This is a genomic window from Cetobacterium somerae ATCC BAA-474, from assembly GCF_000479045.1.
Taxonomy (GTDB): domain Bacteria; phylum Fusobacteriota; class Fusobacteriia; order Fusobacteriales; family Fusobacteriaceae; genus Cetobacterium_A; species Cetobacterium_A somerae.
Window position 1 is genome coordinate 7,822 of the sequence record NZ_KI518173.1, and the last position, 57,671, is coordinate 65,492.

At 27.6% G+C, this 57,671-nt stretch carries 60 protein-coding genes and 2 riboswitches (1 of these 62 running past the window's edge); of the genes, 38 read left to right on the forward strand and 22 right to left on the reverse strand.

The features are described from left to right. Nucleotides 1–210 precede the first annotated feature (210 nt). Entirely contained in the window at nt 211–432 is a 222-nt protein-coding gene (locus HMPREF0202_RS08625) for a hypothetical protein (RefSeq protein ID WP_023052430.1), read from the forward strand. 56 nt (nt 433–488) lie between these two features. On the opposite strand, the gene HMPREF0202_RS08630 is transcribed toward HMPREF0202_RS08625, so the two are convergent. Then, nucleotides 489–689 (reverse strand): cold-shock protein, encoded by a 201-nt coding sequence (locus HMPREF0202_RS08630; RefSeq protein WP_023052431.1) that lies wholly within the window; start codon nt 687–689, stop codon nt 489–491. A gap of 256 nt (nt 690–945) precedes the next feature. Then, nucleotides 946–1,950 (reverse strand): adenosine deaminase, encoded by a 1,005-nt coding sequence (add, locus tag HMPREF0202_RS08635; protein WP_023052432.1) that lies wholly within the window; start codon nt 1,948–1,950, stop codon nt 946–948. A 67-nt stretch (nt 1,951–2,017) separates the two neighbouring features. Further along, a riboswitch (purine riboswitch) is annotated at nt 2,018–2,117 on the reverse strand. 174 nt (nt 2,118–2,291) lie between these two features. Between add and HMPREF0202_RS08640 the strand changes: the two genes are divergently transcribed. Continuing rightward, nucleotides 2,292–2,771: a TehB-like domain-containing protein gene (locus HMPREF0202_RS08640; RefSeq protein ID WP_023052433.1), complete on the forward strand. Its 480-nt coding sequence runs from the start codon at nt 2,292–2,294 to the stop codon at nt 2,769–2,771. 139 nt (nt 2,772–2,910) lie between these two features. Here HMPREF0202_RS08640 and HMPREF0202_RS08645 read toward each other — a convergent pair whose 3' ends face one another. Together HMPREF0202_RS08645 and treR are read right to left on the reverse strand one after the other, a co-directional pair. Further along, the gene (locus HMPREF0202_RS08645; RefSeq protein ID WP_023052434.1) at nt 2,911–3,297 is read right to left on the reverse strand and encodes an arsenate reductase/protein-tyrosine-phosphatase family protein; all 387 of its coding nucleotides are present in this window, start codon (nt 3,295–3,297) and stop codon (nt 2,911–2,913) included. Nucleotides 3,298–3,389: 92 nt separating this feature from the next. Beyond that, nucleotides 3,390–4,100 (reverse strand): trehalose operon repressor, encoded by a 711-nt coding sequence (gene treR, locus HMPREF0202_RS08650; RefSeq protein ID WP_023052435.1) that lies wholly within the window; start codon nt 4,098–4,100, stop codon nt 3,390–3,392. A 172-nt stretch (nt 4,101–4,272) separates the two neighbouring features. Between treR and treP the strand changes: the two genes are divergently transcribed. Both treP and treC read left to right on the forward strand, forming a co-directional pair. Next, entirely contained in the window at nt 4,273–5,691 is a 1,419-nt protein-coding gene (treP, locus tag HMPREF0202_RS08655) for a PTS system trehalose-specific EIIBC component (protein ID WP_023052436.1), read from the forward strand. 32 nt (nt 5,692–5,723) lie between these two features. Further along, the gene (gene treC, locus HMPREF0202_RS08660; RefSeq protein WP_023052437.1) at nt 5,724–7,394 is read left to right on the forward strand and encodes an alpha,alpha-phosphotrehalase; all 1,671 of its coding nucleotides are present in this window, start codon (nt 5,724–5,726) and stop codon (nt 7,392–7,394) included. A gap of 29 nt (nt 7,395–7,423) precedes the next feature. On the opposite strand, the gene HMPREF0202_RS08665 is transcribed toward treC, so the two are convergent. Beyond that, complete coding sequence (locus tag HMPREF0202_RS08665; RefSeq protein ID WP_023052438.1) at nt 7,424–8,353, reverse strand: 2-dehydropantoate 2-reductase; 930 nt, start codon at nt 8,351–8,353, stop codon at nt 7,424–7,426. A gap of 199 nt (nt 8,354–8,552) precedes the next feature. Here HMPREF0202_RS08665 and HMPREF0202_RS08670 point away from each other — a divergent pair, with 199 nt between their 5' ends. Further along, nucleotides 8,553–9,251 (forward strand): Crp/Fnr family transcriptional regulator, encoded by a 699-nt coding sequence (locus HMPREF0202_RS08670; RefSeq protein ID WP_023052439.1) that lies wholly within the window; start codon nt 8,553–8,555, stop codon nt 9,249–9,251. A gap of 61 nt (nt 9,252–9,312) precedes the next feature. Here HMPREF0202_RS08670 and HMPREF0202_RS14770 read toward each other — a convergent pair whose 3' ends face one another. From HMPREF0202_RS14770 to HMPREF0202_RS08690, 4 genes are all read right to left on the reverse strand, one after another. After that, on the reverse strand, nt 9,313–10,227 hold the full coding sequence (locus tag HMPREF0202_RS14770; protein WP_023052440.1) for a DUF5996 family protein: 915 nt from the start codon (nt 10,225–10,227) through the stop codon (nt 9,313–9,315). Nucleotides 10,228–10,682: 455 nt separating this feature from the next. Next, nucleotides 10,683–11,084 carry a gamma-glutamylcyclotransferase family protein gene (locus tag HMPREF0202_RS08680; RefSeq protein ID WP_023052441.1) on the reverse strand — a complete coding sequence of 134 codons (402 nt, stop codon included), beginning with the start codon at nt 11,082–11,084 and terminating at the stop codon, nt 10,683–10,685. A 99-nt stretch (nt 11,085–11,183) separates the two neighbouring features. Next, nucleotides 11,184–11,354 carry a 4Fe-4S binding protein gene (locus HMPREF0202_RS08685; RefSeq protein WP_023052442.1) on the reverse strand — a complete coding sequence of 57 codons (171 nt, stop codon included), beginning with the start codon at nt 11,352–11,354 and terminating at the stop codon, nt 11,184–11,186. 18 nt (nt 11,355–11,372) lie between these two features. Continuing rightward, the gene (locus tag HMPREF0202_RS08690; RefSeq protein ID WP_040407012.1) at nt 11,373–11,744 is read right to left on the reverse strand and encodes a pyridoxamine 5'-phosphate oxidase family protein; all 372 of its coding nucleotides are present in this window, start codon (nt 11,742–11,744) and stop codon (nt 11,373–11,375) included. A gap of 154 nt (nt 11,745–11,898) precedes the next feature. Between HMPREF0202_RS08690 and HMPREF0202_RS08695 the strand changes: the two genes are divergently transcribed. The 3 genes from HMPREF0202_RS08695 (at nt 11,899) to catA (ending at nt 13,591) form a co-directional block, all read left to right on the forward strand. Further along, on the forward strand, nt 11,899–12,414 hold the full coding sequence (locus HMPREF0202_RS08695; protein ID WP_023052444.1) for an RrF2 family transcriptional regulator: 516 nt from the start codon (nt 11,899–11,901) through the stop codon (nt 12,412–12,414). A gap of 230 nt (nt 12,415–12,644) precedes the next feature. Then, nucleotides 12,645–12,854 carry a hypothetical protein gene (locus HMPREF0202_RS08700; RefSeq protein WP_023052445.1) on the forward strand — a complete coding sequence of 70 codons (210 nt, stop codon included), beginning with the start codon at nt 12,645–12,647 and terminating at the stop codon, nt 12,852–12,854. A gap of 95 nt (nt 12,855–12,949) precedes the next feature. Next, complete coding sequence (gene catA / locus HMPREF0202_RS08705) at nt 12,950–13,591, forward strand: type A chloramphenicol O-acetyltransferase (protein WP_023052446.1); 642 nt, start codon at nt 12,950–12,952, stop codon at nt 13,589–13,591. 56 nt (nt 13,592–13,647) lie between these two features. Here the strand turns inward: catA and HMPREF0202_RS08710 are convergent, their stop codons facing one another. The 6 genes from HMPREF0202_RS08710 to HMPREF0202_RS08735 form a co-directional block, all read right to left on the reverse strand. After that, nucleotides 13,648–15,396 (reverse strand): NADH-dependent [FeFe] hydrogenase, group A6, encoded by a 1,749-nt coding sequence (locus tag HMPREF0202_RS08710; RefSeq protein ID WP_023052447.1) that lies wholly within the window; start codon nt 15,394–15,396, stop codon nt 13,648–13,650. Beyond that, entirely contained in the window at nt 15,393–16,988 is a 1,596-nt protein-coding gene (locus HMPREF0202_RS08715; RefSeq protein WP_023052448.1) for a (2Fe-2S) ferredoxin domain-containing protein, read from the reverse strand. The genes HMPREF0202_RS08710 and HMPREF0202_RS08715 overlap by 4 nt, the downstream gene beginning before the upstream one ends. Continuing rightward, complete coding sequence (locus tag HMPREF0202_RS08720) at nt 16,985–17,473, reverse strand: NADH-quinone oxidoreductase subunit NuoE family protein (protein ID WP_023052449.1); 489 nt, start codon at nt 17,471–17,473, stop codon at nt 16,985–16,987. The genes HMPREF0202_RS08715 and HMPREF0202_RS08720 overlap by 4 nt, the downstream gene beginning before the upstream one ends. Before the next feature lie 110 nt (nt 17,474–17,583). Beyond that, nucleotides 17,584–17,988, reverse strand: coding sequence for a hypothetical protein (locus tag HMPREF0202_RS08725; RefSeq protein WP_023052450.1), 405 nt, complete (start codon nt 17,986–17,988; stop codon nt 17,584–17,586). A gap of 99 nt (nt 17,989–18,087) precedes the next feature. Beyond that, nucleotides 18,088–19,371, reverse strand: coding sequence for an esterase-like activity of phytase family protein (locus HMPREF0202_RS08730; RefSeq protein WP_023052451.1), 1,284 nt, complete (start codon nt 19,369–19,371; stop codon nt 18,088–18,090). A 95-nt stretch (nt 19,372–19,466) separates the two neighbouring features. Beyond that, the gene (locus tag HMPREF0202_RS08735; RefSeq protein WP_040407040.1) at nt 19,467–20,795 is read right to left on the reverse strand and encodes an MATE family efflux transporter; all 1,329 of its coding nucleotides are present in this window, start codon (nt 20,793–20,795) and stop codon (nt 19,467–19,469) included. Between the two features lie 74 nt (nt 20,796–20,869). On the opposite strand from HMPREF0202_RS08735, the gene HMPREF0202_RS14775 reads away from it, so the two are divergent. From HMPREF0202_RS14775 to HMPREF0202_RS08810, 15 genes are all read left to right on the forward strand, one after another. Continuing rightward, nucleotides 20,870–21,649 (forward strand): MerR family transcriptional regulator, encoded by a 780-nt coding sequence (locus HMPREF0202_RS14775; RefSeq protein WP_023052452.1) that lies wholly within the window; start codon nt 20,870–20,872, stop codon nt 21,647–21,649. 262 nt (nt 21,650–21,911) lie between these two features. After that, nucleotides 21,912–22,940 carry a C4-dicarboxylate TRAP transporter substrate-binding protein gene (locus HMPREF0202_RS08745; RefSeq protein WP_040407016.1) on the forward strand — a complete coding sequence of 343 codons (1,029 nt, stop codon included), beginning with the start codon at nt 21,912–21,914 and terminating at the stop codon, nt 22,938–22,940. 23 nt (nt 22,941–22,963) lie between these two features. After that, nucleotides 22,964–23,503 carry a TRAP transporter small permease gene (locus HMPREF0202_RS08750; RefSeq protein ID WP_023052455.1) on the forward strand — a complete coding sequence of 180 codons (540 nt, stop codon included), beginning with the start codon at nt 22,964–22,966 and terminating at the stop codon, nt 23,501–23,503. Further along, the gene (locus HMPREF0202_RS08755) at nt 23,503–24,789 is read left to right on the forward strand and encodes a TRAP transporter large permease (protein ID WP_023052456.1); all 1,287 of its coding nucleotides are present in this window, start codon (nt 23,503–23,505) and stop codon (nt 24,787–24,789) included. Before HMPREF0202_RS08750 ends, HMPREF0202_RS08755 begins: the two co-directional genes overlap by 1 nt. 14 nt (nt 24,790–24,803) lie before the next feature. Then, the gene (gene glpQ / locus HMPREF0202_RS08760) at nt 24,804–25,871 is read left to right on the forward strand and encodes a glycerophosphodiester phosphodiesterase (RefSeq protein ID WP_023052457.1); all 1,068 of its coding nucleotides are present in this window, start codon (nt 24,804–24,806) and stop codon (nt 25,869–25,871) included. A gap of 20 nt (nt 25,872–25,891) precedes the next feature. Next, entirely contained in the window at nt 25,892–26,410 is a 519-nt protein-coding gene (locus HMPREF0202_RS08765) for an MgtC/SapB family protein (protein WP_023052458.1), read from the forward strand. After that, a complete protein-coding gene (locus HMPREF0202_RS08770) occupies nt 26,407–27,183 on the forward strand; it encodes an HAD-IIA family hydrolase (RefSeq protein ID WP_023052459.1) in 777 nt (258 codons plus the stop codon). Before HMPREF0202_RS08765 ends, HMPREF0202_RS08770 begins: the two co-directional genes overlap by 4 nt. Before the next feature lie 34 nt (nt 27,184–27,217). After that, nucleotides 27,218–28,801 (forward strand): AbgT family transporter, encoded by a 1,584-nt coding sequence (locus HMPREF0202_RS08775; RefSeq protein WP_023052460.1) that lies wholly within the window; start codon nt 27,218–27,220, stop codon nt 28,799–28,801. 22 nt (nt 28,802–28,823) lie between these two features. Continuing rightward, entirely contained in the window at nt 28,824–29,954 is a 1,131-nt protein-coding gene (locus HMPREF0202_RS08780; RefSeq protein ID WP_023052461.1) for an amidohydrolase family protein, read from the forward strand. 50 nt (nt 29,955–30,004) lie between these two features. Beyond that, nucleotides 30,005–30,176: riboswitch (cobalamin riboswitch) on the forward strand. A 94-nt stretch (nt 30,177–30,270) separates the two neighbouring features. Continuing rightward, complete coding sequence (locus HMPREF0202_RS08785) at nt 30,271–30,675, forward strand: hypothetical protein (protein ID WP_023052462.1); 405 nt, start codon at nt 30,271–30,273, stop codon at nt 30,673–30,675. Between the two features lie 123 nt (nt 30,676–30,798). Then, entirely contained in the window at nt 30,799–31,419 is a 621-nt protein-coding gene (locus HMPREF0202_RS15630) for a sugar O-acetyltransferase (RefSeq protein ID WP_040407018.1), read from the forward strand. A gap of 143 nt (nt 31,420–31,562) precedes the next feature. Then, nucleotides 31,563–32,582: a LacI family DNA-binding transcriptional regulator gene (locus tag HMPREF0202_RS08795; protein ID WP_023052464.1), complete on the forward strand. Its 1,020-nt coding sequence runs from the start codon at nt 31,563–31,565 to the stop codon at nt 32,580–32,582. Between the two features lie 36 nt (nt 32,583–32,618). Continuing rightward, the gene (locus tag HMPREF0202_RS08800) at nt 32,619–34,322 is read left to right on the forward strand and encodes a solute:sodium symporter family transporter (RefSeq protein WP_023052465.1); all 1,704 of its coding nucleotides are present in this window, start codon (nt 32,619–32,621) and stop codon (nt 34,320–34,322) included. Nucleotides 34,323–34,337: 15 nt separating this feature from the next. After that, nucleotides 34,338–36,608 (forward strand): alpha-galactosidase, encoded by a 2,271-nt coding sequence (locus HMPREF0202_RS08805; RefSeq protein WP_023052466.1) that lies wholly within the window; start codon nt 34,338–34,340, stop codon nt 36,606–36,608. A 4-nt stretch (nt 36,609–36,612) separates the two neighbouring features. Then, nucleotides 36,613–36,870: a SemiSWEET transporter gene (locus tag HMPREF0202_RS08810; protein ID WP_023052467.1), complete on the forward strand. Its 258-nt coding sequence runs from the start codon at nt 36,613–36,615 to the stop codon at nt 36,868–36,870. Nucleotides 36,871–36,921: 51 nt separating this feature from the next. Here HMPREF0202_RS08810 and HMPREF0202_RS08815 read toward each other — a convergent pair whose 3' ends face one another. Further along, nucleotides 36,922–37,509, reverse strand: coding sequence for a nitroreductase family protein (locus tag HMPREF0202_RS08815; RefSeq protein WP_040407020.1), 588 nt, complete (start codon nt 37,507–37,509; stop codon nt 36,922–36,924). 173 nt (nt 37,510–37,682) lie between these two features. On the opposite strand from HMPREF0202_RS08815, the gene HMPREF0202_RS08820 reads away from it, so the two are divergent. From HMPREF0202_RS08820 to HMPREF0202_RS08845, 6 genes are all read left to right on the forward strand, one after another. After that, on the forward strand, nt 37,683–39,254 hold the full coding sequence (locus HMPREF0202_RS08820; RefSeq protein ID WP_023052469.1) for a sensor histidine kinase: 1,572 nt from the start codon (nt 37,683–37,685) through the stop codon (nt 39,252–39,254). Further along, nucleotides 39,247–39,912 carry a response regulator gene (locus tag HMPREF0202_RS08825; protein ID WP_023052470.1) on the forward strand — a complete coding sequence of 222 codons (666 nt, stop codon included), beginning with the start codon at nt 39,247–39,249 and terminating at the stop codon, nt 39,910–39,912. Before HMPREF0202_RS08820 ends, HMPREF0202_RS08825 begins: the two co-directional genes overlap by 8 nt. A 184-nt stretch (nt 39,913–40,096) precedes the next feature. Then, a complete protein-coding gene (locus tag HMPREF0202_RS08830; RefSeq protein WP_023052471.1) occupies nt 40,097–40,894 on the forward strand; it encodes a class I SAM-dependent methyltransferase in 798 nt (265 codons plus the stop codon). A 62-nt stretch (nt 40,895–40,956) separates the two neighbouring features. Next, nucleotides 40,957–41,427, forward strand: coding sequence for a GNAT family N-acetyltransferase (locus HMPREF0202_RS08835; RefSeq protein WP_023052472.1), 471 nt, complete (start codon nt 40,957–40,959; stop codon nt 41,425–41,427). An 18-nt stretch (nt 41,428–41,445) separates the two neighbouring features. Beyond that, a complete protein-coding gene (locus tag HMPREF0202_RS08840; protein WP_023052473.1) occupies nt 41,446–42,423 on the forward strand; it encodes a S66 family peptidase in 978 nt (325 codons plus the stop codon). Nucleotides 42,424–42,461: 38 nt separating this feature from the next. Beyond that, on the forward strand, nt 42,462–43,214 hold the full coding sequence (locus HMPREF0202_RS08845) for a Fic family protein (protein WP_023052474.1): 753 nt from the start codon (nt 42,462–42,464) through the stop codon (nt 43,212–43,214). Between the two features lie 40 nt (nt 43,215–43,254). Here HMPREF0202_RS08845 and HMPREF0202_RS15415 read toward each other — a convergent pair whose 3' ends face one another. Beyond that, on the reverse strand, nt 43,255–43,452 hold the full coding sequence (locus HMPREF0202_RS15415) for a hypothetical protein (protein WP_211231171.1): 198 nt from the start codon (nt 43,450–43,452) through the stop codon (nt 43,255–43,257). Continuing rightward, a complete protein-coding gene (locus HMPREF0202_RS08855; RefSeq protein ID WP_040407022.1) occupies nt 43,445–43,780 on the reverse strand; it encodes a winged helix-turn-helix transcriptional regulator in 336 nt (111 codons plus the stop codon). Before HMPREF0202_RS08855 ends, HMPREF0202_RS15415 begins: the two co-directional genes overlap by 8 nt. Before the next feature lie 233 nt (nt 43,781–44,013). On the opposite strand from HMPREF0202_RS08855, the gene HMPREF0202_RS08860 reads away from it, so the two are divergent. Both HMPREF0202_RS08860 and HMPREF0202_RS08865 read left to right on the forward strand, forming a co-directional pair. Beyond that, nucleotides 44,014–45,123: an NADH:flavin oxidoreductase gene (locus tag HMPREF0202_RS08860; RefSeq protein ID WP_023052476.1), complete on the forward strand. Its 1,110-nt coding sequence runs from the start codon at nt 44,014–44,016 to the stop codon at nt 45,121–45,123. Between the two features lie 18 nt (nt 45,124–45,141). Continuing rightward, the gene (locus HMPREF0202_RS08865) at nt 45,142–45,660 is read left to right on the forward strand and encodes a nitroreductase family protein (RefSeq protein ID WP_040407024.1); all 519 of its coding nucleotides are present in this window, start codon (nt 45,142–45,144) and stop codon (nt 45,658–45,660) included. 31 nt (nt 45,661–45,691) lie between these two features. Here the strand turns inward: HMPREF0202_RS08865 and HMPREF0202_RS08870 are convergent, their stop codons facing one another. Beyond that, on the reverse strand, nt 45,692–46,393 hold the full coding sequence (locus HMPREF0202_RS08870) for a GntR family transcriptional regulator (protein WP_023052478.1): 702 nt from the start codon (nt 46,391–46,393) through the stop codon (nt 45,692–45,694). A gap of 153 nt (nt 46,394–46,546) precedes the next feature. Between HMPREF0202_RS08870 and HMPREF0202_RS08875 the strand changes: the two genes are divergently transcribed. The 4 genes from HMPREF0202_RS08875 (at nt 46,547) to HMPREF0202_RS08890 (ending at nt 51,965) form a co-directional block, all read left to right on the forward strand. Beyond that, the gene (locus HMPREF0202_RS08875; protein ID WP_023052479.1) at nt 46,547–48,142 is read left to right on the forward strand and encodes a PTS transporter subunit EIIC; all 1,596 of its coding nucleotides are present in this window, start codon (nt 46,547–46,549) and stop codon (nt 48,140–48,142) included. 18 nt (nt 48,143–48,160) lie between these two features. Continuing rightward, on the forward strand, nt 48,161–49,492 hold the full coding sequence (locus tag HMPREF0202_RS08880) for a family 4 glycosyl hydrolase (protein ID WP_023052480.1): 1,332 nt from the start codon (nt 48,161–48,163) through the stop codon (nt 49,490–49,492). A 10-nt stretch (nt 49,493–49,502) separates the two neighbouring features. Beyond that, nucleotides 49,503–50,486: an aldo/keto reductase gene (locus HMPREF0202_RS08885; RefSeq protein ID WP_023052481.1), complete on the forward strand. Its 984-nt coding sequence runs from the start codon at nt 49,503–49,505 to the stop codon at nt 50,484–50,486. Between the two features lie 810 nt (nt 50,487–51,296). Then, the gene (locus HMPREF0202_RS08890) at nt 51,297–51,965 is read left to right on the forward strand and encodes a GNAT family N-acetyltransferase (RefSeq protein ID WP_023052482.1); all 669 of its coding nucleotides are present in this window, start codon (nt 51,297–51,299) and stop codon (nt 51,963–51,965) included. Between the two features lie 136 nt (nt 51,966–52,101). On the opposite strand, the gene pdxR is transcribed toward HMPREF0202_RS08890, so the two are convergent. Next, nucleotides 52,102–53,496, reverse strand: a complete 1,395-nt coding sequence (pdxR, locus tag HMPREF0202_RS08895) for a MocR-like pyridoxine biosynthesis transcription factor PdxR (RefSeq protein WP_023052483.1) — start codon at nt 53,494–53,496, stop codon at nt 52,102–52,104. Nucleotides 53,497–53,652: 156 nt separating this feature from the next. On the opposite strand from pdxR, the gene HMPREF0202_RS08900 reads away from it, so the two are divergent. Further along, entirely contained in the window at nt 53,653–54,426 is a 774-nt protein-coding gene (locus HMPREF0202_RS08900; RefSeq protein WP_023052484.1) for an alanyl-tRNA editing protein, read from the forward strand. Nucleotides 54,427–54,554: 128 nt separating this feature from the next. On the opposite strand, the gene HMPREF0202_RS08905 is transcribed toward HMPREF0202_RS08900, so the two are convergent. Together HMPREF0202_RS08905 and murI are read right to left on the reverse strand one after the other, a co-directional pair. Next, nucleotides 54,555–56,030, reverse strand: a complete 1,476-nt coding sequence (locus HMPREF0202_RS08905) for a YfcC family protein (protein ID WP_023052485.1) — start codon at nt 56,028–56,030, stop codon at nt 54,555–54,557. 15 nt (nt 56,031–56,045) lie between these two features. Beyond that, the gene (murI, locus tag HMPREF0202_RS08910; RefSeq protein ID WP_023052486.1) at nt 56,046–56,822 is read right to left on the reverse strand and encodes a glutamate racemase; all 777 of its coding nucleotides are present in this window, start codon (nt 56,820–56,822) and stop codon (nt 56,046–56,048) included. 279 nt (nt 56,823–57,101) lie between these two features. On the opposite strand from murI, the gene HMPREF0202_RS08915 reads away from it, so the two are divergent. Both HMPREF0202_RS08915 and lysA read left to right on the forward strand, forming a co-directional pair. After that, nucleotides 57,102–57,407, forward strand: a complete 306-nt coding sequence (locus HMPREF0202_RS08915; RefSeq protein WP_023052487.1) for a DUF3870 domain-containing protein — start codon at nt 57,102–57,104, stop codon at nt 57,405–57,407. A gap of 108 nt (nt 57,408–57,515) precedes the next feature. Then, nucleotides 57,516–57,671: the 5' end (the start) of a diaminopimelate decarboxylase gene (gene lysA / locus HMPREF0202_RS08920; protein ID WP_023052488.1), read on the forward strand. 1,155 nt of this gene lie beyond the right edge of the window; the window shows 156 of its 1,311 coding nt (coding positions 1–156); it begins with the start codon at nt 57,516–57,518; its stop codon lies off the right edge, out of view.

A 57,671-nucleotide genomic window follows, 5' to 3' on the forward strand; every position in this document is an offset into this window, starting at 1 on the left:
CCCAAAGGCATCATATTCATCATTGTAGTTTTCATTGTTATTTTAAACATAGTAACCACTCCTATAAAATATTTTTGTATACTTTATCATAAAAAAAAATGTTTTCAAGTTTTTTATTAAAAAAATTAGAAAAAATATTTTGTAGTGACATACTTATGTAACAAATTTATATTATTATAAACTATATAATTTAAATAAGGATGTGATTTTATGTTTTTAGTTTTAATAGTTTTACTTATATTTTTAATTGTTGATAGAAGAGAGTGTTGTGGAAGAAGTGATGACAATAAAAGAGGTAAATCTTATAATTTAATTTCAAAATTAACTGTTATTGCATTAATTGTTTGTATAGTCTATTTTTTAATAGGGAGATTTTTTTACTCGAATCTATTTATGATGAGGGGATTGAATAGTTTTTTAATTGGATGTTAGGTGAGAAAAAAAAAAAATCCCTTATAGAAATTTCTATAAGGGATTGTAAAATTCAATTACTTTGCAGAAACAATGTTCTCAGCTTGTAATCCTCTGTCACCTTTAACAACATCGAATTCTACTTCTTCGTTTTCTTTTAAAGACTTGAATCCGTCTTTTTTGATTTGAGAGAAGTGTGCGAATACATCTTTCCCGTCCTCACCAGTGATAAATCCAAATCCTTTTTCTTCGTTAAACCATTTTACTGTACCTTTCATTTAAGTACCTCCGTTATTTTTAATTGTTAGTAACTATTTACCCAATCAATATTATTATAAAGAAGTACTCGTTAAAATAGTTCCTTAAAAATCTTTATCTACTTGTGTTATTTCCTTACTACAAAATTAGTATAACATATAATTTTCAAAAAGTAAACATTTTATTTTAAAATATTTTATTATGTTTATTTTCTTTATGTTTTTAACTAGTTATATTTTAAAAATGAACAGAGGTTTAATAGGTTAATACCCTTGATTAATCTAACTCTTTTAGTAAATTTTTTAATTTTTCTTTAGTTTGACAATCTGTGAAAGCCGCATCAACACTATTAAAATAAATATTTTTATAGGTATCTAAATCAATTTCAAAATTTTCTTTTATAACATGACACTCATTAGTTAAAGTTGTATTAGACACAGTTCTATTATCTGTATTTATTGTCACTTTGATACCATCTCTATGAAAATCTAAAATAGGATGAGCATCAAAAGAGTTCACAGCTTTAGTTTGAACGTTGCTAGTTGGACACATCTCTAGAAAAATATTTTTTTCTTTTACTAGTTCATAAGCTTCTTTACAATTTTTAATATGAATTCCATGCCCAATTCTTTCTGCTCCAAGAGTTTGAATTGCATCAAAAACATTTTTACCTATTCCCGTTTCTCCAGCATGAATTGTAACTCTGTATCCATAATTTTTTCCTAATAAAAACGGTTTAATGAATTTTTCACAAAATCCTTTTTCTTCACTAGCACACAAATCTATTGCAACAACTCCTTGTCCTAAGTATTTTTTTCCAATTTCAATAACTTCGTAAATTGTTTCTGCTGGCATATGTCTTAGAAAAGATAGGATTAAATTCCCTTTTATATCATAATTTTTTTCGCCTTCTTTTATTCCTTCTAAAACACTTTGAATAATATCTTCAGAAGTTAATCCTTTATTTGTATGTAGTAGTGGAGCAAATCTAATTTCAATATATTTTATATTTTCTTTTGCTGAATCCTCCATTAACTCATATGCAACTCTTTTTAAACTTTCCTTTGATTGCATAATAGCTACAGGAACTTGGAATCTTTCTAAATATTCATTTAAAGATGTACATTCCATAGGAGCAATTAAAATATTTTTTATTTTTTCAATGTTGGAAGTGGGTAGGTCAACACCTTCTATTTTTGCTAACTCAATTATTGTTTCAGGTCTTACACTTCCATCTAAGTGACAGTGTAACTCTATTTTAGGTAATTTTTCAAAGTTCATATATCCTCCTCTAAAATTTAAATTTTATAAATAAAAAAATCCCACTTACAAAGAAAATATGACACAATATGTGACGTATTTTCTTCGTAAGCAGGAATTAAGGTTCCACGGTAGATACCCCTATACCAAATTAATAGGGTTATACGAAGGGCTTTTATATAATTTATTCCGTATATTATATAATATAAATCATTTATATGTCAATAAAAAAATATCTAAACTGTTCAAAAAAATTTAGAATGAAATATTTTATTATAACATATTACAAGGAAAAAATATTTTTTTCTTGTACATTTAGTTGTCTTAAAATTTTAGTTTTTTAATTAAAAGGATGTGATTTTATGAAATGTAACTGTGAAAAAGAAAAAATAGATTTAAAAAGATTAAATCCAGATATTGAAGGGGATGCTAGTGAAGTTATTGAAGAGGAGATACAAGAAATAATTGAGGATGGGAAGTTGGCAGATATAAAACTTTATGATAATTTAATTTTTCCAGAGGGATTGGAAAAAGTTGGAGAAACACCGTGGATGAATGAACAAAATGTTTTCCCAGATATCTTGAAAAAACATATGGCTCCAAAGGATAAGCTAGGTTATCTTATTGTAAAAAAAGGTGAGCTTGAGTTTGTATGGGAAGATGAAAAAGGAAAAGTTTATACAGTAGATGCAAAACATCCTCTTATTATTTATCCAGAAAGATACCATCACGTTATTTTAAAAGGGCCAGTTGAACTTAAAATAAAATTTTATAAATTTGATGTAGATAGAGTTAAAGATATGAGTGCTCTTAGACCAGGAGAGGAATTTATAAAAAAATAAAAAATAAAAGAGACAGCTTTAATTTTAAATTAAAGTTGTCTCTTTCTATATAAAATTTAATAATCCCCACACATAATCTACCATATTTATATATAACTTTACAATTATTAAATAAAATTTTTATATTTAAATAAAAAAATTACTTAGTAATTGATTTTATAAATTCTTTAACTTTTTTTTCAAGAAGATTTACTATGAGTTCTTTTTCTTCAAAAGTGTTAGCTGGGTATTTATCCATATCGAAATCAATTGTTTCTTTAGCAGGAACAAATGGACATTCTACAGCACATCCCATTTTTACTAAGTAATCTATATTTTGTGGAAGCTCGTCTAAAGAGTGTGGTTTATAGTTAGACATAGAAAGACTTTTTGCTTTCATAATTTTTGCACCGTCATCATTTACTTTTTCTGCAGGATTTGTTCCAGCACTAACAATTATAAAATCATTTGTTAGTTCTTTTGCAAATCTTTCACAGATTATACTTTTAAAAGAGTTACCTCTACACACAAAAGCTATTGTTTTCATTGAATATTATCCTCCAAATTTTATAATAATTTGGTATATGTTACCATGAATTAAATTCTTTGTAAATTAGTATATTAGAAAATTCTAATTTATCATCTTTTAGCATAACTACTAAAAACAAATTTATCACTTCTATGGTGAGACTCAGTATATTCAAAAAGAGTTCCATTATCTAAGTAAGCAAAGTTTTTAACAATAGCTACAAGATTATTTCCTCTTAAATCTAAATATTTTTTATCCTCTTCATTAGGAGGTTCAACAGAGATTATTTTTTGAGCTCCATTTATTTTAATCCCTTTTTTATTTTCTAAAAATTCATATATAGAATCCATAGCAATTGAAGCAGTTAATCCTTCAACAATCTCTTTTAAGAAATAGTTATCATCTAAAATAACTTTTTCGTCACTAATTTCTCGTATTCTAATAATATGATAAATAGTTTCACCAATGGGAAAATGAGTTTTTTTATTTAGTTCCTCATTAACAATTAGAGTTTCAAAAATTGGAATGGATGTTTTATACTTTAAACTATTTTTTAAAGAAGCTTCTTTAAAGCTCTCAGTTCCACCTAATAAAAAATTAACAGGAATTTTTTTCATAACAAAAACTCCCTTCCCATGAACTGAACTCAAAAGTCCATCACTTGCCAAAAGATCGATAGCTTTTCGAACTGTATTTCTACTAACTGAAAAAATATCCTTCAATTGATTTTCAGATGGAATTTTTTCTTCTGGTAGATAAGTTCCATTATTTATATTTTCCTTAATAAAGTTGTAGATTTCTAAATATCTGCTTTTAGCCATTTTGTCTCCTAAATATATATTAACTAATTTTGTTAAATATATTATATCAGAAAAAAATAATTATACAAAGACACAAACTTGTTTAAACAAGTTGTTGACAAAATAACAAAAAATTTATATGATATGTTCAATAAGAGATTAAAAAGTTTTTTAAAAACATTGGAGGGTAAAAATGGGTAAATATGAAAAGGAAGCTAAAGAGATATTAGATTTAATCGGTGGAAAAAATAATCTAATTAGTGCAACTCACTGTGTGACTAGACTTAGGTTAGTTTTAAAAGATGAAAGTTTAGTAAAAAAAGTAGAGCTTGAAAATAATTCTTTGGTAAAGGGGTGTTTTTCAACCTCAGGACAATTTCAAATAATAATTGGAAATCAAGTTAAAGATTTATATAAAGATTTTGTGATAGCTGCAGGAATTTCAGAGGCAACTAAAGAGGAAACAAAAGTTGCTGCTAATGAAAAAATGGGAAGATTACAAAAAATTGTTGGTGGATTTGCAGAAATATTTACGCCACTTCTTCCAGTTATTATTGCAGGTGGATTGATATTAGGGTTCAGAAATATAATTGGAGATTTAGCAATATTCGGAGATGGAAGCCAAACTTTAACAAGTTTAAATCCTAAATTAGCAGAACTTCATAGTTTTTTATGGATTTTAGGTGAAGCTATATTCCACTTTTTACCAGTAGGAGTAACATGGTCTACAGTAAAAAAATATGGAGGAACAGAGATTTTGGGAATTGTTTTAGGAATAACATTAGTTTCTCCACAACTTATGAATGCTTATGGGTATGCCACAGCTCAAGCTACAGGAACAATACCTTTCTGGGATTTTGGATTTATAACTATTGAAAAAGTTGGGTACCAAGCTCAAGTTATTCCAGCTATGTTAGCGGGAGTCTTTATGGCAAAAATGGAACTTTTCTTAAGAAAGTATCTTTCTGAAATTTTAAAAATGATACTACTGCCATTTCTAGTTTTGTTTACAACTGTTGTTGTTTCATATTTGGTTATTGGCCCAGTGTCTCGTGAGCTAGGAAATTATATTGCAGCAATATTTAATATTTTATTAACTGGTCCTTTTAGAGTGTTTGGTTCAATACTTTTTGGAATGCTTTACGCTCCATTAGTTATAACAGGAGTTCATCATACATTCTTGGCTGTAGATTTACAGTTAATTGCTCAAGGTGGAACAATGATTTGGCCAATGATAGCTTTAAGTAATATAGCTCAAGGATCAGCAGCTGTGACAATTATGTTTTTAAATAGAAAGGATGAAAAATTAAAATCTTTATCTTTATCATCAGCAATATCAGCATGGTTAGGAGTTACTGAGCCAGCTATGTTTGGGGTAAACTTAAGATTTATGTATCCTTTTTATGGAGCATTAATTGGTTCTGCACTTGCAGCTATTTATTCAACTTTAACAGGAGTTTTAGCAAACTCAATAGGAATAGGTGGACTTCCAGCATTTTTAGCTATTCAGCCTAAATTTTGGATAAACTATATTATAGCCATGTCAATAGCTTTTGTTATACCAATTATAGCTACTTATTTATTGAGTAAAGGAAGATTTGCAAAAAAATAAAATTATAAATTTAAAATAAAGTGAGGAAAATTATGTTAGAAAAAGATTGGTGGAAAAGTGCTACAGTTTATCAGATATATCCGAAAAGTTTTTGTGATAGTAATGGGGATGGAATAGGAGATATTAGAGGAATTATAAGTAAACTAGATTATTTAAAAAATTTAGGCGTGGATGTAGTTTGGACAACTCCTATGTATGTCTCACCAATGATGGATAACGGATATGACATAGCTGATTACTATAATATTGATCCAATATTTGGAACTATGGAAGATTTTCATCTATTATTAGATGAGATGCATAAAAAAGGAATGAAGTTAATAATGGATATGGTTATTAATCATACTTCTACAGAGCACTTTTGGTTTAAAGAAGCTTTAAAAGGGCCTGGAAATAAATATCATAATTATTATATTTGGAAAGAAGGAACAGCTGATAAAGCTCCTAATAACTGGGCTTCAAAATTTGGTGGAAATGCTTGGAAATATGTGGAATCATTAGGAAAATATTATTTACATTTATTTGATGTTACTCAAGCTGATCTTAATTGGGAGAACCCAGAGTTAAGAGAGGATATTTATAAAATGATAAACTTTTGGCTAGAAAAAGGTGTGGATGGATTTAGATTAGATGTGATAAATTTAATTTCAAAAAATCAAAATTTTCCAGATGATAACTATGAGACTGCTACATCAGATGGAAGAAAATTTTATACAGATGGACCTAAAGTTCATGAATATTTAAAAGAATTAACAGCTAATACTTTTGGAAAATATCCAGGAAGTTTAACTGTAGGAGAGATGTCATCAACAACGATTTCCCATTGTGTAGAGTATACAAAACCAGAAAATAAAGAGTTATCTATGGTATTTAATTTTCATCATTTAAAAGTAGATTATCCAAATGGGGAGAAATGGGCTTTAGGAGATATGGATTTTAAATCTTTAAAAGAGATATTTTTTAAGTGGCAAGTGGGAATAGAAAATGGAGATGGGTGGAGTGCAGTATTTTGGTGTAATCATGATCAACCAAGAATTGTTTCTAGATTTGGAAATGAAAAATATTTAAAAGAATCTGGAAAAATGCTGGGAACAGCAATCCATATGTTAAGAGGAACTCCATATGTTTACCAAGGTGAAGAGATTGCCATGACTAATCCTCACTTTAAAAATATAAATGAATATAAAGATGTAGAAGCTCTAAATAATTATAAACTACTTCTTGAAAAAGGAAAAACTATCGATGAAGCTATAGAAATTCTAGGGCAAAAATCCAGAGATAATAGCAGAACTCCAGTTCAGTGGAATAATAATGAAAATGCAGGTTTTACTATAGGAACTCCATGGATAGATGTAGCTAAAAATTATTCTACAATAAATGTTGAGAGTAATTTAAAAGATGGAGAATCAGTTTTTTATCACTATAAAAAATTAATAGAGTTAAGAAGAGAGTATAAAGTTATTTCTCATGGAGATTTTATTCCTATGTATGAGGAGAATTCACAAGTATTTGGATATATGCGTAAATTTGAAGCTGAAAAACTTTTAGTTATAAATAATTTTTATGAAAATGAAGTAGAAGTTGAAATTCCAGATGAATTTATAGGAAAAGATATTTTAGTAAAAAATTATAATGATGTATTGTTAAATGGTAAAAAAATAAAATTGAGAGCTTATGAATCAGTTGTAATTTATTTATCTTAAAAAAAGAACCTCATTTTTGAGGTTCTTTTCTATTTTATTAATAATTCCTCTTTAGAATGTACAAGTATTGTTAAAAGATTGTTATATGGGGTTGGGATATCAAATTCTTTTCCTTTTTTTGAAATATAACCATTGATATAGTCAATCTCTGTAAGTCGATGATTTTGTATTAAATCCTGATGCATAGATGGAAAGTGTTCACCAGCTTCATTTGGATCATAGGTTTGTTCAACATTTTTTACAATTTCATCAATATTTAAAGGGATATTGTATTTACTAGCTATTTGTGAAAACTCTTGAATTATTTTTGTAATGATTTTCTTAGAGTTTTTTAACTGTCCAAACTCTTCAATATTACAATCTAGAATGGTACAAGTACTATTTAATGCGCCGTTGATACAAGCTTTTTTCCAAATTGAAAGAACAACATTTTTACTATAGATTGCATTGAGGTTTGCATCATTTAAAGTTTGACATATTTTTTTTGCAGTAACTCCCATAGTTGGATCTAAATTTTGAATTTCCAAGTTTCCACTACCTGTCAGCTTAACATGACCAGGGCCAATTAGTTCTGATGTCCATAGAGTAACGCCCATAAATATATTTTTTATATCCACAAATTCAGATATTGTTTCACTATGACCTAATCCATTTAATAGGCATAAAACTTGTGTATTTTTTCCAATTATTTTATTAATACTTTTTAGCATTGGTTTTAGTCCCATTGATTTAGTAAATAAAATTATTAGCTCTGGAATTTCTACTACCTCTTCAGGAAGAAAAGCGGGTATTTTAATTGAATTTAATTTACTGTTTTCTTCAACTAAAAGACCATTTTTATTTATTGTATCAACATGTTCTTTCCAAGTATCAACTAAAAATACATCATTTCCAGAATGCTGTAACATATATCCAAATCTTGAACCCATAGCTCCAGCTCCAATTATTGCAATCTTCATGTTTAATTATCTCCTTTGTTTCTATATTTAATATTTTGTTATATATATAATTTTATCATAAAAAAATTCTAAAAAACTTGATTAAAATCAATAATTTACATTTTTTTTAAAAAAGTACTATAAAGATAATACAAATTGAAAAAGAAATGTGTTAAAATTTTGTATAATTTAATTAGAAAAGTTATTTGAAAGGAAAAATATGACATTCTTAGAGTATAGAAAAAATTTAATAAAAGATATTTTAAAATTTAACCCACAAAGAAAAGAGTATAAAAAAGGAGAGATTTTAACAGATATTAGTTTTTCTACTGAAAAAATTTTGATTATAGATAAAGGATTGATTAGATATTATCATAATCTTTGTGAAGAAAAAGAGTTTCTATTAGGGTGTTATTCAAAAGGGAATATAATTATTTTAGATCGAATAAGTGATTTTTTAGATGGAGATAAGTATCTAGAAAATTTTTATATTGAGGTTTGTGAAGATACAACATGTTACATTGTGGATAAAAACTTTTTAAAAATTTTATATATGAAAGATATAGATTTACATGAGAAAATTTTAGAATATACTTCTATTTTTTATCAAAAGTTATTTTTTCAAATAAGAGATATAAAGCTATTTTCTATAGAAAATGCAGTGTTATCATTATTGATTAGAGCATATAGAACTTATGGAAATAATAATGAGAATAGTTTTATAAATCATAAGATTCTAAATAAAAATATTGCAAAATCTTTAAATTCAACAGAAGAAACAGTTTCAAGAGTAGTTGCAAAATTAAAAAAAGAGGGCTTTATATCCATTAAAAAGAAGCATTTTTTCCTTCAAAATTTGGAGGAGATTGAAAAGAGATTAGGATGCAAATCTTGTAGAAAAAGTATTTGCTATTTCTAACAAAAAATAAAGAAAAAGATTAGAGTGTAAATAATCTTTTTCTTTGTTAGATTTGTATAACTTACTTATTTCTACGAATTTTTTGTGATGGAAGCTCTAAAGGTTTATTATAAGACTCAAGATTTTGCCAGTCTTGAATTTTAGTTGCTGCTTCGTAAACACTTTGGAAAAAAGTCATTGCTGATTCATCCGGATTAGAAGTGGCAAGACAGTCAGTTAATTTATAAATAAATTGGTCATTATAATAAGTTTTTTCAATAGGTAGAGCAATCTTTTTATATTCATCCGGATTATTAGGCCACATAAATCCAAAGAAATATGGTTCGCCAATATTGTTATTACCAAGATTAAATCCAAATTCAACCTCTTCAGCATCAACACCATATCTAAAACCAACAGGTAAAGAAGGGTCGATATTAAGAAGTTTACCAGAATATCTAACAGTTCCCATATCTAAACAACCCCAATAGAAATTAACTTTTGTTCTTCTTCCTCTAAAAGGAGCAGCAAATTTACTAAGAATTTTATAAGCATATTTAATCATTTCAAACCACTTTTCAACAGCTTCTCGGTCATAGGATTTATGAGTTTCATCTTTTTCAAAAGGTGTTGTAAAGTTCCATTCTTGAGGAATAGAATAAATATCAGTTCGATATCCTAAAAATTCAAGTTTACTTAAAAATATCTTATAAAATTGAGCTACAGAAACTCCATCTTTAAGAGGAGTAACAGCTTCTTTTCCATTTTCATCAAGAATAACCAGTTCATGTTTTATAAAATTAAATGAAATTTGAAATAATCCATTTTCAGATGGAATATTTCCAGTAGAAATTCCAGTTGGTGTAATATGAAGCATAGCTGATTCCCACTCAGGTTCTTGAGGAATTCTCTCAAGAGCAACCTTTCCAACCATTTGAATATACATTCCTAGAGTATCAACAGTATTTTGCCAATCTTTATATTTTAAAATTACCATAATATCCTCCTATAATATTTAGAAATGAGTTTTCTTAAACATAAATTCGGATAAAAAATGTGTTTCCTTTTATTTAGTATTAATATTTAATTGATTATAAAATTTAATAAAAAAAGTAGAGGGCAACCATCACAAATCCCTCTACTTCACTATTAAAACTTAATCACCTTCTAATAACTTTAAAACTTGTAAAAATTTTCTTTTAAATCTCTTAAAAATAAAATAGTTTACTGACTTTAAATCTATTACTTCATATAATAGTTAGAATAACAACTTCATAATTAGTTAAAACTCTTTAAAAATTTAAACATATTTCTAAATATTAAAACTTTATTGAAACTGTGTGATGGTTATTTTTTACAATATTTACAAATTGCTACAAAATCCTTTTCTACTTTCTAACTATTATTATATTAATTAGACGTTTTTTGATAAGAAAAAAGTTTTGAATTTTTTTATTTTTTAAAAATTTTCCAATCCCCTGATGAAACAGGTATCAGATTATCATATGAAAAATTTGGATTAGTTATATTATAAACATAAACATCTAAAATTTCTATTTCACCAGTTTCTAAATTTTTAATCTCTTTTTTTACCTTATTATATTCATTATTAGGATTATTTTCACCAAAATAATTTTCCATATCATCAATAGCTTTTAAATCACAATTTTCAACTGTTATAATTTCTCCAATTACAGTTCCGTTTTCTTCTAATAGTGCAGGATATTCTTGATCTTTAATAGCATATAGTTTGCCTTTAACTTCACCAAGTTCAATTTTTTTAGCTGCGTTATTTATATATTTATTAAAATTAAAAAATCCCTCTCTTAAACTTCCATAGACAAAAATTTTCATAGTTATCCTCCTTATTAATAAAAATATTTATCCTTAAATAATAACACAGAATGAAAACTTTGTCCAAAAAATATCTCTTTTTAAATTTAAACTTTTTTGTTAAACAATACATTTAGAAGGACAAGCTAATTGACAAGCTCCACAATCTACACATGCATTAGAATTTATGAACATTTTTTTATTTTTTATTTGAGATATACAACCTACGATACACGTTCTTTCACAAGATCCACATCCAATACAATTTTCTTCTATTATTTGCTTAGCCATTGTTATTTCTCCTTAAATTTAAAGTGTTTGTTTATATGATGTTACAGTAATTTCTAAGACCCTTGTAAGAAATGAAAATTTTTCTTTCATCATATCAAAATCGGCACCCTCTTTTAAAAATTTTGCAGTTCCTTCAACAAGAAACCCAGTTCCCATATATCTATATCCCATTACTTCGTGACTACCTAATGTTAATTTTACTTTTGGATTTTCAATAATATTTTTCTCTGTTAGAATCATTGCAGCAGCAGGAATTAAAATTTTATTATTATCAGTTATAGTAAGGTAACTATTCCAAGTATTAGAAACATGAGCTTCGTTTACTCCACAAGAAACAATAGAAACTACCCCTTCATGTTTTAATACCTCTAAAAATTTTTCATTAAACATAAAACCTCCTATAAAAATTTCAATTAGCGACATATATTGTCGTTAATTATATTAACATTTTATTAAAATTATGTCAATAAAAAATATCGTTCTTGAATCAATAATATTTTGATGATAAAATATAAGACAATAACATTTAAAGGAGTGAAAAATTATGAAAATGTCAATAGGTGTGGAGTATGCTATTCATTGCCTTTTATATATAGTAAAGCTTAAAGATAAAGATTATGTTGGAATTAAAGATTTAGCAGAATTTCAAGGAGTATCAGAATCTTATTTAGCTAAAGTTTTTACAAAATTAGGAAAATCTGGAATAACTAAATCAGTTCCTGGCGTAAAGGGTGGATATGAATTAGCTCGAAATCCTGAAGAGATATCTTTCTGGGATATAATTGAGGCTATTGAAGGAAAAGAGCCCTTTTTTCAATGTGCAGAGATTAGACAGAAAAATATTTTAGTAGATCAAAATAATCTTCCAGAATCATATACTAAGTGTCCATGTTTTATTAAAGTGGTTATGCAAGAGGGAGAGGAAGAAATGAAAAAATATCTTTCAAAAAAAACTTTATCATGGTTGTATAATGAAGTTTATGGAAGAATTCTTCCACAAGAAACTGAAGGGGAGACCCTTGAATGGTTTAAATCTAGAAGAAATCTTTCAATGAAGTAGAATTTTATTTTTTAATAACTTTTAAGCATATCTGATTTTAATTATAATGAAAAGGTAAATTTTTTAGAATCGAAAATTAAAGAATTGGAAGATAGTAAAAATTCTAAAATTGAAAAATAAAAAAAGATTTAATTAAAAATCCAGAGAGATATAAAATTGATAGTGAAGGAACTACTTCTTTAATTTAGTATAACTCTTTAAATATAATTATTTTTTAGGGAGATGATGCTATGAAGATTATAAGTGAAGTAGATATTATGGGTAGATGGGAAGTTGCTATTGAAACAAATAATGAGCGAGAGCAAGATATTTTAAAAGAAAAAATTGATGAGATTGGAGCAGAATTTATGGAATCAGGTGTTTCTGAGATTATAGTTTATGCTACTGGTGCTCAAAAAATTAAGTTAATTAGCTTTGTTTCAAATAATGAAGAAATATAAAAATAAAAAGAACTGAAATAAAGATTATAGCAAACTATAGAGCATATGTTATAATACAACATTATTAAGAATTAATAGTTTAAAGGAGCAACCTTATGTTTTTTAAAAAGATTGATATTGAAAATTGGAAAAGAAAAGAATACTATGAATATTTTTCTAAAGATATTCCATGCACAGTAAGTTTAACAACAAAAATAGATATAACTAATATAAAAGAATTAAATTTGAAAATTTATCCAGCACTAATTTTTGCATTAACTAAAACTGTTAATGAGTTTGAAGAGTTTAGAATAAATAAAAATTCTAATGGAGTTTTAGGAGTTTATGAAACTTTATATCCTTGTTATACCTATTTGAAAGATGGGAATGATCTATTTACTAATTTATGGAGTGATTGTATCAGTTCTTACTCTGAATTTTATAACTCGTATGTTCTTGATATAGCTAAATTTGGAGATAGTATAAAAATGATTGGAAAAGAAAATCCTCCTGAAAATAGTTTTCCAGTTTCAATGATTCCTTGGAATACTTTTGATGGGTTTAATTTGAATTTGAAAAATGGATATGATTATTATTTTCCTATATTTACCTTTGGAAAATTTTATTTAGAAAATAATAAATATTTAATTCCTTTAGCTATTCAAGTTCATCATGCAGTATGTGATGGTTTTCATCTTTGTAGATTTATAGATAAGCTTCAAGAAATTATCAATGATAAAAAAACTTTTTTAAATTAAGAAGTATCAAATAATGAGAAATTGAAATACACCGGTATATAGCCGGTGTATTTTATTTATTTTTTAAAAAATCTTGTATGAAGTAAAATTTTAGCTTTTTCTGAACATGGAAAATCAAAATATTCATTATATAAGTTGTTAATATAGGGATTTTCATGAGATTTTCTCAATTTACAATTTTTATCTATATCATTTAAAGCTTCAACTCTTTTGTTTAATATGTCAATATTTTCATGGACGAAAGGTTGACCACCGCCACCAACACATCCATAATGGCAAGCCATTATTTCTATTGCGTGGTAAATCTCTTTTCCTGATTCAATCTCTTCTAAAAGTTTTCTAGCATTTCCAAGTCCATGAGCTATCCCTATAGTTAATTCTTTTGGTCCAAAATTTACTTTTTTAACTATCAAACCTTTCGATATTTCTAATTTTAAAAAATCAATATCTTTTAGCTCTTCACCGACAACCCACTCGTAGGCAGTTCTTAAAGCAGCTTCAAGCACACCTCCAGTTCTTCCAAATATTATTCCAGCACCCGTATATTCTCCCATTGGTGAATCAAATTCTTGACCTATAACCTCTTTAAAATCAATATTAAAATATTTTATCATATCTGCTAATTCTCTTGTTGAGATAGATATATCGGTGTCTCTATTTCCGTCTTTTATAAATTCAGTTCTTGAAGCCTCATACTTTTTAGCTAAACAAGGCATTATAGAAACAACTACTAAGTTTTTTCGATCTATTCCCATTTTAGGTGCCCATACATTTTTAGCTATTGCTGAAAACATTTGTTGTGGAGATTTGCTCGTAGAAGGGATATCTAGTAAGTTAGGAAAATTATATTCTATAAAATTTACCCAAGCAGGACAACAAGATGTTAATATTGGAAGTTTTATTGTTTTATCTCCAGATAAATAACCTTCTAATCTTTCTTTTAACTCTGTTGCTTCCTCCATAATAGTTAAATCAGCTGCCCAAGTTGTATCAAAGACTCCATCGAATCCCATTTTTTTTAGAGCTGTAACTATTTTTTTTTCAACATTTAAACCTACATCCATTCCAAATTCCTCACCTAATGCAACTCTAACAGCAGGAGCAACCTGTGCGATAACTTTTTTATTAGGATCTGCAAGAGCTTCGATAACTTCCCAAATGTAATTTCTTTCATGTAATGCACCAACAGGGCATACACTTACACATTGTCCACAGAATGTGCAAACTGTTTTATCCAAATTATTTCCATATACTGTAGAAACTACAGAATGAAATCCCTTGTTTATTGCTGAGAGAACTCCACATGTTTGAACTTTATTACACATAGTTTCGCATCTTCTACACATAATACACTTTTCAGGATCTCTTATAATAGATTCTGAATATTCACTTTTAAATTGATTTCTTTCGCCACTAAATCTAATCTCTTTAAGCCTAAACTCTTGTGTTAATTTTTGTAATTCACACTCTCCAGATTTAGAGCATATTAGGCAATCTTTCGGATGATTTGAAATTAGGAGTTCAAGTATATTTTTTCTAATTTGTATAATTTGTGAAGAGTTTGTTACAACGTTCATTCCATCCCAACAAATAGTTGAACAAGCAGGATACAAACCATCTCTTTTATCTACTTCAACAACACATATTCTACAAGTTGCATGGTTATTAAAAAAATAATCATCCAATTTTAAATTACAAAGAGATGGAATTTTTATACCTATATTTTTTGCAGCTGTTAAAATAGTTGTATTTTCAGAAACTTGAGTTTTAACACCATCAATTGTTATTTCAAACAAAAAAATCATCTCCTTTCTATTTTTTCTAAGTATTCATTTTTAAATTTTTTAAGCGTAGATAAAACAGGATTAGGAGCAGATTTACCAAGTCCACAAAGAGATGCTCTTCTAACTGTTATACTTAATTCCTCTAATAGATTTAAATCTTTCATTTCTCCATTTCTACTTAATATTTTATCTAAAAGTTCATATAATCTTTTAGTTCCTATTCTACAAGGAGTACATTTTCCACAGGATTCACCTACTGAAAACCCAATATAAAACTTAGCCATCTCAACCATACAATCATCTTCATCTAAAACAATTAATCCTCCAGATCCCATCATGGCCCCTCTTTTTACAAGTTCGTCATATTCAACTGAAATATTTAAATCTTCATCACTTAAGCATCCGCCAGAAGGACCTCCCGTTTGAACTGCTTTAAATTTTTTTCCATTTTTAATACCACCACCAATTTTATATATAATATCCTCTAGTTTTGTTCCTAAAGGAACCTCAACTAAACCAACTTTTTCTATCTTACCAACAAGAGCGAAAATCTTAGTTCCTGGTGATTTATATGTGCCTATTTTTCTATACCATTCAACGCCATTTTGAAATATTCTAGTTATATTAGCAAGAGTTTCAACGTTATTTACAACAGTTGGCTTTCCTCGGAAACCAAGTTCAACAGGATAGGGTGGTTTTGCTTTAGGTTCTCCTCTTTTTCCCTCCATAGATTGAATAAGAGCAGTTTCTTCTCCGCAAACAAAAGCTCCTGCTCCATATTTTAATTCAATGTTGAAACTAAAATTTGTTCCAAAAATATTATTTCCCAATATGCCATGTTTTTTTAAATCCTCAATACCTTTTAAAAGCATATCTATAGCTTGTGGATATTCAGCTCTTATATAGATAATCCCTTCTTGCGCACCAACAGCATATCCTCCAATGATTATACCTTCTAGTACAAGATGTGGATCTCCAGCTAAAATTGACCTATCCATAAAGGCTCCAGGATCACCTTCGTCTGCATTACAAACAATATATTTCTCCTCATCTTTATTTTCATAAAGAGCTCTCCATTTTTTACCTGTTGGATAACCAGCTCCTCCTCTTCCTCTTAATCCAGATTTTTCTACAGAGTCAACAATATTTTCTCTTGAAAAGTTAGTTAGTATATTTTCTAAAGAAAAATAGGCTCCTCTAGAGATAGCAGCTTCAAAACTTTCTGGATTTATGTCACCACAATTTAAAAGTGAAACTCTTTTTTCGTTTACTCTAGGTGTTACATCGCCCTCTATTTTTTCATTTTTTACTATTTTATCTAAAATATTTTTTGATTTTTCAATGGTAACTTCTCCAATAATTTTTACTTCTTTAGATTTAGGATCTACTACTTTTAAAGTTGGTTCACAATAGCAAAATCCCATGCATCCAGTAGGAATAATTTCTATATCTAAATTTTTCTTTTTAATTTCCTCTAAAAAATAGTTATAAATTTTTTCTGAACCAGAAGATTTTGCACAAACAGACATGGCTATTTTTATTTGAATTTTATCTTTTTGATTTTCTATAAAATATTTTTTGATTTGTTCTAAATCATCTTTTTTAGTAATCATACCTCATCCTCCTTATATTTTTTTAGTATATCTTCTAAAGATTCTGGAGTTAATTTACTATAAATCTTTCCGTTTATATTAATTACAGGAGCTAAAGCACAAGCACCAAAGCATCTAACTATGCTTAAAGAAAAAAGTCCATCTTCAGTTATTTGCCCTATATCTATATTTAGAATTCTTTTAATCTCTTTTAATAGATTTTCAGATTTATTTATATAACAAGCTGTCCCCATACAAAGATGAATTGGATATTTTCCTTCAGGTTCTGTTATAAAATAATTATAAAATGTGATTACGCCATAAATTTCAGCAATAGGTATTCTTAATTTTTTAGATATTAAATTTTGGATATCTTTTGGAATATATCCAAATATGCTTTGAGCTGTTCTTAAAATAATAATCAGTTGTTCTCTATTTTGATTTGAAGAGTTTAAAATGTTTTCAAACTTCAAAAACTTTTCTCTTATAGAATTTTTTTCATCCATGCATAATCCTCCTAAATACTATATAAATATATACTTATATTTTTTTTAACTTTTTCCTTTGCATATTTATTCAAAAAAATAAAAAAACTTTTCTCTATTATGAGAAAAGTTTATTCTAACTCTATGGTTTTAATCAATTCTTCAGTTGATTCATCAATATAAAGATCATCTAAAACTAACTCTGCCCACGAGTATTTCGTTGCCATTTCTGTTAGAAGTTTGATAGATAAAGCTCTAACCATATCAACTTCACTCCAAATAGAGTTAGTTAAAAATCTAAAATCATTTTCTTTAGCTTTTTTTACTCTTTCTAATTTATTTTTACACTCATCACAGATAAAAATACATCTTTCTACCTCTGGCTCCTCTTTTACTGGAGGAACTTCGAAAACACTTAGACTTACACCTGTAGCTTCACAAAGCTCACATTTTGACTTAGCTCTTCTTGTAAGTTCTTTACCAAAACTATTTACTTTATTTTTTCTTTCTATATGTTGATCATAACCTTTTGCCATTTTAACTCTCCTTTATTTTAATTCTATAGATTGATGTTAACATAATTCAAAAAAAAATCCAATCAAATTGTGATTGGATTAAAATTTTTAAAATAATTTTTATATTTCCTCTTTAAGTGTAACTAACCAAAGTTGACTAGTTTCTGTATTTTTCTTTAAAGTTAGTTTTTGATTTGTAGCTTTATTATTTAAGTATAGTTGTTTTTCATTTTCGTTATAATGATAAGGAGATACATCTTCACTTATTGCCATTCCAAAGTCATTATCATTGATTATCGCAATTGTTTTATTGTCTGGTAAAAGAGTTAATCCTTCAGCTTTTTCAGTATCCCATCCATGTTTTCTTAAATCTACAACTAGCTTTTTCTCTCCAAGCTTTATTTTTAAATCGTTTCCTTTACTCTCTAGGTTACCTAAAGTTGTAATATCATCAGCTTTTGAAAAATCAACTAAATAGATTAAGTTTTCCATTTTTCCTTTTTGCTTTCCCTGTTCTATTATCAATAGTTTATTCTCATCAACTGCATAGATATCACCAATTTTAGCAGCAGAGTTAGATTTATAATTTTTATCAATTGGATATGCAAAAGTTTTAACCTCTTTTGTGTCTGGATCAATTTTTAAAACTCTAGTAAAAATTGCAGTATCTTTTGTTTTTCCGTCGACATTTAAAGTACTTTGAACTGCGGCATAGATATTTCCATTTTTATCAATTGTTAACCCTTCTATTCCTCTATTTGGAATTCTATATTTTACAATTTCAGGTAATCCATTTCCAGGTTCTAATTTTTCTAAAATTTTTCCATTCTTATCAACCTTTATTATAAATGGTCCATACTCATCTGAAATCCAGAAGTTTCCATCTTTATCAATAGCTATTCCCTCTGGGTCAAGACCATTGATATCATACCCTAGACTATTCATATTTAAATCTAATGCAACCTCACCAGTAGAACCGATTCTGTTTAAGGGAAGAGGTAATCCAGTAATATTTTTTCCAGTTGAATCTTTTAGTTCAATTTTATCTATTATTTCAGCTTTTTTATCATCAACTTTTAAAATTCCAATTGAAGGAGTGAAGTTTGGTGCTGGGAAAAATTTTCCAGGAACACTTTTACCATCTTTTAAATATTTTGGAATATCTGCATTAGGACCTCTATCTGTTAAAGCATAAAATTCTATTGTCCCATCAGAATTTATATTTTTAAAAGCTAGAGCTGACCCAAAACCTGTTTTGAAGCCATCTTTAAATTCAGATTCATCACCACTATATGGAACCATGAATTGAGATGGTACTTCTATATCAAATTTTTTTAAATTTACAACCTCTGAAAAAGTTAATGTAGAAACAAATAATGATAGTAATGCTAATTTAGTTTTCAATATAATCCCTCCGAAATAAATCTTATAAGTTATTATATAACATAAGAGTTAAGTAGAAGTTAATATAGTGTAAAAAGTTGGTAAATAAATTTAAATTACTGGTTTTTAGGTGTAGATTTTATAAAATAATTTGTTAATACTGAACCCAAGTTTTTATTAAATAGAAGATTCCAAGTTATAAAGCAAAGAGTTTCAGAAAATAAAGGACTTAGCCAAACTCCAGTTAATCCCCAAAAATGACTGCTTATAAAAATTGTTATTGGAAAAAATATAATTGATCTTAAAAAAGATATAATATTTGAGTTTTTAGGGTTGTTTATAGCTTGATAATATCCTGATTGAATAACATTAATCCCTACGATAAAAAATGAAAGATTAAATAGAGTGAGACCAATATAAGTTTCATTTAAAATACTTCCATCTTTAGTAAATAATTTAACAATGTCATATCCATAAAAATATGAAATAGCAAAATAAATAAAGTTAATAACTATAGAAGATACAATTGTAAATTTATAAAATTTAAAAACATTTTCATAATTTTTAGCTCCATGGTTGAAACTAAATAATGGTTGAACTCCAAAAGATAAACCAAGTAAAAGCATATAAACAATTGTAGTTAGATAGTTTATTATTCCAAATGAAGCTAGTTGACTTTCATTTCCAACTTTTGAAATAGCTATATTCATACAAAATACCATTATTGAAAAAGTTATCTCCATAAAAAAAGATGGAAACCCCAGCGTAATAAATCTTAATATATTTTCTTTGTGAAGTTTAGTTTTACCAAAAGAAAGATATCCTTTTTTAAATAAAAAGTGTAGTAGTATAATTAGAACAGTTAAAATCTGTCCAAGCCCTGTAGCTATAGCAGCTCCCTTTATTCCCCATTTAAAAATAAAAATAAATACATAATCCAGAGCAATATTTAAAAAAGCACCAGAAACAGTTGCAATCATGGCAAGCTTTGGATTTCCATCATTTCTTATAAAGCTACTTAAAGATATTCCTAGGATATTTGGAATACAAAACATAACATAATATTTTAGATAAGTATTAGCTTCCTCTAAAACATTTCCATTAGCTCCTAAAAGTATAACTATCTTTTTTGAAAAAACAACAAATATGAAACTCATAAAAAAGCTTAAAATTAATAGAACTATAAAAGCTTCTCTAAAGATGTGAACACCTTTTGCTATGTCTTTTTTTCCAAAACTTTCAGAAATAAGAGTTCCACCTCCAACAGCAAACATTGTGGCCATTCCAAAAAAGAAAATTGATACAGGTACTACTAAATTAACAGCGGCAAGAGCTAAGTTTCCGACACCTTGACCTACAAAGATTCCATCAATAATTACATAAAGTGATGATACAAACATCGCAAATACAGATGGAACAGCATAATTAATAAATTTTTTTAACATTTCACTTCCTCCTTTACTAGAGAATAGTATATACTCTATTGTAACTATAGAGTCAAAAAAATTTGGAGGAAAAAATGATATTTTCAATAGGAGAAACATCTAAATTAACAAAAATTTCTATTCAAACCCTTCGTCACTATGATAAAGAGGGACTTTTAAAGCCAATTTATGTTGATGAAGAGACGAAATATAGATATTATTCAATAGATCAATTTTTACAAATAGATTTTATAAAGAGGTGTAAGTCTTTAGGATTTTCTTTGGAAAAAATAAAACAGATTTTATATGAAGGGAATAATTTAGAAAATATTTTAAAGTCAATTGTATTTCAAAAAAATATAATTGAAAAAGAGATTGAAAACTTAAAAAATATAAAATCTAATTTAAATAGATTAGAAAAAACTTTGAGTCACGCAATGAATAGTTTAAATAAACCACCTCAAATGGAAGAGTTAGAGTTTTTTATTTTGGGAAGTTCTCAAGGAGAAATAAAAGATAACAATGATATTGAAACTCATATAAGAAAAGTTTTTAAAAAGATAGATATTTCTTATAATATAAGCGATACCTTTATAATATTAAAGGTGGATGAAAAAAATTATAGTTACTATGAAGAGATTATAGTAGCTTCTAAATCTATTAATAGTGAAGAGATTTATAAAAATAAAGGAGTATCTTTATATGTGGAAGGAGCAGCTTTTAAAAACGAAATATACTTTGAAAAAATAAAAAAATTTCAAAGAGATAAGAAGTTGAAAAAATCTGAAATTTTTTATGAAATATATTATATTTCTAAACTAGATAATAAAAATGAAGAATATTCCTTAATAAATATTTTTCATCCTTTTGGCTAACTATAAAAAATAATATTTTCTAAAGTTTCTATTATTTAAAAATTATATAATGTTTAAATATTGACATTTTAAATTAATATAGTATACTTAGTACTGAAAAAATATGAAATGAATTTAAAGTCGAAAATATTAAACAAAAATGTAAAGATTTTTATAAAATAGCAGAGATGAGAGAGAGAGCTATTCAGTAAAAAAGATTTTTATCTTTTTTTGAATAGCTCTTTTTTCATAAAAAACAAAATTTAATTTGGGAGGAGATCAAATGAAAAAGGGATTTTTAAAAGTTTTAATGTTGGTTTTAAGTATTTTTTTAGTGGGATGTGGAGGAGAAAAAGAGAAAACAGATGGAGTACAACAAGCTAAAGCTCCTCAAAAAAAGGTTATTAAAATGAGTATGAAGTTTGTTGAAGATGAGCAAACAGCAAAAACTTTTCATCAGGTAGCTAATAAAATAAATGATAGATTAAAAGATAATTTAGAGATACAGGTTTTCACAGGCGGACAACTACCAATTGGAAAAGATAGTATGGAACAAGTTGTTGGTGGAGCAAACTGGATATCAGTAGATGGAATAAACTTTTTAGGAGATTACGTACCTGATTATAACGCAGTAGTTGGACCTATGTTATATAATAATTTTGATGAATACTTAGCTATGACTAAAAGTGATTTAGTTAAAAATTTAAATGCTGAAGCTGAGAAAAAAGGGATAAAAGTTTTATCATTAGATTATCTATTTGGATTTAGAAGTATGTTAACAGAAAAAGAGGTAAAAACTCCAGAAGATTTAAAAGGATTAAAAATTAGAGTTCCAAATAGCCAACTTTATATGTTAACTTTAGAAGCTATGGGAGCAAATCCAACTCCACTTCCATTTACAGAAGTTTATAGTGGAATTCAACAAAAAGTTGTAGATGGATTAGAGGGATCTTTAATGACAATTTATGGAACTAAAATATATGAGGTTAGAAAGCAAGTTTCTTTAACGAATCACCTTTTAGGAGTTTCAGCTGTTACTATTTCAAATAAAGTTTGGAATGAGTTAACTGATGAGCAAAGAAAAGTTATTGAAGAAGAGATTTATAACGGAAGTGTTTATAATACAGATGAAACTGTGAAGTTAGAGAAAGAGTACCAAACTAAATTAGAAGAACTTGGAGTTAAATTTAATGAGGTTGATGCAGTTGCATTTAATAAAGCAATTGAAAACGTATTTAACCAATTTCCAAAATGGACACCAGGAATCTATAATCAAATAATGGATGAATTAAATAAAATTAGAAATAAATAGAATCTGCTAGTTTGGAGGCTTACATGAGTAATGATATTTTAAAAAAATTTAGGGCAATAGAGTTTGAAGCATTACTTGGAAGTATAACAATCAGCGTAACTGTAATTCTTGTAATAGTAAATGTATTCCTAAGATATTTCTTAGGAATACAATACTCTTGGATAGAAGAGGTTTCTGTTGGTTGCTTTATATGGACAGTTTATTTAGGAGCAACAGCAAGTTATAGAAAAAGAGGACTTATAGGAGTAGATGCTGTAACAAAAATACTACCTCTAAAAGGGAGAAGAGTATTAAGGGTTATAACGAATACTCTACTTTTAGTATTATCTGCTTCTATGTTTTATTTAAGTTATAACTATACATCTTCATCTGATAAGATAACTTCAGCTTTAGAAATATCGTATGTTTATATAAATAGTTCTTTGCCAATTTCCTTTGGGTTAATGACAATTTACTCTATCTATTTTTTTATTTACGATATTATTAATTTTAATAATTTAGAAATAGAAGAGCAAGAGGAGCAAGAGGAGTTTGAACAGCAAATAGAGGATGTGATGATGTAATGGAACCATTTATACCAGTTATTATTTTATTTATACTGTTTTTCTTAAATATACCTATTGCTTTTGCTCTTATAGGAGCATCACTATATTATTTTATATTCCAGAATAATATAATGTCTGTTAATATGGTTATTCAACAGTTTGTAACTTCAGTGGAATCATTTCCATATTTGGCAGTTCCATTTTTTATAATGGTTGGATCTGTTATGAACTTTTCAGGAATTAGTTCTAGTTTAATGAAAATGGCAGAAGTTTTAACAGGGCATATGGTCGGAGGACTAGCACAAGTTAATGTAATATTAAGTGCTATGATGGGTGGAATTTCAGGTTCTGCAAATGCTGATGCAGCTATGCAATCTAAAATCTTAGTTCCAGAGATGGTAAAAAGAAATTTCTCAAAACCATTTTCAGCAGCTGTTACAGCTGCATCATCTTCGGTAAGTCCAGTAATACCTCCAGGAACAAATTTGATAATCTATTCATTAATAGCCAACGTTTCAGTAGCTAAAATGTTTTTAGCAGGATATACACCTGGAATTATGATGACAGTTGCTCTTATGTTTGTAGTGCATATAATTTCTAAGAAAAGAGGATATACTTCAACTAGAGATAAAAGAGCTACAATAAAGGAGATTTTGATTCAGATTAAAGATTCTATATGGGCGTTACTAATTCCTTTTGGAATTATTTTAGGAATGCGTATGGGACTTTTTACTCCAACAGAAGCTGGTGGAGTTGCTGTATTATTCTGTTTTGTAGTTGGAGTTTTTGTATATAAAAAACTAAAATGGGAGCATGTGCCTATTATTTTAAAAGATACGGTTTATGGAACAGGTTCTGTTATGCTTCTTATAATAGGAGCAAAAGTTTTTGGATATTATTTAACACTAGAAAGAATTCCTCAAATGATAACAAATCTATTAGTTGGATTTACAGATAATAGATACATGTTACTTTTTATAGTTAACCTGCTTTTACTTTTTGTTGGAATGTTTTTAGAAGGAGGGGCAGCACTTGTAATTCTTGCTCCACTTTTAGTACCAGCAGCTTTAAAGGTTGGAATAGATCCAATTCAGTTTGGAGTAATATTAATTGTTAATATTATGATTGGAGGAATAACACCACCTTTTGGCTCAATGATGTTTACAACATGTACTATAGTTGGTGTAAAACTCGATGAGTTTGTAAAAGAGGTATTACCATTTATTTTAGCATTGTTAGTAGTTTTAGCTATCTTAACTTATTCGGAGACAATAGCACTATATATACCAAACCTATTAATGTAATCCATGGAGGTCAGATGAACGTAAAAATATTATTAGCACTTAGTATGGTAGGATTATCTTTAGCGACTTTTTCACAAAATGATAAAAAAATTATAATAGCACATAGAGGAGCAAGTGGTTATTTGCCAGAACATACACTTGAATCAAAGGCTTTAGCTTTTGGTCAAGGAGCAGATTATTTAGAACAAGATTTGGCTATGACTAAGGATAATAAAGTAATTGTAATACATGATCATTTTTTAGACCAACTTACAGATGTTGCTAAGCAATATCCAAATAGAGCAAGAAAAGATGGTAGATATTATGTAATGGATTTTACTTTAGCTGAAATAAAAGGTTTAAATATGACTGAAAATTTTAAAGTGGAAAATGGTGAGGAAAAATTGGTTTACGAAGGAAGATTCCCTTTATGGAAATCAACATTTAAAATTCATACTTTAGAAGAAGAATTAGAGTTTATTCAAGGGTTAGAAAAAACAGCAGGAAAAAGAATTGGAATATATCCAGAAATTAAAGCTCCTTGGTTACATCATCAAGAGGGAAAAGATATAGCTAAAGAAACTTTACAAATTCTAAAAAAGTATGGTTATACAAGTAAGAATGACCCCATCTATTTCCAAGTTTTTGATTTTAATGAGTTAAAAAGAGTTAAAAATGAACTTATGCCAGAGATGGGAATGGATTTAAAATTAGTTCAGTTAGTTGCATATACTGATTGGAATGAAACTATGGAAAAAAATAAAAAAGGTGAATGGGTAAACTATAATTATGATTGGATGTTTACTCCAGAGGGAGTGGAAGAAGTATCAAAATATGCTGATGGAATAGGTCCAGCATGGTATATGCTAATAGATGGAGATAATTCTAAAAAAGGAGATATAAAAGTAACTCCATTAGTAGAATATATTGGAAAAAATGGATTGGAATTACATCCGTATACAATTAGAAAAGATGCTTTACCAAACTATGTAGACAATATAGATGAGATGTTTGAAATCATATTTAACCAAACTAATTCTACAGGAGTATTTACAGATTTTCCAGATTTAGGAGTTCAGTTTATAGCAAATCAAAATAAATAAATATAAAATGAGGGATAATTATGACTGGGATAGGATTGACAGAGATATTATTTAGATTGACAGTTTCTTCAATATTTGGAGGTTGTATAGGATTAGAAAGAGAGTTAAAAAATAAATCAGCAGGATTTGTAACCTTAATATTGGTATGTTTAGGAGCTACAACGATTGCCCTTTTACAAGAGGAGCTGTTAATAAGGCAAATAAATTTAATATCCTCCCAACCTAACCTCATAGAAAGTTATAAATTAGATATTACAAGACTATCAGCTCAAGTTGTAACAGGAGTGGGATTTATAGGGGGAGGAGCAATAGTTTATTCAAATGATAAGGTTTCAGGAATAACAACAGCAGCTACTTTATGGATAACAGCAGCAATTGGATTAGCAATTGGATATGGATTTGTATTTTTATCTATAGCAGCTTTTTTAATTGTTGTTATAACTTTAATAGTAATGAAAATACTAGAAAGAAAAGTTATAACCATGGTAAGAAATAAAAAAGCAACTAAAAGTAATTTAACAAAAGAGGAGCAAAAATGAAAGATTATAAAGGATACTTATTTGATATAGACGGAACAATAGTTTTAGGGGATGTTCTAATACCAGGAGCTAAAGAAAAAATTGAGGAATTACGAAAATGTGGAAAGAAAATAGGGTTTTATACGAATAATTCCTCTAAAAATCCAAAGAGCTATATCGAAAAATTTACAAAACTGGGAATAGAAACTGAATTGAAAGAGATAATAACTGCTGGAGGAGTATTAGCAGATTATTTAAAAAATAGTTGTAAAGATAAAAAAATATTTATGGTGGGGACAAAGGATTATAAAAATTATTGTAAAGATTTAGAGATTCAAATATTTGATGAAAATGATGAGTTTGATTTTTCTGAAATTGATATAGTTGTGGTAACACTTGATTCTGAATTAAACTATAAAAAGTTAGAGATTGCTTGTAAACTTCTACATAGAAATGTAGAATATTTAGCAGCAAATGAAGATTTAGTTTATCCTGTGGAGGATGGAGTATTTTTACCAGACTGTAAAGCTATTTGCAATATAATTGAGTTATGTACAAAAAAAATTCCTAAATATTTTGGAAAGCCTAAAAAAGCTATGCTTGATTATGCACTGAGAAATTTAAATTTACTAAAAGATGAAGTAGTAATAGTAGGGGATAGATTATATACTGATATCGCTTCAGGGTATATTAATGGCTGTGACACAATATTAGTTTTAACAGGAGAAGCTAAAAGAGATAGTAAAAGTGTTTATAATCCAACTTATATATTAGATAGTATAGCTGATATATAAAAAATACAAAATATAATTTACTAAGGGGGACAAAATGTCAAATACAAATATAGGTATATTAAGTAAAACGATTAGAATAGTAGAGAAAACAGGAAATAAACTTCCACATCCATTTATTTTATTTGGGATATTTTCAATAATAACTTTATTTGTTTCTTTTAGCTTAAATAAGCTAGGTTTTGGAGTTACATATTTTGAAAGTGCTAAGACCGTAGGGGAAGTTGGAAAAGATGTGACGATAATAGTTGAAAATTTATTAACATTCAAAAATATGAGAACTTTAGTTCAAGAAATTCCAACAATATATGTAAATTTTCCATCATTAAAAATAGTAGTTTTAATGATGATGGCAATAGGATTAGTAGAAAAAACAGGTTTTTTTACAGCTTTAATGAGAAAATATCTATTAAATGCTCCTAGAAGTATTATAACAGGAGCTTTAATATTTACTGCAGTTAATGCAAATATTATGTCAGATGCAGGAACAATATTTGCTTTTACAATAGGAGGAGTATTATTTGCAGCTTTAGGAAGAAATCCTAAGATTGGAATAATAGCTGGATTTGCAGCATGCAGTGGTGGATTTACTGCAAATATGTTTGTCGCAGGTACAGATGCACTATTAGCAGGAATAACAGAACAGGCAGCAGCAGCAGTAGGAGTAAATTTAGCAATAAATCCATTATGTAACTATTATTTTATGGCAGCAGCAACAATTATTTTAACAATAACATTAACTATTTTTACAGAAAAATTTGTTGTAAAAACTGTAGGAGATACGGATTTAGGAAATAATACAGAATTATTAAAAAGTTATAAGTTAACTTCAAAAGAAGAGAGAGGATTAAAGTTTGCTTTTTATGGATTTTTAGTTTTTTTAGCTATATTTTTATCATTATGTTATCCTGAAAATGCATTTTTTAGAAATAATGATGGTGGATTCTTACCAAAGTCTCCTCTATTATTTTCTATCGTACCAATAATTTTTGTAATGTTTTCTGTTATAGGAATCTCTTATGGTGTCGGAGAAGGAAAAATAAAGACAACAAGAGATATTCCAAAGCTACTACAAGCTGGACTAACTCAAGCAGTTCCTTTAATGGTAACTTTATTATCTTCATCAATATTTATATATTTATTAAATAAGTCAAATATATTTAGAATTTTTGCAGTTAAAGGTTCATTTATTTTAAAGGAAGCTAATGTAGGACCATTACCATTACTACTTTTAGTTGTATTAATAACAACATTGATAAATCCAATGATGACGTCAGGATCAACAAAATGGATTTTATTAGCTCCAATGGTAGTACCAATGTTTACTTTATTAAATATATCACCGGCTTATGCACAATTGGCTTTTAGAATAGGAGATTCATCAACTAATATTATATCTCCATTACACTCATCAATTCCTGTAATTTTAGGTCTTTTAGCCCAATACCAAGCAGAAGGAAAAATACCAAATACAAAAGAAGAGGGAGAAGCAGGTTTTGGAACAATTTTTGCTTTAACACTTCCTTATTCAATAGTTATTTTAGCTTCTTTAATTTCATTGATGGTAATTTGGTATTTCTTAGGATTACCAATTGGTCCAGGATTTAATTTAAATTTATAATATAAAATACTAGGGGGAAATTATGAAATTACTAAAAAATGCATTAATAATGGATTATAAAACAAAAAGTTATAAATTATCTAATATTTATTATGAAAATGGAATAATTCAAAAGATATTATCTGAAAAAGAAATTGAAGATTTAGAATATGAAGAGGTTATAGATGCTGAAGGATTGTATGTAACATCAGGGTTGATAGATGCTCATACTCATTTAGGAATGAAGGGTGACAGCCAAGGATTTGAAGGGATTGACCACAATGAAAAAAATGATCCAATTACTCCAAATATGAGAGCTATAGATGGAATTAATCCTCAGGACATAACATTTGTAGAGGCATTACAAGCTGGAATAACTGTTGTAGGTAGTGGACCTGGGTCAACTAACGTTATAGGGGGACAGTATTCTTGTATAAAAACACATGGAACATCAGTTGATAAGATGATTATAAAATTTCCATTAGCTATGAAAGTCGCTTTCGGTGAAAATCCTAAAAAGAATTATAATTCAAAAAGTAAAACTCCAATAACTCGTATGGGAATTGCAGCACTGTTAAGAGAGACAATTGAAAAAACTTTTGAGTATAGAAACAATCATAATAGAAAATATGATGCAAAGTTAGAGGCTATGTTGCCTGTAATAAATAGAGAGATTCCTTTAAAAGCTCATGTTCATAGAGGAGATGATATTTTAACCGCTATAAGAATAGCAAAAGAGTTTAATTTAGATATGACTTTGGATCATTGTACGTGTATAACAGATATTTTAGATGATGTTTTAAACGAAAAGTATCCTTTAATAATGGGACCATCTTTGGGGGCTCGTGGAAAAATTGAATTAAAAGGAAAATCTTTTAAAAATGTGGCACTTGTAAGTGAAAAAAGAGATATTTGTATAACGACAGACGCTCCAGTAATTCCTTTAGAGTATCTCCCTATATGTGTAGGATTAGCTATAGAAAACGGAATGGACGAATGGAAAGCATTAGAAGCTGTTACTATAAACGGAGCTAAAGTTATGAAAATTGATGAAAAATATGGATCTTTAGAAGAGGGGAAAGTTGCAGATATTGTAGTCTGGAAAAGAAAACCTTTTGTATCAGTAACATCACCAAAATTTGTCATAGCAGAAGGAAGAAATATAGAAGTTTAACTAAATTTGATTGACAAATAATTCAAAATACGATATACAATTATTATAAAACTAAATAAAAGTTTTTAGGTGCTTAGGCATAACAAGGAAGTAGGTGTAAATCCTACACAGCCTCCGCTACTGTAATGAGGATGAAACTATATAACCACTGGAATAAAATCTGGGAAGGATAGGAGTAAAGTGATTCTAAGTCAGGAGACTTACCTAAAAACTACACAAAATTGTTAGGAGTGGACAAGTGTGTAAAAAAATCTAAAGGATCATATATCCAGTAGATTTTTTTGTCTTCTTCTCTACGTTCAAGGGAGTGAGAAAGATGAGTAAAGATTTAAAATGGGATTATAATAAGTTTAGAGAATTTGATAAGTTTATACATACTTTTAAAACTTATCAAGATTTGTCAAAGTTTTTAGAAGAAAATTTATCAGCTATGAGTGGGAAGCAGGAGTTTTTATATCATATTGTAAAGATGACACCTCAAGAACAGCTATTGTTATTTTATTTAAAAAAGTATAAAGGAATAAAAAATTTAGAAACTTTTTATAAAGAATATATAAAGTTTTGCCAAGAATATTATTATTCTTTAAGTAAAGATTTATTTGAAGTTGACCCGTGGAAAAGGCAAGCTATTTATCATATAAATAGAAAAAATAGATTTTTAGAAAGTTTGAAAACGGTTAAAAATAAATTGAAAAGTTTTGAAAATAAATATTTTTATTAAAAATAAAACATATAGAGAGTGAAAACTCTCTTTTTTTATATAAAGTTTTATAGTATAATCCTAATATATAAATTTTTATAAAAAATTTATATTGGTAAAATTAAAAATGTGGAGGAAATTAAAATGAAACTTGAAGAGATTAAATTGAGAATGAATGCAAAAAAATTATATTTCTGTGATGATCCAAGCTTAGCTAAAGAACAAATGGAACAATTGGATAGATTATTTGATTACAATAATATTCGTCCAAGCGAGCAAAATAAAAAGCAAGAGTTACTTAAAAAGATGTTTGGATCAATTGGAGAAAATTGTTATATAGAAACACCTTTTCATGCTAACTGGGGAGGAAAATTTGTTCATTTTGGAAAAAGTGTTTATGCTAATTTTGGTTTAACTTTAGTTGATGATTGTCCTATTCATGTTGGAGATAATGTGTTATTTGCTCCAAATGTAACTTTGTGTACAGGAACTCATCCAATTCACCCAATGCTAAGAAGTCAACAAGCTCAATATAATCTTCCAATAACTATCGGTAATAACGTTTGGCTTGGAGCAGGAGTAATTGTATTACCTGGAGTTACCATTGGAGATAATTCAGTTATTGGAGCAGGAAGTATTGTAACTAAAGATATTCCTTCTAATGTTGTAGCCGTAGGAAATCCATGTAAAGTTTTAAGACCTATTGATGAAAATGATTTTGAATATTATTATAAAGATATGAAAATTGATATAGCTTGTAAATAAAATCTTTTTTTACTTAAGTTAAAAAACTTTTTAAATTATTTCTATAAAAATGTTTTATTTTTATAGAAATAATATATAATACGAACATAATATTTTTTTAATCAAGTTTTGGACAGCTGTCCAATTTTTAAAGGAGAATTTAATTGAAAATAGATAGCATAAAAATTGCTGAAATAGCAGGAGTTTCAAGAAGTACTGTTTCAAGAGTTTTAAATAATCATCCAAATGTAAGTAAAAAAAATAGAGAAAAAATTTTAAAAATAATAGATGAGTATAATTATATTCCAAATCTAAATGCTCAAACGTTAGCAGGAAAAAAAAATAAAGTTATTGGTATTTTTATATATGAACCAAATATGATAAATAGAACTACAGCCATGGATACCGCATATTTTATGAATTTTACAGATACAGTTGTTAAAGAGGCGTTCTTAAAAAATCATCAAATTTTGGTTGATTATATTAAGGATTCTAATGATGAAAAAAGAATAGAAACATTTTTTAAAAATGGGAATGTTTGTAGTGGAATATTTATTGGTTTTTTAAAGAATAATTTATTTTTAGAAAAAATGATTGAAAGTGAATACAAGGTAGTGGTAGTAGATTATGATACAAAATTAAATAGCAAAGCAAAGCAAACACTATATATAAATACGGATGATTATGGTGGAGCAGCAGCAGCTATGGAGAAAATTTTAAATAAAAATAATAATAAAGTTTTATTTTTTTCAGGAGATATGAAAAAACTTTCAGGGGTAGAAAGAGAACGAGCGTACATAGATACATTAAACAATAAGTCTATTATTGTAGATAGAAATTTAATATATGAATCTGATTATTCAAAAGAAAAAGCTTATAAAAATATGAAAAAGGTTTTAAAAAACAAAATAGAGTTTGATTCGATTTTTTCAGCTTCAGATAATATGCTCTTTGGAGTTGTTAGAGCTTTAAGCGAAGAGAAGATAGATTACAAAAAGTTAGAAATTTGGGGTTTTGACAATTTAAAATATACAGTTCCAATGGGACTAAAAACGGTTTCTCCAATGTTAAAAGATACAGCTAAAAAAAGTATAGAGTTTTTAATTTCAGATTCAATAACAAGTACAGTTGAATATACAAAAACAAAATTAGTTGAAAATATGAGTGATTATTTCGAAGATTAAAATTTTTTAAAATAAAGTAAAGGGGAGTGTTGTTTTATGTTAATGTTTTTATCTTTTATTTTTTTTACTGCTTTAGTTGCAGTTATAACTTACTATAAAACTAAAGGAGAAACTCTAGATACTAACGATGGTTATTTTTTAGGAGGAAGAAGTTTGACAGCAGGATTTATAGCAGGGTCGTTAATGCTAACTAACTTAAGTCCAGCAAATTTTGCAGGTATGAGTGCACAGTCTTATACACATAATATGTCAGTTATGGGATGGGAAGTTGGATCTGGAATTACTCTAGTATTAGTTGCTATGTTTTTAGTTCCAAGATATTTAAAAGGAGGATTAACTACAATTCCTGAATTTTTAGAGGATCGTTTTGATCCAGGAGTTAAAAAGTTTGTAACATATTTATTTTTAATTAGTTATGTTTTAAATGGATTACCACCTACACTTTATGCAGGAGCTTTGGTAATGAGTCAACTTTTTGATATTTCAGGAATTTTGGGTGTTTCTTATGGTACTGGAATCTGGATAACAGTATGGGCAATAGGAGTTATTGGTGCAATCTACGCTATTTTTGGAGGATTGAAAGCAGTTGCCTTTTCAGATACTCTAAATGGAATTGGACTTATAATTGGGGGATTATCTGTTCCATATTTTGGATTTAAATATATTGGAGATGGTTCTGTTTTAAAAGGAATAGGAGATTTAGTTGTAGCTCATCCAGAAAAATTTGATGCTATTGGATCTAGTTCCGATCCAGTTCCATTTACAACTCTTTTTACAGGTATGCTTTTAGTTAATCTTTACTATTGGGGAACTGATCAAGGAATTATTCAAAGAGCATTGGGTGCTAAAAATTTAAAAGAGGGACAAAAGGGAGTTATGTTAGCAGGATTATTAAAAATTTTTACACCACTTATAGTAATCGTTCCAGGCATTATAGCTTTCCATATGTATGGAGAAAATTATGCAGCACCTGATTTAGTTTACTCTCATTTGATAAAAGATTTAATGCCTAAATATTTTGTAGGATTTTTTGCAGCAGTTATGTTTGGAGCAGTTTTAAGTACTTATAATAGTGTTTTAAACAGTGCATCTACATTATTTTGTTTAAATGTTTATAAACCAGTTTTTGGGAAAAATAAAACAGATGCTGAAATAGTGTCAAAAGGAAAAGTATTTGGAAGTATTATTGCGTTAATTTCTATGTTAATAGCTCCGATGATTATGAATGCACCTCAAGGGTTATTTCAATATTTACAAATTGTTAACGGATTCTTTAATGTACCAATCTTTACAATTATATTTATCGGTTATATGACAAAATATGTTCCTGCAATAGCAGCAAAAGTATCATTAGTATTTTTCGTATCATCGTACGCGGTATTACAGCTTATAATAAAACCTGAATTACATTTCTTACATCAATTAACAATATTATTTATTATAAGTTGTGGGATTATGTTAGTTATTGGAAAAATAAAACCAAGAGAGACTCCATATGTTTTAGTAAATAAAAATGTAGTAGAAATTACACCTTGGGAATATCAATATGAAGCTGGAGTAATAATAATAGCTGTAATGTTATCATTTTATGTAATTTTTTCAAAACTTGGATTAGCAAGTTTAAATTTTCAAGGATTACAAAAAGGTTTAGGTTTATTATGGACTATTACAGCATTATTAGTTATATCTATTAGAAAATATAGACAAAAATCAAAAATAGAAAAAAGAGCAGAAGCTTAGGAGGAGTAAGATTAAATGAACATATTAGTAAATAAAAATAATTTAGAGTTTCATCTATATAATAATAATATTAGTTATATACTTAAAGTTTTAGAAGATGGAACCTTGGGACATATATATTTTGGAAAGAAACTTATACCTAGAAATTCTTATGAACATATAATCCAAGTGACTGCAGCAGAAGTGCCTGTAACTCCAAATTGTTTGGAACATAGAAGAGGATTTTGTAAAGATATTTTGCCACAAGAATATCCAAGTTATGGAAATGGTGATTATAGAGAGCCCGCAATAGTTGTTTTACAAGAAAATGGAAGTAGAGTTACAAATTTTATATATGATTCGTATGAAGTTATAGAAGGTAAAGAAAATCTAAAAAATCTTCCAAATACTTACGTTGAAAGTGAAGATGAAGCTAAAACTTTAAAGATTTATTTAAAAGATGAAACGATAGGAGCAGTATTAACTTTAAGCTACACTATTTTTAGAGATTATGATGTAATTTCTAGAAATGCTCATATAAAAAATAACTCTGATGAAAAACTTGTTTTAGAAAGATTTTTAAGTGCTTCTATTGATTTTAAAGAACCAAATTTTCAAATAGTTCATTTGTCTGGAGCTTGGGCAAGAGAAAGACATATTGAAATAACAGAGATAAATCAAAATAAGTTTGTAATAGATAGTAAAAGAGGAACAAGCAGTGTAAATAGTAATCCATTTATAGCTTTAAAAAGAAAAGAGACAACTGAATTCAGTGGAGAAGTTTATGGATTTAATTTAGTTTACAGTGGAAATCACATTGAGGTTGTAGAGAAAAATCATTATAACAAATTAAGAGTATCCATTGGTATAAATCCTTTTAATTTTCAATGGACTTTATTAAAGGATGATGAGTTTCAAAGTCCAGAAGTGATAATGGTATATTCTAGTTCTGGAATGAATGGCCTAAGTTTAAATTATCACAGACTTTATAGAGAAAGATTAGCAAGAGGTGTTTGGAGAGATCAAGTTAGGCCAATTCTTTTAAACAACTGGGAAGCTACATATTTTGATTTTAATGAAGATAAAATTTTAGATATAGCTAGTAAAGCAAAAGAATTAGGTGTTGAGTTATTTGTTTTAGATGATGGCTGGTTTGGTGCAAGAAATCATGATAAAGCTGGTCTTGGTGATTGGTGGAGTAATTTAGAAAAAATTCCAAGTGGAGTGGAAGGATTATCTAAAAAAGTCGAAGCAATGGGAATTAAATTTGGACTTTGGTTTGAACCAGAAATGGTTAATAAAGATAGTGAACTTTATAGAAATCATCCAAATTGGATACTACAAGCTCCTAAAAGAGTTAATACTCCAAGTAGAAATCAACATACCTTAGATTTAGGAAGAGAAGACGTTCGTAATTATCTTTATGAAAAAATTTCTAAAATTTTAAAAAATTCTAAAATATCTTATATAAAATGGGATATGAATAGACCAATGACTGAAGTTTGGTCAGAAGTTTTAGATTCTCAAAATCAAGGAGAGGTTTTCCATAGATATATTTTAGGATTATACGAGTTGTTGGAAAAGTTAACTTCAGAATTTCCTGAAATATTATTTGAATCTTGTGCAAGTGGAGGAAATAGATTTGACTCTGGAATGCTTTATTATATGCCACAAGCATGGACAAGCGATGACACAGATGCAGTGGAAAGAATTAAAATTCAATATGGATCATCATTATGTTATCCAATATCATCTATGGGAGCTCATGTTTCAGCAGTTCCAAATCATCAAACAAATAGAATGACTTCTATAAAAACTCGTGGTAATGTAGCTTTCTTTGGTGCTTTTGGATATGAACTAGATTTAAATAAAATCTCTGATTATGAAAAAGAGATTGTAAAAAAACAAATAGAATTCTTTAAAATAAATAGAAAGTTAATTCAATATGGTGATTTCTATAGATTAATATCTCCTTTTGAAGATAAACTAAATGATGCTGCTTGGATGGTTGTAAATCGAGATAAAACAGAAGCAATTGTTGCAAAATATAAAATTCTATCGGTACCTAATTCAGGATACGAATCTTTAAAAGTTAAGGGACTAGATGAAAATAAATTATACTCTATTGAAAGTTTACAAATTCAAGGAAAGACATATTATGGTGACGAATTAGGAAATAGTGGACTTATATTTAAAGAACCATCTTTTAATGATTTAGGGAACATACAAATAGAAGGAGATTTTGATAGTTTAGTCGGAGATTTTAAGAGTTGTTTAATAAAGTTAACAGCAATTCAAGGAGATTAATTATATGGAAAATATTATAGATACAATTGGATATTGTGCTGCACTTTTAACAACATTATCATTTTTACCACAAGCTATAAAAACTATAAAGACAAAGGATACAAGTGGAATTTCTTTAATAATGTATTCTATGTTTACTCTTGGAGTTTTTGGTTGGTTAGTATATGGTTTTATTAAAAATGATATACCTCTTATTATGGCAAATTTAGTTACATTATCTTTAGCAGGAATTATTTTAAGGCTTAAAATAAAATATAAATAATATTTTTATTATTAGACGCTAGAATTTTAAATTTTAGCGTCTTTTATTTTTTTAAATTTTCTTAATTATAAGTTGATCAAGAGATAATTTAGGCACAAAATGCTTGTAATTATGATTTTCTAAATTTTCTCTCCAATACTTCATATTTTCATTTTCAACTACTGTTAAAACAACCTCATCTGTAGGGACTCCTATCGGCATTACAAAAAGTGGAATATACTCCTTTGAAATATTTAGTGTTTCTAAAATATCATCTTTTTTTACAGGCTCCATGAAGTTAACTCCATATCCTAATGATGTTGCTATTAATTTCATATTTTGAAGAGCTATACCACAATCCGCATATATAAAATTTAGTGGTAATTTAGGAGGGTTATCTGTAAATATAACTATATATCCCCCTGGAGCTTCATCTTCAGTAGGTTTCCATTCTATTTGACTAGCCCAAACAACATCTTTAAAAAGCCGAGAACATATATCTTTATCATTTACTAAAACATATCTTAGAAATTGTTTGTTAGCACCAGCTGATGAAAAGTGGGCTCCTTCAATAACTCTCATTAAATCATCCATTGGAACACTAATATTTTTGAAGCTTCTGTGAGAACGAGCTTTTTTAATTAAATCTAATATTTCCATCTTAATCCTCCATAAAATTTTCATTAAATATTCTCTTAAATAAAATCATTTTGTAATTTTTTCAATGCTTATCTATCACTTCCTTTTTTAGAAACAAAATTTACTAGAAAGATTTATATATATGAGTTAAAATATAAGGTAAAAAATAGTACAATTATTTTGCGGAGGTATAAATGAAAAGCCGTTTTGAGCAAAGAGTTATTAAATTATCTATTTTAATAACCTCTCCTTTGCTAATATTACTTATAGGAATAATAACTTATACAGAGATTAATAATGAAACTAGCAAAGTAAAAAGAAGTTTAAGTGAAGTAGCTCTTGAAATTTCCAATACTAAATTTGTAAAAGATTCTATAATTAATGGAAATTTTAATCTACAAAAATATGCAGAGATATTTGTTGATAATAATCAAGATGTTGATATTGTAGTTATAGCTGATAAAAATAAACGTCGTTTTAGTCATCTTGATACAAGTAAAATTGGAGAAATATTTGGAACTAAAGATAGTGAAGAGGTTTTTAAAAATAAAAAGGGATACTTTATAATAACTAAAGGATCTCAAGGTTTAACATATAGAAGATTTGAACCTATAATTAGAAATAAAGAAATCATAGGTTTTGTCATGGTTGGAAAGCTCTTTAATATTTTTAGACATACTATTTTTCTTATTTTATTAAAGATTTTACTTCTTGCTTTTGTAAGCTCTAGTTTTATTTTTATAAGTTCTAGAGTTTTTGCAAAAAAAATAAAAAAAGAGATGCTTAACTTAGAGCCTGAAGAGATTACAAATCTTTATGTAAATACGAAAAGTCTTGTACAACAACAAGCCGCTATTATTGACAATATTCATGAAGGAGTGGTTGTTTTAAATTCATCTTTAGAGATAATAAATATCAATAAAAAAGTTTTTGAAATTCTTCATGAGTTTGATATTCAGCTTTTTATAAAAAGATTTTATGACATTTTCTATGAGAAAAAAAATGTTTATTTCAAAGAGATAAAAATAGGTCATGAAAAAGTTTTTGTTAGTATAATACATCTTTTAGAGGATGAAAATCACTTAGGAGTTATTATAACCTTCTATAAACATCTAGAAATTATAAATTTAGCAAAAGAACTCACAAGTATAAATAATGTAATTACTGGATTTAGAGAAAATAACCATGAATTTAAAAATCAACTTCAAGTTATTTCTGGATTAATCCAATTAAAAAAATATGACTTAGTTCAAGAATATATGAAAAATTTAGAGAATAGTAGCATGAAGATATTAACTGAAATTGCTAATATTTCTGATTATTATATATTAGGAATTTTAATCGGAAAGTTTAGTGTTATAAAAGAAAAAGGTATCAATTTTACAATTGATCAAGATTCTATTTTATTTAAAGAGCACGGTTTCATTACCTCACTTGATATTATAACTATTGTATCTAATCTTTTAGAAAATGCAATTGAAGCTTTGGAGAAAATTAAAATTGATGATAAAAAAATTGAGCTTCTTTTATTAGAAGACAATGATTCTATTCAAATTACAGTTTTTGATAATGGTTTAAAAGTTGATCCTAATATAAAAAATAAAATGTTTGAAAGATATGTTTCTTCTAAAGGAACAAATCGAGGTATTGGATTAGCTCTTGTAAAATCTAAAATTGAACTTTATAATGGACAGTTTCTTTTAGAAGAGGTTGATTATGGAAAATATTTTACAATCATATTGAATAAGGAGAATAAAGATGTATAAAGTATTAATTGTTGAAGATGATCCTATGGTTGCATCTATAAATAGTATTTTTTTAGAGAAATATAGTAACTTAGAAGTTGTTAACATAGCAAAGAACGAAGAGGAAGTTTTTGAAATTCTTGAAAAAAATTTTGTAGATTTGATTTTATGTGATGTTTATTTAGAGGAAAGTAATGGGATTGAGATTTTAAAAAAAATTAGATCTAAAGGAATCTTAACAGATATTATTTTTATTACAGCTTTAAACGAATCTAATAAAATCAAAGAAGCTGTTGCTTTTGGAGCTATAGATTTTTTAATTAAACCGTATAATCAAGCTAGATTAGATACAGCTATTGGTAAGTTTTTAAAGAAAAATGAGCTACTTATAAAAACTACTATGGATCAAGAAGAGTGTGATGAATATTTCTCTTTTGACTCCACTCAAACAGAATTTCCAAAAGGAATAAATGAAAAAACTTTAGAAAAAATCGAGTTATTTTTAAGTGAAAACAGAAAAAAATGGTGGAATGCTAATAAACTTTCTGAAGAGCTTAATATAAGTACTGTAACTCTAAATAAATATCTAAAATATTTGGTTTCTATAAATAAACTAACTGTTAACACATCTTATGGTGAAGTTGGAAGACCTGAAAATTTTTATAAATATCATAATTAATAAAAAGAAAACTAAGGTTTCTCTTTTTATTTATAAGAATTTATTTTAATATAAAGAGTATAAAATTTTAAAAGAATGTGATATGCTAATTGAAAAAAGAATAAAAGTAGAGATAAGTAGTGATTAACTTATCTCTATTTTTATAATACCGCAAGAAAAAATATTTATATAAAGGGGAGAGTATATGAATAGCATTTTAAAGTATTATGAAGAGTATGATGAGGATAAAAGACTTTTTAAATCAAATGTGAATAAACTAGAGTTTATAACAACTATTGAAAAGCTTAACTCAATTATTAAGTCAGGGGATAAAATTATAGAATTAGGAGCTGGAACAGGAAATTATAGTTTTTATTATAATGACAAAGGACATGAGGTAACGGCTTTAGATATTGTTCCAAAACATGTAGAAATAATAGAACAAAAGATAAAAGAGAAAAATAGTGAAAAAATAAAAACTTATTTAGGAAGTGCTATAGATTTATCAGAATTTTCTGATGAGAGTTTCGATGTTGTTTTATGTTTAGGGCCAATGTATCATTTAACGTCAGTAGAAGATCAGAGAAGTTGTATAATGGAATCAAGACGAATTTTAAAAAAAGATGGAATTTTAGCAATAGCTTATATAAATAAGCATTATATACTCGCAAACACTATGCTAAATAATAACTATTTAAAAGAAAGTTTTATAGAAAAAACGCTTACTAGCGGGATAATGAAATCAGAGGATGAAGGTAACTTTTGGGTTGAATCAAATTACTTTACTCCAAAAGAGATAGAGAAGCTTGTAGATAAAATTGGATTTAGAAAGATATCTAATCTTGCTACAGATGGGATAGGAAGATTATTTAGTGAAAAAGTTAATAGTTTTTCAGAAAAAGAGTTTGATATATTTAAAAACTATCATTTAGCTTCATGTGATGATGAATCGTTATTGGGATATAGTAATCACGGGCTTTATATTGTTAAAAAAATTGATTAAGAAATACTAATGATCTTAACTTTTAATTTGTATAGACTTTTTATGAGAGAAATAGGAGGAGTATGATTATAAAAAACATTTCAGAAATTGAAGCTAAAGAGATTAGTCTTTGGAAATATTTAGGAGAATATTCAGTTTATAACTATCCTTCTTGGGAGACGATGTGTAAACAAAACTGGGCTATTACAATTGATAATGTAAGAGTAATCGAATATTTTGGTTTGTACAATACTTTAAATATTTTAATTGGTAATTTTAGGCTTCATAATACGGGAGAATTTATTTTGGTGAGTTTAGCTTTAAATCCATCTTTGTGTGGTAAAGGTTTAGGAAATGAATTGATGAATGCGATTAAAAATCAAAGTAAAATTAAATATCCAGATATAACAAAAATTGTATTAGAGGTTCGTTCATTTAATAGAAGAGCTATTAAGTGTTATCAAAAAAATGGATTTAAAATTGAAAATATTTATATAAAAGATACTTTAACTGGAAAAGATATTTTCTTCAAGATGGTTTATTATTCTGCATAAATGTAAAGGGGGAGATTAATGAAAAAAATGACAATAGGAATTTTTGCTCCATCAAGTCCTGCTCATATTTTATTTGCATCAAAATATAAATATGCTAAATCTAGGTTATTAGAACTGGGATTTAATGTAAAAGAGGGAAATTTAATTCAAAATAAAAACTTTCAAGGATATCGAACTGCCTCTGGAAAAGAGAGAGCTAATGAATTAATGAATTTAATTTTAGATGAAGATATTGATATTTTAATGCCTGTTATTGGAGGTTATAATAGTGCTAGTTTACTTCCATACTTAGATTTTGACAAAATAAAAAATACTAAAAAAATTCTTTGTGGATATAGTGATATAACAGCTCTTCAAATGGCATTTTTAGAGAAAACAAATTTTTCTATTATATATGGAGCATCACTAATCCCAACTTTTGGTGAATATCATTCTAAAAATATATTTGGGGAAAGTAGTTTTTTTCAGGCTTTAATTGAAAAAAGTTATGATTTGATACCTCCTGAAAAATGGTCCAATCAACTTTTAAATGCTTTAACTGAAGAATGGAAAAATGAGAGGTTATATGAAAAAAATGATGGTTGGAAGATTTTAAATGAAGGGGAAGGAAGAGGAAGAGTTATCGTTGCAAATATAGAAACGTTTGTTACACTTTTTGGCAGTGATTTTATTCCCGATTTAAAAAATTGTATTCTGGTTTTAGAGGATGAAGATGCTACTATAACTTTAGAAGAGAGAAGTCTAAATGCTTTAAAACTTTATAAAATTTTTGATAATTTAAAAGGTTTAATTTTTAGTAAACCAGAAATATACAACAATAAAAATTCAGGTTTGAAATATGAGGAGCTTATAGATGAGATTGTTGGTAAAAGAGACTATCCTATAATTTATAATTTTGATTGCGGACATACAATTCCTAGTATATGTATCCCTCAAAATGGTATAATGAATTTAGTAGCAAAAAATGGCGAGATTAAGATTAAAATAGAAAAGTAGCTATTAAAATATAAATAAATTGAAATAGGTGATAAAAAATGATTGAAAAAAATATTTTTGATGCGATTAATCAAAAAAAATTAAAATTAGATGAATTAAGACCATTGTCAGAAGAGACAGTAAAAAGTTTAAGAGAAAGTGTTTTATTAGAATGGACATATAATTCTAACGCTATAGAGGGAAATATATTGACTCTACTTGAAACAAAAGTGGTTTTAGAGGGGATAACAGTTGGTGGAAAAAGTTTAAGAGAACATTTAGAGGTTGTAAATCATAAAGAGGCAATCTTGTATTTAGAAGATATTATAAGAAATAAAGAGCCATTTAGTGAGTGGCAAATAAAAAATATTCACCATTTAGTTTTAAAAGGTATTAATGATAAGTATGCAGGGAATTATAGAGATCAGCAAGTGATGATTTCAGGAGCTCAACATCTCCCACCAGCACCATTTTTATTAAAAGAAAAAATGAATGAATTTATAGAGTGGTATTCTACAAAAGCACAAGAGTTGCATCCAGTAGAAAGGGCTGCAATGGTTCATATTATATTTGTAGGGATACATCCATTTGTTGATGTAAATGGAAGAACATCTAGATTACTTTTAAATCTGGAATTAATGAAAAATGGCTATCCTCCAATAGTTATAAAAAATGCAAACAGATTAGAGTATTATTCAGCTCTAGATAAAGCACATACGACAGGAGAAAATTTTGATTTTGTCTCTTTAGTTGTGAAAGAAACAAATGACATGTTAGATCGTTATATATCTCTTTGCAATAATAATTTTTAGATATAAAAAACTTGGTTCTCACGAGAGAACCAAGCAAAGTTTATTTATTTAACTTTTTTGAGAAGTAAATCATATCAATAAGCTGCTTTCCATCCTCAAAGATTAAGTGGTCATAGTTATCGGTAAAAAAGTTTTTAATTCGATGAGATTCTGTAAAACCACAATTTTTATAGAAGTTAATAGTTGAAGGAGTTTTTCCAGTTCCAACTAGTATAGTGTTATAATTATTTTTATTCAATAGAGCAAGATTCTAAATATTTTTCAGCCCACTTTTCAATCATTTCTAAGGCTGGTAAAAGAGCTAATCCCTTTTCGGTAAGTTTATATTCAACTCTAGGTGGAACTTCTGGGTAAACTATTCTCTCTACAATTTTTTCCTCTTCTAACGCTTTAAGTTGTTCGTTTAATATTTTTTGAGTAATTCCATGAATTCTTCTCTGAAGTTCTAAAAATCTAACAGGCTCCTCTTTCAAATGACAGATAATTAATGCTTTCCATTTTCCACGAATAAATTCTAATCCCAAATCTAGTTGGCAAAAGTAGTTTTTATCTTTATAATTTAACATTTTATCTCCCTTTAATTTCAAAAAATTTTTAGTATTTATATTTTAACATTTAAATCATTAATGTCAAATAACAAATTTTTTTAATATTATTAAAATACTTTTTATAAAGAAAACCTTATTCTGTTTAAATTCTTACAAAAAAGTAAGTAGTCTTACAAAAAAGTGCGTACTTGTTAAAGAAATTATAATGAAATATAATCTCGTTATAATATAAAAGTTTAAAGGAGATAAATGTGAAAAGTATTTTTGATAAAACAAAATTAGGTAATTTAGAAATGAAAAATAGAATAATAAGAGGAGCGTTATGGGAAGATTTAGCAGATGAAAAAGGGCACCTTACTCCAGAACTTTCAGCTATTTATGAAGAATTAGCTCAAGGTGGAGCTTCAACTCTTATTACAGGATATGCTTTTGTTACTAAAGATGAGCAACCGAATCCTGGAATGATGGGGATATATGATGATAGTTTTATTCCTGAATATCAAAAATTTACAAATAAAATTCATGAATATGGAGCTAATATAATAATGCAAATAGTTTACGGAGGGTTCATGACAACGTTTAATGTTGGAGAAAGAACTATTTGGGGGCCTTCAACTATACAAAATGAAAATACTGGAACTTGGGCTAAAGAGATTACAAAAGAAGAGATAAAGTATTTAGTTAAAGCATATGCTAATGCAGCATTAAGAGTTAAAAAATCAGGATTTGATGGTGTAGAAATACATGGCGGTCATGGATATCTTCTTAGTCAATTTTTATCACCATATTATAACGAAAGAACTGATGAATATGGTGGTTGTATTGAAAATAGAGGAAGAATTATATTTGAAATTTTTACAGCTATGAGAGAGTCTGTAGGAAAAGATTTTCCAATTTGGATTAAATTAAACTCTGCTGATTATGTTAAAGAGGGTGGACTTACAGAAGAGGACAGCATGTACGTTGCTAAAAAACTTGCAGAGTTAGGAATTGATGCAATAGAGGTTACAGGTGGAAATGAATCTATAAAAGAGGTATCAGAAAATAATTTAGGTGCTGCTAGAACAAAAGTTGTAGTTTCTAAAACTAACGAATCATATTTTAAAGACTATGCTAAAAAATTAGCTGAAATGATTGATATTCCAGTAATTTTAATAGGTGGAAATAGACATATAGATGTGATGGAGGAGATTTTAAATAGTAGTAAAATTGAGTATTTTTCAATGTCTAGACCATTGACTTGCGAACCTAATTTAGTGAATATTTGGATGTCAGGAGACTTGAAAAAACCAAAATGTGTGTCGTGTAATAAATGTTATTTTACACCAGGGAAGAGATGTATTTTTAATTTAAAAAAATAGTTGGATAAAGGAGAACATATGAATTCAATTTTTTATAGAAGAAGTATTAGAAGTTTTTTAGATAAAGATGTTGAATGTGAAAAAATAGAAAGGGTTTTAAGAGCTGGGATGCAAGCACCATCAGCACATAATTTTAAACCTTGGGAATTTATTGTTGTTGAAAGTGAAGAAAAGAAAAATGATATTTCAAAAATGAGTCCTTATGCAATTCCTGTAAGTAAATCTAAAGTTTCGATAGTTGTTTTAGGAAATATAAAATTAGTAGAAAAAGATAATATGTGGTTACAACAAGATTTAAGTGCAGCTATTCAAAATATGTTGCTTCAAATTGTAGAAGAGGGGCTAGGGGGAGTTTGGCTTGGTTTTTATCCTGAAGTGGAAAGAGTAGAGAAAATGAAGAGATATTTTAATCTACCAGAACATATAATTCCTTTTGGAGTCGTGGCTTTTGGATATTCCAATGAAGAAAATAAATTTATAGATAGATATGATGAGACAAAAGTTTATTGTGAAAACTATAATTGGGAAGAAAATTGATAATCTAATTATCAATTTTCTTCTTTTATTTTTATCTTTTTGAAGTAAAAGTAAACTCATATATATTTGGATTAAAATATAGTTCACTATATTCAAATGGTATATCTTTTTTAGAAATTCCAATAGATGTTTTGTAGAATATTGGTTCACAAGAAGTTAAATTAAATAGTTGACTTAACTCTTCGTTTGGTAGAATTGGAGTTATTTTATTGTAGCTCTCCTTTATAGAAAGGGTTTTCTCTACAAAATCATACTTAGATCCCTTCATAATATCTTTAGTTAAATTTGGAAAAAGACTTTTAGGAAGATAAGTATTTTCAAGGTTTACAGGAGTATTATCCAAATATCTAACTCTTTTTATAAAGAAAAAAACTTCATTAGAATCACAATTAAATATCTCCATTAATTTTGCATCTCCAGAAATCTCTTTAAATTCAATAACATCTGTTCGTGGTGTTTGCTTTAAAAAATGTGATTTTTCACTAAAACTTAATTGTTCACTAATATTTAAATTTAAAGTATTTTTCTTAACATAGTTTCCACTTCCAACTTTTTTTTCTAAAAATCCCTTTAAGACTAAATGTTCAATAGCATTTCTAATTGTAACTCTAGTAACATTGTATTCTTCGGCTAATATTCTCTCAGCAGGAAGACGTTCATTTTTTTTATAGGTATTATTTAAAATTTTCTCTTCAAGTTCTTTTGCAATTTCAATATATCTAGGTAACTTCATTAATATCTCCTATATTTTTTGTCTATTGAAATAATTATAATTTTTATTAAAAAAAAAATCAATAAAAAAATTATTGACAAAAATGAAAAAATGAAATATCATTACCTTATAATTGGTATATACCAATTTTAAAAAATTGTTTTTGGGGGTCTTATGGACAAAGTTTTAAAAAAAGATTGCGGTTTAAATTTTGAAAAACTAAAAAAAACTATAACTCGACTGGGAACTGAATTTTCTAAAGGAATATTAGTTCCAGTATTTACACTACCTATAGTTGGAATGTTATTAGCATTTGGAGTTTTATTAACAAATCCATCTATTCCTTTTTCAAAAATTCAATGGTTAAATAATTTTGGTGTTTTGACAAAAGATTCATTACTAAGCATATTTATAAATCTATCTCCAATATTTGCTGTTGGAATTGCTTCGGGAATGGCAAAAAGAAAAAAGGGAGATGCAGGATTAAGTGGAATAATTTTATTTTTTATTTTTCTTTATTCTATGAATTCTTTTATGAAAATTAAAGGATTTCTTATAACCGGTGATTTAAGAGGTACTGGACAGAGTTTAGTCTTAGGTGTTCAAGTTTTAGATATGGGGGTATTTTTAGGAATTATTTTAGGATTGGTTACATCTTATCTACATAATAAATTTGTAGATAAAGAATTTGAAGGTGCAATGAGACTTTATGGTAGTTCAAATTTAGCTTTATTGATAGGGATACCAATTGTAATTTCATTATCAATATTTTTTACTTATACTTGGCCAGTGATACAGATTTTTATAGCTAAAATGACGAATACAATTGTTTCTACAGGAGTATTTGGTGTAGGTATTTATGGGTTTTTAGAAAGAATATTGATTCCGACAGGATTACATCATTTGTTATGGGTACCTGTAGAATTATCAGCTATAAGCGGAACTGGTGTAGTTGATGGCCAATATTTAGAAGGTGTAAGAAATATTGCTATGGCAGAACTGTCATCTTCAACTATTAATAGATTAGGGCCTGGAGCAGTTTATTTAACAAAAGCTATGAGCAAAATGTTTGGATTAGTAGGAGCAGCTTTAGCTATGTATAGATGTGCAAATAGTGATTTAAAAGAAAAAACAAAAGGGATTTTAATTCCAGCAGTAGGAGCAGCAGTTTTTGCAGGAGTGACAGAACCATTAGAATTTTCATTTTTATTCACTGCTCCAATTTTATTTGTTGTTCATGCAATATTAGCTGGAATAGGAATGGCAGTAGCTGCATTATTAGATTTAAGAGTAATAGCTGTATCTGGAGGAATTGAATTTTTAGCAATGATGCTTCCAGCAGGGGTTAAAGGAGATACACTTAAATTTATTTTATTAGGGTTTGCTCAGATTGCTTTATATTATGTTATATTTAAGTTTTTAATAGAAAAATTAAATTTAAAAACTCCAGGAAGAGAGAGTGGAGAAGTAAAGCTTTATAGCAAAGAGGATTATAAAGAAAAAAATAAAGAGAGTGAAAAAAGCGATAAAATAAAAAATATAATTTTGGGATTAGGTAGTTCTGAAAATATAAAAACTATTACAAATTGTTACTCAAGACTTAGAGTTCAAGTTAAAGATTTAGAAAAAATAGATGAGAATTTATTAAACACAACAGGATGTAGTGGTATTGTTAAAAGTTCTGAGGGCGTTCAGATTATATATGGATTATCTGTTCAAAAGATAAAAAAAGAGGTTTGTAAAGAGTTAAATATAAAAGATGAAGAGTAAAGATGAGGGAGGATTATTATGAAAAAATATATTGTAGTTATAGCAGGTGGGGGAAGCACATTTACGCCTGGAGTTGTAAAAGCTTTATTAAGTAAAAAAAATGAATTTAAATTAGATGAATTAAGAGTATTTGATATAGATGGAGAAAGACAGAGAAAGATTTCTGTTATAACAAAAAGTGTAGTTGATGAAATGGATCCAGGGTTATTATTTACAGAGCATACAAATCCAGAATCAGCTTTTCAAGATGCAGATTTTATATTTGCACAAATCAGAACTGGTAAATATGCAATGAGAGAATTAGACGAAAAAATTCCTTTATCATTAGGAACAATTGGACAAGAAACTTGTGGTCCAGGAGGAATGGCATACGCATTAAGAGCTATTAAACCTATGGTAGAATTAGTTGATTACATGGAAAAATATTCTAAAAAAGATTGCTGGATGATAAACTATTCAAATCCAGCTTCAATAGTAGCAGAGGCAATGAGAAGATTAAGACCTAACTCAAAAGTTCTTAATATATGTGACATGCCAGTTGGTATGATGCAAAAAATGACAGATATATTTAAATGTGATTATGAAGAGATTGAACCTGAATATTTTGGACTTAATCATTTTGGATGGTTTACAAGTTTAAAAGTAAATGGTGTTGAGAGAATAGATGAGATGAAAAGCTTTATAAAAGAGCATGGACTATTTCCTGAAACTAATTATGATTTACAGCATAAGGATGCATCATGGCAAAAAACTTATAAAAATATGAAGTACATTTTAAATCTATTTGATGACTATGTACCAAATACATATATGCAATATTATCTATTAGGAGATTTAGTTTTAAATCAATTAAATAAAGATTATACAAGAGCAAATGAAGTAATGGATGGAAGAGAAGCAACACTATTCAAAGCTATAGATGAGTATGAAAAAACAGGTAATTATGATAGAGAAGCTTTCCATGTTGGAGCTCATGGATTATTTATTGTAGATGTTGCAAACTCTTTGGTGAATGATTTAAATAAAAAATATTTAGTGATTGTAGAAAATAATGGAGCTATTAAAAATCTTCCGAATGATGCTATGATAGAAATACCATGTTTAATAACTAAAGATGGACCGGTAAGTACGTATAAAAATTTAGAAATACCTACATTCAATAAAGGGATGATAGAGCAGCAATTAGCTTCTGAAAAATGTTTAGTAGATGCTTATATGGAAAATTCATATGATAAAGCACTTAAAGCATTAACTTTAAATAAAACAGTTTCATCAGCATTAAAAGCAAAAGATATTTTAGATAGTTTAATCGAAGCTAATAAAGATTTTTGGCCAGAATTAAGAAAATAAGGAGAAAATTATGATATATAAACAGTTTAAAGCATTAAATAATGAAAAACTATCTTCAGTTGGATTTGGGTGTTGGGCGATAGGTGGTACATGGAATAATACAGAGGATCAAAAATCTATAGAAACAATAAAGAAAGCTGTAGAGTTAGGTATAAATTTTTTTGATGTCGCTCCTATTTATGGAATGGGACATTCAGAAAAAATCTTAGGAGAGGCCTTAAAAGATTATGATAGAAGTTCTCTTTTTATTGCAACAAAATGTGGTCTTATATGGGATGAAAATAAAGTTGTTACTAAAAGTATATCAAGAGAAAGTTTATATAAAGAGTTGAATGCCTCATTAGAAAGACTTCAAACTTCTTATATTGATTTATATCAAATACATTGGCCATTTGAAGGAATGAAATTAGAAGAGGGAATGGCTACTTTAATGGAGATGAAAGAAAAAGGGTTAATAAGATATATTGGTCTATCTAATTTTTCCTTAAAAGATACAAAAAAATGTATGGAGTTAGCTGAAATTTCAACGCTTCAAGGTTTATATAATATGTTAGAACCAAATTCAGAAATTTATCATCATAAACAGCTAGAATATAGAACAGCAAACGAATTATTACCGCTATGTAAAGAGGAAGGTATGGCATTTTTACCATATAGCCCTTTAATGCAAGGGTTACTAACTGGAGAGTTTAAATTAGAAAATAATTTTGATTCATCAGACGATAGATCAAAAAATCCAAAGTTAAATGGAGAAAGATTTTTAAATTACTTTAACTGTGTTGAAGAATTAAAAGAAATAGCTCAAGAAATAGGAAAACCATTATCACAAGTTGCTATAAATTGGTTAATAGCTCAAAAAGAAGTTGGTCCAGTTATTTGTGGGGCTCAAACACCTCAGCAAATAGAAGAGAATGTAAGAAGTACGACATGGGAATTAGAAGAAAAAACAATTAAAAAAATAGAAATGGTATTAAATAAAAAAAATATTTGCTAAAATTCTGTTATTTTTTAAAATTTGAGAAATAGAATAGATAAAGATAATAGTATTAAAAAGGATTAAGTTATTTTAGCTTAATCCATTAATTTTTATATTTTTTAATAAAAAAAGTAGAGGGCAACCATCACAAATCCCTCTACTTCACTACTAAATCACCTTTGAATAACTTTAAAACTTTCAATCATTTCATTTAAAAATTAAAAAACTTCTTAAAAATAAATTAATCTACTAACATTTAAATCTATTTCCTCAATATAATAGTTAGACAAAACAACTTCATAATTTGTTAAAACTTTTTAAAAACTCCTCCTTTTAAAAATTAAAACATCTTTGAAACTGTGTGATGGCTATTTTTACTGCTTTAAATATTTTTCTATCTTCTAACTATTATTATAATTATTAGACGTTTATTTCTTAAAAAAAAGTTTGAAAAAATTTAAAATACAAAAAAGGGAAAGAGCCTCTGGGGGGATAGAGGCTCTTTTGGGGGGATTAAATTATTTATTATTTTTTAACACTTATTAATAATATTTAGACAACAGGTTTTGTAAAAAAGTTTTAATTTTTTAAAAAATTAAATCAAAATACTTTCTCACAGGAATAGTTTCTTTAGAATGTTATTATATTGACTCGATAATAAAATAACTGTATAATATCAAAATAAATAAAATTTAATATTAGGAGTGATTTTTTGTTTAATAATGAGAGTGTGTTCTTCCTATAATAGGAAGGGCTATTGATTCCCTTTCTATATATAGGTTTTGATAAAATTATAGAGTCAGAATTAAAATTAGACGGAGGATAAAATTGAAATTAGAAATAAGATTAGAAGAAAAAAATGATTATAGAAAAGTTGAGGAGATGACTAGAGAGGCTTTTTGGAATCTATATGTTCCAGGAGCTAATGAGCATTCCATAGTTCACTATTTAAGAAATTCAGAAGTGACAATTCCTCAGTTAAACTTTGTTGCTACTAAAGATGGAGAGATAGTTGGACATATTTTTTATACTAAAGCTGAAGTTATAGATAAAGAGGGTAAATCTCATGAAGTCTTAACTTTTGGACCTTTAAGCGTATCTCCTAAATTTCAGAAACAGGGTATAGGGAGAGCTTTGATTGAATTTACTAAAAGAATAGCAGCTGATATGGGATATAAAGGGATAATTATATACGGATATCCTGGATATTACAATAGAGTTGGTTTTAAAAGTGCAGCTAGTTTTGGAATAGCAAGAGCTGATGGAGTTTTTGCCAAAGCCCTTTTAGCTATGGAGCTTTATCCCGGCTCTTTAAAAGAGATTTCTGGAGATTTTCATGAAGCTGTAAGCTGTTTTCAATTGGATGAGAATGAATTTTTGAAATTTGAATCTTCATTCCCTGCAAAGGAGAAAAAACATGAACCATCACAGGATCTGTTTTTAGAGATGGTTGATAAACTTGAAGATCCTGAAAATATAAAATTAAATAATCATTAATCTAATTTTAGGAGCAGTGTCATTTCAAATGATACCGCTCCTTTTTCTAATAAACTAAAGTTTATAGAACTATTAAACTAACTGAATTAAAAAAGTAGAGGGCAATTATCACATAATCCCTCTACTCAATACTGAGTTACCTTTGAATAACTTTTAAACGATCAATACCATCTATAATTTCTGGAATATCTGTAGTTGCAAATCTCACTCTGAAATATTGATTTTTCTGATTATCTAAAAAGAAAACATTTCCAGAAAGAAGTAGAATATTATTCTCTTTACATTTTAAGTAAAATTGGCTCGAATCTATTGTATCATTTAGTTTTATCCAAACATAAAAACCACCATCAATATTATAAACAACATCTAAAAAAGGTATCTCTTTTAGTTTCTCAGTTAAAACGAGATATCTTTCTCTATAAATTTTGATTAGATTTTCTATATGTAATTTCAGAAAATTGCCTTTCAAAAAATTAGCTAAAACTTTTTGATCAAGAGCTGATGTTGATATATCTGTGGTAAACTTAACAGTCACTATTTTAGAAATAAGCTCAGTTGGTGCTATCATATATGCTAATCTTAAACCTGGCATAATTATTTTAGAAAATGATTTAATGTAAATAACAGTCTTATTATCAGAATCTAAAGATTTTATAGAGGTTCTTGGAGTATTGTAAAATGAAAGTTCTGATGCAAAATCATCTTCTACAATCAATGTGTTATATTTTTTAGCTAATAAAATTAACTTTTGTTTCTTTTCTTCACTCCAAGAAACACCTGTGGGGCAACTAAAATCCATTGTCGCATATATGAAAGTTATTTTTTCTTCAGATAAGATTTTTTCCAATTGAGTAAGATTAAAACCATCCTCTTCCATTTCTACAGGGTAAATTTTACAATTTGTTTTAAAAGTATTTAAAGCACCATGATAAGTTGGATTTCCTACAATTATTTTATTTTTTCTTTTAGACGAAAGCGTTTTTAATATCAAATCCAATCCTTGCTGTGAACCGCTAGTTATTTGTATCTCATCTTTAGATACAAAAATACCTTTGTCTTCAATATTTTTCTTAAGCACTTCTCGAAGTTCCTCTAAACCTTGAGTAGGATGATATAGCATAATTTTAGGGCCATATTCTTCTAAAACATCACTATATAATTTTTTAAAAATTTGAAATGGATAAACATCTTCTGAAGGAGTTCCACTTGCAAAATTAATAAGATTATTTTGTTTTAATTGACCAACTTTAAAAGTTTCAATAAGATTATTAGATGGTGTATTGTAAAATAAAGATTCTTTAGATTTTACAAATATTCCAATGCCACGTTTTTTTATAATATATCCCTCTTTTTCTAAAAGAGTAAAAGCTTTCATAATTGTAATATTATTTAGTTTATACTTTAAAGCAAGTTGTCTAATTGATGGTAGTTTAGAGTTTTCTGGATATTCATTTTTTTCAATTTTATTTTTCAAATCTTCATAAATTTTTAAATAAATAGGTATTTTCTTCTCTTCTGAGTTAATTTTCATGAAACCTCCATCTGTAGTACTACAGTTTTTTTATATAACATTGACATAACTGTTATAGTTTTGTAGAATTAAAAATATATTTCACTGATATCACTGTTATACTATTTTTTTTAATATTTGTAAATCTTATTAACAATAAAGTTTAAGGGAGCGACTATGAAAACAGAAAAAATATATTATAAAAATCAATTTCAAACATCATGTGAAGCAGTTTTAATTGCAAGTACAGAAAATGGATTAATATTTGATAAATCTGTTGCTTATCCAGAGGGCGGAGGGCAGATAGGAGATATTGGAGTTTTAATTAGATGTAAAGATGGATCTGAGATTCCATTTTACAACACAACAAAAATTAAGGGACGAAATATTTTCTTAAATGATTTTCCTAGCATAAAAGTAGAAAACCAAATTGTACATCATATAGACAATGATTATGAATTTGAAAAAAATGAAAAATTTCTTATAAAGTTAGATAGTGTAAAAAGAGCTCAAACAACTCTTCATCACTCTGGTTTGCATCTGGCTTTAATGGTTTTAGAAGAGATGTTTTCAGGTATTGATAAAAAAATAGTTGGTGCTAAAATAACTGATAAATATGGAAGACTTGATTTTTTAATAGATTTTAAATTTACTCCAGAGCAAATAGCTCATATAGAATCTCGTTGTAATGAATATATCGACAAAAATATTCCAATAAATATATTTTCTCATCCAGAGGAAAATGAAGCTCTATATTGGAAATGTGATAATTTTATTGTTCCTTGTGGTGGAACTCATTGTGAAAATACAAAAGATTTAGTGGGAATAAAAATTAAGAGAAAGAGCATTGGTAAAACATCTGAAAGGTTAATTGTTGAATTACCTTTTAATGAAGATTTTTTAAAATTATACAGCTATCCGAGCTTCTTATTTTCTATTGAAGAAAATTAATATTTTATGAATATCGCAGTTGATTTCATTTTTTCGTAGTATTTTATAAAGGAATTTTTAAAACAAAAAGTGGCATTTCAAATTAATAGCCACTTTTTGTTTAATTTAGATAAAACAGCGATGATTTATTAATACCCTATAAAATATGCAATAACGATTGCAGCAGCTCCGATACTTAGCCAGATTCCCATAAGAGGAGCCACCCACTTCACCCATTTTTCATATGAGATTTGTGAAATTGCAAGGTAACTCATAAGTCCTCCTGCAGTTGGATTGATATAGTTTGTAAATCCATCTCCATATTGAAAAGCTAAAACAACGGTTTGTCTAGAAACTCCTATCATATCCCCTAAAGGAGCCATGATGGGCATAGTTGTTGCAGCTTGTCCACTTCCTGATGGAATAAATAGATTTGTTATAATCTGAACGCAATACATAAGTAAAGCTGAGATAACTCCTGGCAAGGATGAAATTTTGCTAGAGAGATAGAATAAAATTGTATCTATAATTTGTCCATCCTCTAACACAACTAGGATTCCACGAGCTAATCCCACAGCAAGAGCTCCAAATACAACTCCTCTAGCTCCGTCTAAAAAGTTATTTGCAGAATTAGTTGGAGAGATTCCTGCAACAAAACTAGAAGCAATTCCCATGAACATAAATATACTAATTAATTGTTCTGTTCCCCATCCGTGTTTTAAAACTCCATATGTTAAAGTTATAAATCCAACTAACATAACTAAAAGAACACCTTTTTGTCTAAGAGTTAAATCTGGAATTTCTTGATTATTTGTTGATGTATTAGACATAGCTTTTTGTTTAACCTCTAAATCAAATACCACACTGCTAAAAGGATTTTCCTTTACTTTTCTAGCATATCTCATAATATATAAAACTGTAGCAACGTATAAAACTATATAAACTGCTACTCTAAATCCCATTCCAGAGTAAATTGGAAGTCCAGCTATTGAGTGAGCAACTCCAACTGTAAATGGATTTATAAATCCACCAATGAAACCAACTCCAGCTCCCAAAGCTACCATAGCCATTCCAACCATAGCATCAAATCCAAGAGCTCTTGCTAAAAGAACTCCAAGTGGAACAAAAGCTATAGCTTCTGTGTTCATACCAATTGCTACTCCTCCAATTGAAAATACAAACATAACAACTGGGATTAAAAGCATACCTTTATTTCTGAATAGGTAAGCCACTTTTGCTATTCCAGAATCAATGGCACCTGTTTTTTGAATCATATTAAAAAATCCACAAACCAAAAATGTGAAAAAAACAATTCCAGAGGTTGCCTGAAGACCTCTAATTAATACAGTAAATAGATTGTGCTCAGTAAAAGAGAAAAACTTAACAGGTGTATTGGCAACATATGTAAAAGTTTCTGGAGCTATAATCATTCTACCAGAATTGACATCTTTAACTCTTTCATAAACACCAGCAGGAATTATATAGGTTCCTATAAATGATAAAATAATCATTCCAGCAATAATTACATAGGTATGAGGAATTTTAAATTTCTCTATTTTAAGTTCCTTTCCTTTTGTACCCACTCCGCCACTATTTTTTAAATTTAAATTTGATTCACTACTCATATAGCACTCCCCTTTTTAAATTTTGTGTACATCAACCATTTTTTGATCCAATAGCTGTTCCCCAACAGTTATAAAATTTTCTAAATCTCCAGTTACATAGTAACTTATTTTATTATAATTTTTTAAATTTGCAATACTTTTTAATTTTTTTAATTGTTCCCCAACTAATCTAGCAGTTTCCTTAGCTGGATTAACTATAGTACACTTAGCTATATCTCTAATTTTTTCTTCTAAGTACGGGTAGTGAGTGCAACCTAAAATTAGAGTATCAATATCCTTAGGTAAGTTTTCAATATAATTTTTTAAAATATTGTGAGACTCCTCGTTGTCCTTCCAACCTTTCTCTATCATAGGGCAAAGTAGTTCGCATCCTTGTTGGTATACCTCATAATTTTCATTTAAATTTTGTATAGCATTTTTATAAGCATTTGTTTTAGCTGTCAATGGAGTTGAAAGTACCCCGATTTTTTTATTTTTACTTTCCCTAAGTGCCATAGTAGCTCCTGGATTTATAACGCCTATAATTGGGAGAGTAGGAAATTTTTCTTTTAAATAATCTAGAGAAGCCACAGTGGCTGTGTTGCAAGCTATAACTATGAGGTCGACATCTTTGTTTATTAAAAATTCACTGATTTTATAACAAAGCTTTTGAATATCCTCAATTGTTTTAGTTCCATATGGAGAGTTAAAACTATCACCATAATAAATAAATTCAGCAGAACTTAGCTCTTTTAATAACTCTTTTAAAACTGTTAACCCGCCAACACCAGAATCAAAAACTCCTACTTTCATATTTTCCTCCTTATACTATATAAAAAATGTATAAAAAAAAGTCTAAAATTATTCTTACATAGTTTTGAAAACTATTTTAAAGATAATTTTAGACCTCATTTACTTTTAGAATCATAAATAAGTGTATTTTTTTATTTCTTCATTTATTTAATTAATAGATGTTATACCTCAAGTTTTCACTTCTGTCAAATTTTTGTTTTAATTTTTTTATTTGACTTTTAATCGTTCTTGGAGTATATACTATTCATAGGAATTATTTGATACTAGGGGAGATAGTTGATGAAAGAAAAGTATATTGTTGGGACTGCAAAAACGTCTATAGACAATGCAATAACTAAAAATTATAACAGCTTTTTTGTAGGGTTTATCATTGATGAAAATGGAAAAATTTTAGATGTTGAAGCTTCTGCAATTTTAAAGATAACGAATGATTTTATTAAAAAAATCTTTGTTGGAAAAGACTTTATAAAAGATTTTGAAGAGATAAGTTCTATCATATTAAAAAATTATTTAGGATCCTCTCAAAAATCTATAATCGTAGCCTATAAAGACGCTATAAAAAAATATAATCAATCAGCGAATTAATACACTTATTTATCAAAAAAAACGTAAATAAGGTCTAAAATTCTAATTAATATAGAGTTTTAGACCTTTTTTTGTATTTTAATAGTTTTATTAATCAAGGAGGATACAGTGAAATATTTAGGAACAATGACTAATGTAGATGGAGTTTTAGAAATAGGTGGAGTTTCTGTAAAAGAGTTGCAGGAAAAGTATGGTACTCCTCTTTATATTTACGATTTAGAGTTTATGGAGAAAAATATAAAAGATTTAAAGGAATCTTTTGTC

Bases quoted from the DNA above. Each gene is read 5' to 3' on its own strand.
- HMPREF0202_RS08880 (WP_023052480.1), top strand. From the start codon at position 48,161: ATGAAAAAATATATTGTAGTTATAGCAGGTGGGGGAAGCACATTTACG.
- HMPREF0202_RS08685 (WP_023052442.1), bottom strand. From the start codon at position 11,354: ATGGCTAAGCAAATAATAGAAGAAAATTGTATTGGATGTGGATCTTGT.
- HMPREF0202_RS08720 (WP_023052449.1), bottom strand. From the start codon at position 17,473: ATGGATGAAAAAAATTCTATAAGAGAAAAGTTTTTGAAGTTTGAAAAC.
- HMPREF0202_RS08775 (WP_023052460.1), top strand. From the start codon at position 27,218: ATGTCAAATACAAATATAGGTATATTAAGTAAAACGATTAGAATAGTA.
- HMPREF0202_RS08820 (WP_023052469.1), top strand. From the start codon at position 37,683: ATGAAAAGCCGTTTTGAGCAAAGAGTTATTAAATTATCTATTTTAATA.
- HMPREF0202_RS08765 (WP_023052458.1), top strand. From the start codon at position 25,892: ATGACTGGGATAGGATTGACAGAGATATTATTTAGATTGACAGTTTCT.
- HMPREF0202_RS08825 (WP_023052470.1), top strand. From the start codon at position 39,247: ATGTATAAAGTATTAATTGTTGAAGATGATCCTATGGTTGCATCTATA.
- murI (WP_023052486.1), bottom strand. From the start codon at position 56,822: ATGAAAGTAGGAGTTTTTGATTCTGGTGTTGGCGGGTTAACAGTTTTA.
- HMPREF0202_RS08625 (WP_023052430.1), top strand. From the start codon at position 211: ATGTTTTTAGTTTTAATAGTTTTACTTATATTTTTAATTGTTGATAGA.
- HMPREF0202_RS15630 (WP_040407018.1), top strand. From the start codon at position 30,799: ATGAAACTTGAAGAGATTAAATTGAGAATGAATGCAAAAAAATTATAT.
- HMPREF0202_RS08690 (WP_040407012.1), bottom strand. From the start codon at position 11,744: ATGTTTAATGAAAAATTTTTAGAGGTATTAAAACATGAAGGGGTAGTT.
- HMPREF0202_RS08680 (WP_023052441.1), bottom strand. From the start codon at position 11,084: ATGAAAATTTTTGTCTATGGAAGTTTAAGAGAGGGATTTTTTAATTTT.
- HMPREF0202_RS08905 (WP_023052485.1), bottom strand. From the start codon at position 56,030: ATGAGTAGTGAATCAAATTTAAATTTAAAAAATAGTGGCGGAGTGGGT.
- HMPREF0202_RS08640 (WP_023052433.1), top strand. From the start codon at position 2,292: ATGAAATGTAACTGTGAAAAAGAAAAAATAGATTTAAAAAGATTAAAT.
- HMPREF0202_RS08805 (WP_023052466.1), top strand. From the start codon at position 34,338: ATGAACATATTAGTAAATAAAAATAATTTAGAGTTTCATCTATATAAT.
- HMPREF0202_RS08665 (WP_023052438.1), bottom strand. From the start codon at position 8,353: ATGAAGATTGCAATAATTGGAGCTGGAGCTATGGGTTCAAGATTTGGA.
- treC (WP_023052437.1), top strand. From the start codon at position 5,724: ATGTTAGAAAAAGATTGGTGGAAAAGTGCTACAGTTTATCAGATATAT.
- HMPREF0202_RS08715 (WP_023052448.1), bottom strand. From the start codon at position 16,988: ATGATTACTAAAAAAGATGATTTAGAACAAATCAAAAAATATTTTATA.
- HMPREF0202_RS08695 (WP_023052444.1), top strand. From the start codon at position 11,899: ATGAAAATGTCAATAGGTGTGGAGTATGCTATTCATTGCCTTTTATAT.
- HMPREF0202_RS08780 (WP_023052461.1), top strand. From the start codon at position 28,824: ATGAAATTACTAAAAAATGCATTAATAATGGATTATAAAACAAAAAGT.
- HMPREF0202_RS08800 (WP_023052465.1), top strand. From the start codon at position 32,619: ATGTTAATGTTTTTATCTTTTATTTTTTTTACTGCTTTAGTTGCAGTT.
- HMPREF0202_RS08870 (WP_023052478.1), bottom strand. From the start codon at position 46,393: ATGAAGTTACCTAGATATATTGAAATTGCAAAAGAACTTGAAGAGAAA.
- HMPREF0202_RS08645 (WP_023052434.1), bottom strand. From the start codon at position 3,297: ATGAAAACAATAGCTTTTGTGTGTAGAGGTAACTCTTTTAAAAGTATA.
- HMPREF0202_RS08700 (WP_023052445.1), top strand. From the start codon at position 12,645: ATGAAGATTATAAGTGAAGTAGATATTATGGGTAGATGGGAAGTTGCT.
- HMPREF0202_RS08855 (WP_040407022.1), bottom strand. From the start codon at position 43,780: ATGTTAAATTATAAAGATAAAAACTACTTTTGCCAACTAGATTTGGGA.
- HMPREF0202_RS08810 (WP_023052467.1), top strand. From the start codon at position 36,613: ATGGAAAATATTATAGATACAATTGGATATTGTGCTGCACTTTTAACA.
- HMPREF0202_RS08815 (WP_040407020.1), bottom strand. From the start codon at position 37,509: ATGGAAATATTAGATTTAATTAAAAAAGCTCGTTCTCACAGAAGCTTC.
- HMPREF0202_RS08915 (WP_023052487.1), top strand. From the start codon at position 57,102: ATGAAAGAAAAGTATATTGTTGGGACTGCAAAAACGTCTATAGACAAT.
- HMPREF0202_RS14775 (WP_023052452.1), top strand. From the start codon at position 20,870: ATGATATTTTCAATAGGAGAAACATCTAAATTAACAAAAATTTCTATT.
- treP (WP_023052436.1), top strand. From the start codon at position 4,273: ATGGGTAAATATGAAAAGGAAGCTAAAGAGATATTAGATTTAATCGGT.
- HMPREF0202_RS08785 (WP_023052462.1), top strand. From the start codon at position 30,271: ATGAGTAAAGATTTAAAATGGGATTATAATAAGTTTAGAGAATTTGAT.
- HMPREF0202_RS08840 (WP_023052473.1), top strand. From the start codon at position 41,446: ATGAAAAAAATGACAATAGGAATTTTTGCTCCATCAAGTCCTGCTCAT.
- HMPREF0202_RS08710 (WP_023052447.1), bottom strand. From the start codon at position 15,396: ATGATTTTTTTGTTTGAAATAACAATTGATGGTGTTAAAACTCAAGTT.
- HMPREF0202_RS08845 (WP_023052474.1), top strand. From the start codon at position 42,462: ATGATTGAAAAAAATATTTTTGATGCGATTAATCAAAAAAAATTAAAA.
- pdxR (WP_023052483.1), bottom strand. From the start codon at position 53,496: ATGAAAATTAACTCAGAAGAGAAGAAAATACCTATTTATTTAAAAATT.
- HMPREF0202_RS08745 (WP_040407016.1), top strand. From the start codon at position 21,912: ATGAAAAAGGGATTTTTAAAAGTTTTAATGTTGGTTTTAAGTATTTTT.
- glpQ (WP_023052457.1), top strand. From the start codon at position 24,804: ATGAACGTAAAAATATTATTAGCACTTAGTATGGTAGGATTATCTTTA.
- HMPREF0202_RS08735 (WP_040407040.1), bottom strand. From the start codon at position 20,795: ATGTTAAAAAAATTTATTAATTATGCTGTTCCATCTGTATTTGCGATG.
- HMPREF0202_RS08755 (WP_023052456.1), top strand. From the start codon at position 23,503: ATGGAACCATTTATACCAGTTATTATTTTATTTATACTGTTTTTCTTA.
- HMPREF0202_RS08750 (WP_023052455.1), top strand. From the start codon at position 22,964: ATGAGTAATGATATTTTAAAAAAATTTAGGGCAATAGAGTTTGAAGCA.
- HMPREF0202_RS08865 (WP_040407024.1), top strand. From the start codon at position 45,142: ATGAATTCAATTTTTTATAGAAGAAGTATTAGAAGTTTTTTAGATAAA.
- HMPREF0202_RS08885 (WP_023052481.1), top strand. From the start codon at position 49,503: ATGATATATAAACAGTTTAAAGCATTAAATAATGAAAAACTATCTTCA.
- HMPREF0202_RS08875 (WP_023052479.1), top strand. From the start codon at position 46,547: ATGGACAAAGTTTTAAAAAAAGATTGCGGTTTAAATTTTGAAAAACTA.
- treR (WP_023052435.1), bottom strand. From the start codon at position 4,100: ATGGCTAAAAGCAGATATTTAGAAATCTACAACTTTATTAAGGAAAAT.
- HMPREF0202_RS14770 (WP_023052440.1), bottom strand. From the start codon at position 10,227: ATGGTAATTTTAAAATATAAAGATTGGCAAAATACTGTTGATACTCTA.
- HMPREF0202_RS08770 (WP_023052459.1), top strand. From the start codon at position 26,407: ATGAAAGATTATAAAGGATACTTATTTGATATAGACGGAACAATAGTT.
- catA (WP_023052446.1), top strand. From the start codon at position 12,950: ATGTTTTTTAAAAAGATTGATATTGAAAATTGGAAAAGAAAAGAATAC.
- add (WP_023052432.1), bottom strand. From the start codon at position 1,950: ATGAACTTTGAAAAATTACCTAAAATAGAGTTACACTGTCACTTAGAT.
- HMPREF0202_RS08830 (WP_023052471.1), top strand. From the start codon at position 40,097: ATGAATAGCATTTTAAAGTATTATGAAGAGTATGATGAGGATAAAAGA.
- HMPREF0202_RS08900 (WP_023052484.1), top strand. From the start codon at position 53,653: ATGAAAACAGAAAAAATATATTATAAAAATCAATTTCAAACATCATGT.
- HMPREF0202_RS08670 (WP_023052439.1), top strand. From the start codon at position 8,553: ATGACATTCTTAGAGTATAGAAAAAATTTAATAAAAGATATTTTAAAA.
- HMPREF0202_RS08835 (WP_023052472.1), top strand. From the start codon at position 40,957: ATGATTATAAAAAACATTTCAGAAATTGAAGCTAAAGAGATTAGTCTT.
- HMPREF0202_RS08725 (WP_023052450.1), bottom strand. From the start codon at position 17,988: ATGGCAAAAGGTTATGATCAACATATAGAAAGAAAAAATAAAGTAAAT.
- HMPREF0202_RS08630 (WP_023052431.1), bottom strand. From the start codon at position 689: ATGAAAGGTACAGTAAAATGGTTTAACGAAGAAAAAGGATTTGGATTT.